This window comes from Actinopolymorpha pittospori (assembly GCF_014873875.1).
Lineage (GTDB): Bacteria > Actinomycetota > Actinomycetes > Propionibacteriales > Actinopolymorphaceae > Actinopolymorpha > Actinopolymorpha pittospori.
On sequence record NZ_JADBEM010000001.1, the window covers coordinates 3,993,385 to 4,049,098 of the forward strand.

59 protein-coding genes and 2 pseudogenes (2 of these 61 running past the window's edge) are annotated in these 55,714 nt (G+C 68.1%); 39 read left to right on the plus strand and 22 right to left on the minus strand.

The window, feature by feature from the left end; all coding sequences use genetic code 11:
* Positions 1-474 carry the 3' portion of a polysaccharide deacetylase family protein gene (locus HEB94_RS18880; RefSeq protein WP_192751113.1) on the plus strand. It extends 312 nt beyond the left edge of the window, so the window shows 474 of its 786 coding nt (coding positions 313-786); its start codon lies beyond the left edge, outside the window; it ends in the stop codon at positions 472-474.
* A 64-nt stretch (positions 475-538) separates the two neighbouring features.
* Here HEB94_RS18880 and HEB94_RS18885 read toward each other — a convergent pair whose 3' ends face one another.
* Positions 539-1,255: an SDR family NAD(P)-dependent oxidoreductase gene (locus HEB94_RS18885; protein WP_192751114.1), complete on the minus strand. Its 717-nt coding sequence runs from the start codon at positions 1,253-1,255 to the stop codon at positions 539-541.
* Between the two features lie 256 nt (positions 1,256-1,511).
* On the opposite strand from HEB94_RS18885, the gene HEB94_RS18890 reads away from it, so the two are divergent.
* Positions 1,512-2,522 carry an aldo/keto reductase gene (locus tag HEB94_RS18890; RefSeq protein WP_192751115.1) on the plus strand — a complete coding sequence of 337 codons (1,011 nt, stop codon included), beginning with the start codon at positions 1,512-1,514 and terminating at the stop codon, positions 2,520-2,522.
* Between the two features lie 11 nt (positions 2,523-2,533).
* Here HEB94_RS18890 and HEB94_RS18895 read toward each other — a convergent pair whose 3' ends face one another.
* Positions 2,534-3,616, minus strand: a complete 1,083-nt coding sequence (locus tag HEB94_RS18895; protein WP_192751116.1) for a VIT1/CCC1 transporter family protein — start codon at positions 3,614-3,616, stop codon at positions 2,534-2,536.
* Between the two features lie 212 nt (positions 3,617-3,828).
* Here HEB94_RS18895 and HEB94_RS50780 point away from each other — a divergent pair.
* Positions 3,829-4,488, plus strand: a pseudogene (locus HEB94_RS50780) (phosphotransferase family protein); the annotation flags it as partial.
* A gap of 333 nt (positions 4,489-4,821) precedes the next feature.
* On the opposite strand, the gene HEB94_RS18900 reads toward HEB94_RS50780, so the two are convergent.
* The 8 genes and pseudogenes from HEB94_RS18900 to HEB94_RS54635 all read right to left on the minus strand — a co-directional run.
* Complete coding sequence (locus HEB94_RS18900; RefSeq protein ID WP_192756541.1) at positions 4,822-5,031, minus strand: HNH endonuclease; 210 nt, start codon at positions 5,029-5,031, stop codon at positions 4,822-4,824.
* A 192-nt stretch (positions 5,032-5,223) separates the two neighbouring features.
* Complete coding sequence (locus HEB94_RS18905; protein WP_192751117.1) at positions 5,224-6,072, minus strand: IS4 family transposase; 849 nt, start codon at positions 6,070-6,072, stop codon at positions 5,224-5,226.
* 91 nt (positions 6,073-6,163) lie between these two features.
* Positions 6,164-7,246 (minus strand): IS630 family transposase, encoded by a 1,083-nt coding sequence (locus HEB94_RS18910; protein WP_192751118.1) that lies wholly within the window; start codon positions 7,244-7,246, stop codon positions 6,164-6,166.
* A gap of 18 nt (positions 7,247-7,264) precedes the next feature.
* Positions 7,265-7,522, minus strand: coding sequence for a transposase domain-containing protein (locus tag HEB94_RS54625; RefSeq protein ID WP_420481535.1), 258 nt, complete (start codon positions 7,520-7,522; stop codon positions 7,265-7,267).
* On the minus strand, positions 7,447-7,629 hold the full coding sequence (locus HEB94_RS54630) for a transposase domain-containing protein (RefSeq protein ID WP_192751120.1): 183 nt from the start codon (positions 7,627-7,629) through the stop codon (positions 7,447-7,449). The genes HEB94_RS54625 and HEB94_RS54630 overlap by 76 nt, the downstream gene beginning before the upstream one ends.
* A gap of 94 nt (positions 7,630-7,723) precedes the next feature.
* On the minus strand, positions 7,724-8,218 hold the full coding sequence (locus tag HEB94_RS18925; RefSeq protein WP_192756542.1) for a DUF222 domain-containing protein: 495 nt from the start codon (positions 8,216-8,218) through the stop codon (positions 7,724-7,726).
* Positions 8,107-8,595, minus strand: coding sequence for a DUF222 domain-containing protein (locus tag HEB94_RS18930; RefSeq protein ID WP_238361586.1), 489 nt, complete (start codon positions 8,593-8,595; stop codon positions 8,107-8,109). The genes HEB94_RS18925 and HEB94_RS18930 overlap by 112 nt, the downstream gene beginning before the upstream one ends.
* 52 nt (positions 8,596-8,647) lie before the next feature.
* Positions 8,648-8,908: pseudogene (locus HEB94_RS54635) on the minus strand (hypothetical protein); the annotation flags it as partial.
* On the opposite strand from HEB94_RS54635, the gene HEB94_RS18935 reads away from it, so the two are divergent.
* Positions 8,798-9,028, plus strand: a complete 231-nt coding sequence (locus tag HEB94_RS18935) for a hypothetical protein (RefSeq protein WP_192757199.1) — start codon at positions 8,798-8,800, stop codon at positions 9,026-9,028. The pseudogene HEB94_RS54635 and the gene HEB94_RS18935 sit on opposite strands and share 111 nt — an antisense overlap.
* Before the next feature lie 262 nt (positions 9,029-9,290).
* Positions 9,291-9,977: a hypothetical protein gene (locus HEB94_RS18940; RefSeq protein ID WP_192751122.1), complete on the plus strand. Its 687-nt coding sequence runs from the start codon at positions 9,291-9,293 to the stop codon at positions 9,975-9,977.
* A 15-nt stretch (positions 9,978-9,992) separates the two neighbouring features.
* Here HEB94_RS18940 and HEB94_RS18945 read toward each other — a convergent pair whose 3' ends face one another.
* Positions 9,993-12,431 carry a CehA/McbA family metallohydrolase gene (locus HEB94_RS18945; RefSeq protein WP_192751123.1) on the minus strand — a complete coding sequence of 813 codons (2,439 nt, stop codon included), beginning with the start codon at positions 12,429-12,431 and terminating at the stop codon, positions 9,993-9,995.
* Between the two features lie 191 nt (positions 12,432-12,622).
* On the minus strand, positions 12,623-13,240 hold the full coding sequence (locus HEB94_RS18950) for a methyltransferase domain-containing protein (RefSeq protein ID WP_192751124.1): 618 nt from the start codon (positions 13,238-13,240) through the stop codon (positions 12,623-12,625).
* Between the two features lie 130 nt (positions 13,241-13,370).
* On the opposite strand from HEB94_RS18950, the gene HEB94_RS54640 reads away from it, so the two are divergent.
* The 3 genes from HEB94_RS54640 to HEB94_RS18960 all read left to right on the plus strand — a co-directional run bounded on the left by HEB94_RS54640 (position 13,371) and on the right by HEB94_RS18960 (position 17,900).
* Entirely contained in the window at positions 13,371-13,445 is a 75-nt protein-coding gene (locus HEB94_RS54640) for a putative leader peptide (RefSeq protein ID WP_420481593.1), read from the plus strand.
* Between the two features lie 54 nt (positions 13,446-13,499).
* Positions 13,500-14,858 carry a dicarboxylate/amino acid:cation symporter gene (locus tag HEB94_RS18955; protein WP_192751125.1) on the plus strand — a complete coding sequence of 453 codons (1,359 nt, stop codon included), beginning with the start codon at positions 13,500-13,502 and terminating at the stop codon, positions 14,856-14,858.
* Between the two features lie 468 nt (positions 14,859-15,326).
* A complete protein-coding gene (locus tag HEB94_RS18960; protein WP_192751126.1) occupies positions 15,327-17,900 on the plus strand; it encodes a M14 family zinc carboxypeptidase in 2,574 nt (857 codons plus the stop codon).
* A gap of 126 nt (positions 17,901-18,026) precedes the next feature.
* Here the strand turns inward: HEB94_RS18960 and HEB94_RS18965 are convergent, their stop codons facing one another.
* From HEB94_RS18965 to HEB94_RS18975, 3 genes are read right to left on the minus strand one after another with little or no spacing between them, the layout of a single operon-like run.
* On the minus strand, positions 18,027-18,752 hold the full coding sequence (locus HEB94_RS18965; protein ID WP_202896429.1) for a UTRA domain-containing protein: 726 nt from the start codon (positions 18,750-18,752) through the stop codon (positions 18,027-18,029).
* 25 nt (positions 18,753-18,777) lie between these two features.
* Positions 18,778-19,464, minus strand: coding sequence for an N-acetylmannosamine-6-phosphate 2-epimerase (locus HEB94_RS18970; protein ID WP_192751128.1), 687 nt, complete (start codon positions 19,462-19,464; stop codon positions 18,778-18,780).
* A complete protein-coding gene (locus HEB94_RS18975) occupies positions 19,461-20,354 on the minus strand; it encodes an N-acetylglucosamine kinase (protein ID WP_192751129.1) in 894 nt (297 codons plus the stop codon). Before HEB94_RS18975 ends, HEB94_RS18970 begins: the two co-directional genes overlap by 4 nt.
* A 202-nt stretch (positions 20,355-20,556) precedes the next feature.
* Here HEB94_RS18975 and HEB94_RS18980 point away from each other — a divergent pair, with 202 nt between their 5' ends.
* The 4 genes from HEB94_RS18980 (at position 20,557) to HEB94_RS18995 (ending at position 25,821) form a co-directional block, all read left to right on the plus strand.
* Positions 20,557-21,894: an extracellular solute-binding protein gene (locus tag HEB94_RS18980; protein WP_192751130.1), complete on the plus strand. Its 1,338-nt coding sequence runs from the start codon at positions 20,557-20,559 to the stop codon at positions 21,892-21,894.
* Between the two features lie 12 nt (positions 21,895-21,906).
* Entirely contained in the window at positions 21,907-22,773 is an 867-nt protein-coding gene (locus HEB94_RS18985) for a carbohydrate ABC transporter permease (RefSeq protein WP_192751131.1), read from the plus strand.
* Between the two features lie 5 nt (positions 22,774-22,778).
* The gene (locus HEB94_RS18990) at positions 22,779-23,675 is read left to right on the plus strand and encodes a carbohydrate ABC transporter permease (RefSeq protein WP_192751132.1); all 897 of its coding nucleotides are present in this window, start codon (positions 22,779-22,781) and stop codon (positions 23,673-23,675) included.
* A gap of 142 nt (positions 23,676-23,817) precedes the next feature.
* The gene (locus tag HEB94_RS18995) at positions 23,818-25,821 is read left to right on the plus strand and encodes an ABC transporter substrate-binding protein (RefSeq protein WP_192751133.1); all 2,004 of its coding nucleotides are present in this window, start codon (positions 23,818-23,820) and stop codon (positions 25,819-25,821) included.
* 34 nt (positions 25,822-25,855) lie between these two features.
* Here the strand turns inward: HEB94_RS18995 and HEB94_RS19000 are convergent, their stop codons facing one another.
* Both HEB94_RS19000 and HEB94_RS19005 read right to left on the minus strand, forming a co-directional pair.
* Positions 25,856-26,893 carry an MASE1 domain-containing protein gene (locus HEB94_RS19000; RefSeq protein ID WP_192751134.1) on the minus strand — a complete coding sequence of 346 codons (1,038 nt, stop codon included), beginning with the start codon at positions 26,891-26,893 and terminating at the stop codon, positions 25,856-25,858.
* 125 nt (positions 26,894-27,018) lie between these two features.
* The gene (locus HEB94_RS19005) at positions 27,019-28,587 is read right to left on the minus strand and encodes an MFS transporter (RefSeq protein WP_192751135.1); all 1,569 of its coding nucleotides are present in this window, start codon (positions 28,585-28,587) and stop codon (positions 27,019-27,021) included.
* A gap of 70 nt (positions 28,588-28,657) precedes the next feature.
* On the opposite strand from HEB94_RS19005, the gene HEB94_RS19010 reads away from it, so the two are divergent.
* The gene (locus HEB94_RS19010; RefSeq protein WP_192751136.1) at positions 28,658-29,224 is read left to right on the plus strand and encodes a TetR/AcrR family transcriptional regulator; all 567 of its coding nucleotides are present in this window, start codon (positions 28,658-28,660) and stop codon (positions 29,222-29,224) included.
* A gap of 60 nt (positions 29,225-29,284) precedes the next feature.
* On the opposite strand, the gene HEB94_RS19015 is transcribed toward HEB94_RS19010, so the two are convergent.
* On the minus strand, positions 29,285-30,493 hold the full coding sequence (locus HEB94_RS19015; RefSeq protein ID WP_192751137.1) for a glycoside hydrolase family 88 protein: 1,209 nt from the start codon (positions 30,491-30,493) through the stop codon (positions 29,285-29,287).
* Positions 30,494-30,706: 213 nt separating this feature from the next.
* On the opposite strand from HEB94_RS19015, the gene HEB94_RS19020 reads away from it, so the two are divergent.
* From HEB94_RS19020 to HEB94_RS19035, 4 genes are read left to right on the plus strand one after another with little or no spacing between them, the layout of a single operon-like run.
* Positions 30,707-31,708: a substrate-binding domain-containing protein gene (locus tag HEB94_RS19020; RefSeq protein WP_192751138.1), complete on the plus strand. Its 1,002-nt coding sequence runs from the start codon at positions 30,707-30,709 to the stop codon at positions 31,706-31,708.
* A gap of 45 nt (positions 31,709-31,753) precedes the next feature.
* Positions 31,754-32,950, plus strand: a complete 1,197-nt coding sequence (locus tag HEB94_RS19025) for a CaiB/BaiF CoA transferase family protein (RefSeq protein ID WP_192751139.1) — start codon at positions 31,754-31,756, stop codon at positions 32,948-32,950.
* Complete coding sequence (locus HEB94_RS19030; RefSeq protein WP_202896430.1) at positions 32,947-33,399, plus strand: MaoC/PaaZ C-terminal domain-containing protein; 453 nt, start codon at positions 32,947-32,949, stop codon at positions 33,397-33,399. The genes HEB94_RS19025 and HEB94_RS19030 overlap by 4 nt, the downstream gene beginning before the upstream one ends.
* A gap of 5 nt (positions 33,400-33,404) precedes the next feature.
* Positions 33,405-34,760: an MFS transporter gene (locus HEB94_RS19035; protein ID WP_192751140.1), complete on the plus strand. Its 1,356-nt coding sequence runs from the start codon at positions 33,405-33,407 to the stop codon at positions 34,758-34,760.
* Between the two features lie 15 nt (positions 34,761-34,775).
* Here the strand turns inward: HEB94_RS19035 and zwf are convergent, their stop codons facing one another.
* Together zwf and pgi are read right to left on the minus strand one after the other, a co-directional pair.
* Positions 34,776-36,149: a glucose-6-phosphate dehydrogenase gene (gene zwf / locus HEB94_RS19040; protein ID WP_192751141.1), complete on the minus strand. Its 1,374-nt coding sequence runs from the start codon at positions 36,147-36,149 to the stop codon at positions 34,776-34,778.
* Positions 36,150-36,202: 53 nt separating this feature from the next.
* Positions 36,203-37,831, minus strand: coding sequence for a glucose-6-phosphate isomerase (gene pgi, locus HEB94_RS19045; protein WP_192751142.1), 1,629 nt, complete (start codon positions 37,829-37,831; stop codon positions 36,203-36,205).
* 374 nt (positions 37,832-38,205) lie between these two features.
* On the opposite strand from pgi, the gene HEB94_RS19050 reads away from it, so the two are divergent.
* The 10 genes from HEB94_RS19050 to HEB94_RS19095 all read left to right on the plus strand — a co-directional run bounded on the left by HEB94_RS19050 (position 38,206) and on the right by HEB94_RS19095 (position 44,333).
* Entirely contained in the window at positions 38,206-38,499 is a 294-nt protein-coding gene (locus tag HEB94_RS19050; RefSeq protein ID WP_192751143.1) for a hypothetical protein, read from the plus strand.
* 414 nt (positions 38,500-38,913) lie between these two features.
* A complete protein-coding gene (locus tag HEB94_RS19055) occupies positions 38,914-39,234 on the plus strand; it encodes a gas vesicle protein GvpO (protein WP_192751144.1) in 321 nt (106 codons plus the stop codon).
* Positions 39,231-39,623 (plus strand): gas vesicle protein, encoded by a 393-nt coding sequence (locus HEB94_RS19060; RefSeq protein WP_192751145.1) that lies wholly within the window; start codon positions 39,231-39,233, stop codon positions 39,621-39,623. The genes HEB94_RS19055 and HEB94_RS19060 overlap by 4 nt, the downstream gene beginning before the upstream one ends.
* Before the next feature lie 35 nt (positions 39,624-39,658).
* On the plus strand, positions 39,659-40,429 hold the full coding sequence (locus HEB94_RS19065; RefSeq protein ID WP_192751146.1) for a GvpL/GvpF family gas vesicle protein: 771 nt from the start codon (positions 39,659-39,661) through the stop codon (positions 40,427-40,429).
* Entirely contained in the window at positions 40,422-40,625 is a 204-nt protein-coding gene (locus tag HEB94_RS19070) for a gas vesicle protein (RefSeq protein ID WP_192751147.1), read from the plus strand. The genes HEB94_RS19065 and HEB94_RS19070 overlap by 8 nt, the downstream gene beginning before the upstream one ends.
* Positions 40,622-40,996, plus strand: a complete 375-nt coding sequence (locus tag HEB94_RS19075; protein WP_192751148.1) for a gas vesicle protein GvpK — start codon at positions 40,622-40,624, stop codon at positions 40,994-40,996. Before HEB94_RS19070 ends, HEB94_RS19075 begins: the two co-directional genes overlap by 4 nt.
* A gap of 40 nt (positions 40,997-41,036) precedes the next feature.
* Entirely contained in the window at positions 41,037-41,507 is a 471-nt protein-coding gene (locus tag HEB94_RS19080; protein WP_192751149.1) for a gas vesicle structural protein GvpA, read from the plus strand.
* Complete coding sequence (locus tag HEB94_RS19085; protein WP_192751150.1) at positions 41,504-42,262, plus strand: GvpL/GvpF family gas vesicle protein; 759 nt, start codon at positions 41,504-41,506, stop codon at positions 42,260-42,262. The genes HEB94_RS19080 and HEB94_RS19085 overlap by 4 nt, the downstream gene beginning before the upstream one ends.
* 92 nt (positions 42,263-42,354) lie before the next feature.
* Positions 42,355-43,104: a histone protein gene (locus HEB94_RS19090; RefSeq protein ID WP_192751151.1), complete on the plus strand. Its 750-nt coding sequence runs from the start codon at positions 42,355-42,357 to the stop codon at positions 43,102-43,104.
* Between the two features lie 14 nt (positions 43,105-43,118).
* Positions 43,119-44,333: an SRPBCC family protein gene (locus HEB94_RS19095; protein ID WP_192751152.1), complete on the plus strand. Its 1,215-nt coding sequence runs from the start codon at positions 43,119-43,121 to the stop codon at positions 44,331-44,333.
* 88 nt (positions 44,334-44,421) lie between these two features.
* Here HEB94_RS19095 and HEB94_RS19100 read toward each other — a convergent pair whose 3' ends face one another.
* Complete coding sequence (locus tag HEB94_RS19100; RefSeq protein WP_192751153.1) at positions 44,422-45,300, minus strand: LysR family transcriptional regulator; 879 nt, start codon at positions 45,298-45,300, stop codon at positions 44,422-44,424.
* A gap of 137 nt (positions 45,301-45,437) precedes the next feature.
* Between HEB94_RS19100 and HEB94_RS19105 the strand changes: the two genes are divergently transcribed.
* From HEB94_RS19105 to HEB94_RS19160, 12 genes are all read left to right on the plus strand, one after another.
* Positions 45,438-46,910, plus strand: a complete 1,473-nt coding sequence (locus HEB94_RS19105) for an MFS transporter (RefSeq protein WP_192751154.1) — start codon at positions 45,438-45,440, stop codon at positions 46,908-46,910.
* A 490-nt stretch (positions 46,911-47,400) separates the two neighbouring features.
* On the plus strand, positions 47,401-47,733 hold the full coding sequence (locus HEB94_RS19110; protein ID WP_192751155.1) for a gas vesicle protein GvpO: 333 nt from the start codon (positions 47,401-47,403) through the stop codon (positions 47,731-47,733).
* A gap of 29 nt (positions 47,734-47,762) precedes the next feature.
* Positions 47,763-48,155, plus strand: a complete 393-nt coding sequence (locus HEB94_RS19115) for a gas vesicle protein (RefSeq protein ID WP_192751156.1) — start codon at positions 47,763-47,765, stop codon at positions 48,153-48,155.
* Positions 48,152-49,402 (plus strand): GvpL/GvpF family gas vesicle protein, encoded by a 1,251-nt coding sequence (locus HEB94_RS19120; protein ID WP_192751157.1) that lies wholly within the window; start codon positions 48,152-48,154, stop codon positions 49,400-49,402. Before HEB94_RS19115 ends, HEB94_RS19120 begins: the two co-directional genes overlap by 4 nt.
* Entirely contained in the window at positions 49,399-50,154 is a 756-nt protein-coding gene (gvpJ, locus tag HEB94_RS19125) for a gas vesicle protein GvpJ (protein ID WP_192751158.1), read from the plus strand. The genes HEB94_RS19120 and gvpJ overlap by 4 nt, the downstream gene beginning before the upstream one ends.
* 27 nt (positions 50,155-50,181) lie before the next feature.
* Complete coding sequence (locus HEB94_RS19130; RefSeq protein WP_192751159.1) at positions 50,182-50,610, plus strand: gas vesicle structural protein GvpA; 429 nt, start codon at positions 50,182-50,184, stop codon at positions 50,608-50,610.
* Between the two features lie 15 nt (positions 50,611-50,625).
* Positions 50,626-51,456: a GvpL/GvpF family gas vesicle protein gene (locus HEB94_RS19135; RefSeq protein ID WP_192751160.1), complete on the plus strand. Its 831-nt coding sequence runs from the start codon at positions 50,626-50,628 to the stop codon at positions 51,454-51,456.
* Positions 51,457-51,461: 5 nt separating this feature from the next.
* A complete protein-coding gene (locus HEB94_RS19140; RefSeq protein ID WP_192751161.1) occupies positions 51,462-51,710 on the plus strand; it encodes a gas vesicle protein GvpG in 249 nt (82 codons plus the stop codon).
* 22 nt (positions 51,711-51,732) lie between these two features.
* Positions 51,733-52,335: a hypothetical protein gene (locus HEB94_RS19145; protein ID WP_192751162.1), complete on the plus strand. Its 603-nt coding sequence runs from the start codon at positions 51,733-51,735 to the stop codon at positions 52,333-52,335.
* A gap of 65 nt (positions 52,336-52,400) precedes the next feature.
* Positions 52,401-53,495: an SRPBCC family protein gene (locus tag HEB94_RS19150; protein ID WP_192751163.1), complete on the plus strand. Its 1,095-nt coding sequence runs from the start codon at positions 52,401-52,403 to the stop codon at positions 53,493-53,495.
* A gap of 119 nt (positions 53,496-53,614) precedes the next feature.
* The gene (locus HEB94_RS19155) at positions 53,615-54,499 is read left to right on the plus strand and encodes an aldo/keto reductase (RefSeq protein ID WP_192751164.1); all 885 of its coding nucleotides are present in this window, start codon (positions 53,615-53,617) and stop codon (positions 54,497-54,499) included.
* Between the two features lie 111 nt (positions 54,500-54,610).
* Positions 54,611-55,576: an amidohydrolase family protein gene (locus tag HEB94_RS19160; protein ID WP_192751165.1), complete on the plus strand. Its 966-nt coding sequence runs from the start codon at positions 54,611-54,613 to the stop codon at positions 55,574-55,576.
* Between the two features lie 78 nt (positions 55,577-55,654).
* Here the strand turns inward: HEB94_RS19160 and HEB94_RS19165 are convergent, their stop codons facing one another.
* A protein-coding gene (locus HEB94_RS19165; RefSeq protein ID WP_192751166.1) for a hypothetical protein crosses the window boundary here: on the minus strand, positions 55,655-55,714 show its 3' portion. It continues 1,137 nt past the right edge of the window; the window shows 60 of its 1,197 coding nt (coding positions 1,138-1,197); the start codon falls outside the window, past its right edge; its stop codon occupies positions 55,655-55,657.

A 55,714-nucleotide genomic window follows, 5' to 3' on the forward strand; every position in this document is an offset into this window, starting at 1 on the left:
CAGCGGTACGACGCGCACGCGACGTTCTTCCTGCTCGGCAAGAACCACGTCCTGAAGTACCCGGGTGTGGTCCGCCGGATGGCCGACGCGGACGACGAGAGCGGCAACCACACCTGGACGCACCAGATCCTGACCGAGATCGAGCCCGCGAAGGCTCGCGAGGAACTCGCCCTGACCCAGGACGCGATCGAACGCATCACCGGACGCGAGCCCACCCTGATGCGTCCACCGCAGGGCCGCACCAACGCGGAGGTGACGAGGATCAGGCGTCAACTCGGCCTGTCCCAGGTGCTGTGGAGTGTGACGGCGAAGGACTACGAGACCACGGACTCCGCCCTGATCAGGCAACGGGTGCTCGACCAGACCAGACGTGACGGCATCATCTTGTTGCACGACATCTACGCGGGAACGCTCCCCGCCGTGCCAGGAATCCTGGCGGAGTTGGACAGGCCCGGCATGGTCTATCGGCCCTGACCCGGGAGCGGCTCGAGCCCTGTGCTCCTCGACTCTGTGCCGTTCGCTTCTGTGCCCCGTCGACTCAGTGACCCGCGCTCTGACCGCCGTCCACGTGCAGGATCTCTCCGGTGACGAAGGGCGCGTTCTCGAGGTAGAGCACGGCGTCGACGACGTCGCTGCGTTCACCGAGGTGCCCCACCGGCTCCAGGCCGGCCAGGAACTCGTGGACGTCCTCGGGGTTCAGGGGCGTGTTGATGTGACCAGGGGAGACGGCGTTGCAGCGGATCCCCTGCTGGGCGTACTCGATGGCCAGGGACTTGGTTGCGGCCTGCAGTCCGCCCTTGGTCAGGGAGGCGAGCACCGAGGGCAACTTGGAGTGGGCGTGGTCGACGAGGCTCGTGGTGATGTTGACGATGTGCCCACCCCCTCGCTCGAGCATGTGTGGGACCGCGAGCCGGGTCAGGTGGAAGAAGCCGGCCACGTTGACGGCGATCATCGCGTCGAAGTCGTCCTGGGTGTAGTCGGTGAACGGCTTTGAGATGAAGATCCCGGCATTGTTGACGAGGGTGTCGATGTGTCCGAATCGCTCCATGCCGGCGGCAATGACCCGTTCGGCGGTGGACGGATCGGCGATGTCACCCCCGACGGTCACGACGTCGGCGTCTCCTGACGGGGACATGGTCCGGGCGGTGGCGACGACGGAGTAGCCGAGTTTGCGGTAACCGGTCACGAGTCCCGCACCGAGGCCGTGAGGAGCGCCGGTTATGACGGCGACCTTCTGTGCCTGGAAGTTGCTCATGAGACCTCCCGTTCGGGTGGAACGCTCGCGATCAGGCGACCGGCCGGGCAGGTTGGGGCGGTGACGTGGGGACCGTTCCCTTGTCCATGGCCCCATCGTGAGCACCGCGGCAGCGGGAACGCCACGACCGAGCGCCTCCCCGTTGGGAGGCCGAACCTCCTGGCGGACCTACGATCGAAAGAAGGGTGCCCGCGGATCGCCGGACCGTCGCTCTCCCAGCGGATCGGGGCACTGGAACAGGGAAGAGGAGCTGATCATGAGGAAGGCGTCGCTCGGCCAACTCGAGGTTTCGCGACTCGGCCTCGGCACCATGGGCATGTCCGCCTACTACACCGGAGCGCGAGCCGATGACGCCGAGTCGATCCGCACGATCCAGCGGGCCATCGACGTCGGGATCACCCTGATCGACACCGCCGAGATCTATGGTCCCTACATCAACGAGGAACTGGTCGGACGGGCGTTGAAGGGGCGTCGCGACGAGGTCGTCCTGGCCACGAAGTTCGGGCAGATCTCCCACCCGCGGCTCGCCGCGCGCGGTCTGTCCGTCAGAACCGACAATGTGGAAGAGATCCGTTCACTGGACAGTAGCCCGGACAACATCGCGACATCGGTGGAAGGCTCGCTGCGGCGGCTCGGCACCGATCACATCGACCTGTACTACCAGCACCGCGTCGATCCCGACACGCCCATCGAGGAGACGATCGGTGCGCTGGGCGAACTGGTACGGCAGGGCAAGATCCGCTACGTCGGCCTGTCCGAGGCGGCACCACAGACGATTCGTCGGGCGCACGCCGTCCACCCGATCACCGCGTTGCAGAACGAGTACTCGCTGTGGACGCGTGATCCTGAGTCGCAGATCCTGCCGCTGCTTCGTGAGCTCGGCATCGGCCTGGTGGCCTACTCGCCGTTGGGGCGGGGATTCCTCACCGGGCAGATCCGTTCGACCGACCAGTTGGAGGCCGACGACTTCCGGCAGAGCAATCCGCGCTTCGCCAGGGAGAACCTCGAGCAGAACCTCCGTATCGTGCGTGAGGTGGAGGCGATCGCCGACGAGGCCGGAGCGACACCGGCGCAGGTGGCGCTCGCCTGGCTGCTCGCGCAGGGCAACGACGTCGTTCCGATCCCCGGCACGAAGAAGGTCTCACGCCTGGAGGAGAACGCCGCGGCGGACGCTGTCGAACTGAGTACGGACCAGATCGGCAGGCTGAACGCCCTCCCGGCGCCGGCGGGCGCGCGCTATGCCGACATGACATCCATCGACCGATGACCGGGCCGTCCTCAATGGAGGACGGTCTCCAGGCCCAGGCCGAGCAGGAAGGTCACCGTCGCCGCGGCGACCCCGATCGCCAACTGGCGTAGCGCCCGACGCAGTGGTGACGCACCGGACAGCACCCCCACCGTTCCACCGGTGAGCATCAACGCGGCACCGGTGAGGACGCATGCCACCACGACCGCGGTGAGCCCCTGCACGCCGAAGATGAACGGCAGGACCGGTACCAACGCACCGCCGGCGAAGAAGGCGAAACTTGCCGTCGCCGCACCTATCGCGGTGCCGACGACGTCGGAGTCCGCTGTCCCCGGGACGCCCAATGCTGGACCCACTGGCTGCTCTTGCAGCACCGCCCGCGCACGGCGTTCCGCCTCCTCGGCGGACATACCGCGGGCGCGGTAGACCAGGGCGAGCTCGTTCGCGTCGACGTCAAGCTGAGGTAGCGCCGTCTCCACCGCCTCCTCCGGCGCCACCGCGGCCAGCAGTTCACGCTGCGAGCTCACCGAGACGTACTCCCCGGCCGCCATGGACAACGCGCCGGCGAGGAGCCCGGACAGTCCGGTCAGCAGCACCGTCTGGCTGCTCGCCCCGCCGCCGATCACGCCGAGTACCAGCGAGACGTTGCTCACCAGCCCGTCGTTCGCGCCGAACACCGCGGCGCGCAGCGTCCCGGACAGCCGCGACCGTCCCCGCGCGGCCAGGGCACGCACGACCTCGCTGTGGATCCGCTCGTCGGCCGCCATCGAGGCTGGTGCGTCGGACACGGACGCGTATCGCTGGCTCTCGGCCTGCTGCATGAGCGCAAGAACGAACAACCACCCGAACCGCCTGGCCAGGGACGCGAGGAGCCGCATCTTCGGCCTACCGCGGCGTGGCTGACCGACCTCCGCGCCCAGCAGCCGCTCCCAGTGCGCCGCGTGCCGGCTCTCGGCGTCCGCCAGCGCCAGCAGGATGTCCCGTTCCTCGCCGGTGCTGCGGGAGGCGAGCTCGCGGTAGACCCTGGCCTCCTCGCGCTCGTCGGCCAGCATCCTGCGCCATCGCCGGATCCGCGCGGGTGACCGGACGGGCCCCGACCGAGCATCACCCCCCATACTCGCGATCCTTCTCGCAATGCCGGGGGCCGGAACGCCGTTCAGAAAACCGCAGAAAACCGCAGCCTCGACGTGCACGAGTGTCGAGCGAAAATCGGCCGAAACCGGGTAGGACTGGACACATGTGGCAGCGGGGTCCCACGGCCCGGCCGCGAGGACCGTCTGGCGCCAAATGAGTTGTCCCCCGCCGATGCAGTGCCGATGATCAGCTGGTGGATCAGGTCGTTCGCGCCCTCGACTCGGCGCTCGCCCGGGTAGGAGTCCTTCATGTCGGCGAGCGGACCGTTGGTTATGCGAACGACCGATGGGTCGTCGCGACGGACAGGGGGACGCTGCTGGTGAAGGTGCTCCGCCTACCCAGCCCACATCCGGTCCATGTCGCCGGCCAACGTCGGGCGCAGCGACTGCTGGTCGAGCTCGGCTTCCCGACGCCGGAGATGCTGTACCTGGGGGAGAGTTCGGCCTTCGACGGTCGGCTGATGTCGGTGCAGCGGTTCGTCCCCGCGGTCGCGGCCGACGAGGGTGACGACGCCGTCATGAACGCGCTCGACGAACGGGTGCGCCACGAGTTCTTCGTCGACTTCGGTCGCGCGGTCGGTTGGCTCCACTCCATCGATCTGCCCTGCTTCGGTGGCTGGCTCGACGAGCAGGGAGTCGATCGGGGTTCGTGGGTCGATCTGATCTTCCCGCGGGCGGCGCTACGAGACTTGTACGACCGGTCGGATGTGGGACTCTCGAGGTCGGATGTCAGGACCGTGGAGCGGCGGATCGTCGCCGGGCTGGAAGGTCTTCCCGAGATCTCGCCCCGGCTCGTCCACCGAGACCTTCACGCCGGCAACATCTTGTTGGCGGAAGGCGGGTTCGCCGGCCTCGTCGACCTTGACATCGTGCGTGAATGGGACGGTCCGTGGGACTTCGCGACCCGGATCGACGGTGCCTGTGACTACTGGAAGTGCCGTACGCCGTTCATGGCCGGCTACCGCGACACGGTGGGGAGTTGCCGGCCGACTTCGATTTCAGGCGTTGGTTGTACACCGGCATCGACAGCGTGCGAAGTATCAGTGAGTTCCTCGGCGGAAACAGTGGCTATGCCAACCAGCCCGCCCGCCTTCGGGAATGGCTCGCGACGCCACCGCCGGGGTGAACGTGGCGAGTCGGCCCGCGGTCGCTCACCGCGTGGGGTTCGCGTGCATGCCCGCGTCTGCCTACCGTCGGATCAGGGTGGCGTCGTCGGGGCGGATGGGGTTCTGGTGGCGGTCGACCCATGGTGGCGGGGTGTATTCGGGGTGGCCGTCGTTGCTCATGCGGACGGTCCAGCCCTTCGTGTGGATGGTGGTGTGGTGGTGTTGGCAGAGGAGGACGCCGTTGTTCAGGTCGGTCGCTCCGCCGTCTACCCAGTGCTGGATGTGATGCAATGCCGCTAAGTTAAGTGTCGCTGGAGGTGGATGGTTGGACGCCGGTGGTTGCGGCCTGTGTCACCTTCACGTTTGACCCTGTGGTATTTGGCGAAGTGGCGTTTCACGACTCGGGGATAGGCGCGGTGACGGCGTTTAGGGTTGAGGATCGCGATGATCTCTTCGATCGCCGCTCTGAGAGTCATCCGGATTCTACGAGGGGGAAAAATGCGCCTGGCCAGTGATTTGGCGGCGTACGAGGCGGAGGCTTCGGATGAATGACAGCCGATCGGTATCGAGGTCCGCGGTGTCCGCCGCCTCGTGCATCAGATGTCGTATCGCGTAGTGGGCAAGAAGAATTCCCCATATTTCTTGCCTCACCATCTCAGGGCTCTTTGACCGTAGCACGCGGCCTTGTCCGAGCTGGTGGATCTCAATCTCGTCCAGGGCAACCTCGAATTCCCATCGCTCGCTGTAGAGGGCCGCGAGTTCAACTGCTGGCGCATCCTCGTGGTCAAGGATCGTGGTGACCAGCCGGAATGTTTCGCTGGGCCCGTCTCCGTTGTCGACGTGGTATTCGACAACCCGACACGGAGTTCCAACAGCCTCTACTACCTCTGGGTTTCCGAGTGGTCCGTCTCCTGGTCGCGCTCGCCTCTTCGCTCGACGTCGAACCTGGCTCTGGATGTCCGAATCGAGAAGGACCGACCGGTAGGAGCCGTCAGGCAGCACCTCAAGAACCGGGAGGATCATGTTCGAGGTCACCCGAAACAGAAGATCCGCTCCGACCTCCAGCACCTCACACCAGAGCTTGTAGCTATAGAAACGCCGGTCAGCCAGTACCAGCATCCCTGGTTCCAGTGCTGGGAGCAGTCTGCGCACCAGGGTGCGCTCACCTGTGCTCCAACTGCCCATGGTGGCGGCGACAATCGCGTGCGTCCCGCACTCGGCCAGTCCAACGAGTCGCACGAGCGGGAAGGCGCTGTCGCCTCGCGCTCCGCTCGAATGTTGAAACTCGGCATTGTTTTCCGGAGTGTCAGGCACGTCGAGAATCACCCCCATCGATCGCCATCACCCTCCAGGACCCAAACTGTGCACCCCGCGTCCCACGCCGAGCCATCGGCACGGCTACTGTTGCGTGATTCTGGTTGTGTTATTTCGCGTTGTTGTCGACGAGTTTCTTGATGTTGGTCTGGACGAGGCGGACCTTGGCGAGGATCTCTTCGCTGGTAGCGGTCCAGGCGAACGGCTTCGCGTCGACGTTCCAGGTGTCGATGTAGTCCTTGATCTGTTTGATCAGCACGTTCACCGAGGTGAAGGTGCCGCGGCGGATCGACTGGCGGGTCAGGATCCCGAACCACGTCTCGATCTGGTTGATCCAGCTCGATCCGACCGGGGTGAAGTGGAACCTGACGTGCGGATTCTCCTCCAGCCAGGCCTCCACCTCCGGCGTGGTGTGGGTGGACAGGTTGTCCAACACGACATGGACCTCTTTGCCCGTATGAGGTTTGACGGCCTTCTTCAAGAAGGCCAGGAAGTTCGCCCCGTCCCGGGTCGGCCTGCACTCCCCGACGACCTGGCCGGTGCCCACATCCAGGGCAGCGAACAGGTTCGTGACACCGTGCCGTACATAGTCGTGGGTGCGTTTCTCGGTCACGCCGAAGTCCAACGGCAGCAACGGCTGGGTGCGGTCCAACGCCTGGATCTGTGTCTTCTCATCGATGGAGAGCACCACCGCACCACCGGGCGGGTCCAGATACAACCCGACCACATCGGAGACCTTCTCCGCGAACGCGGGATCCTTGGACAACTTGAACGTGCCATGCCGGTGCGGCGCAAGCCCCTCCTCCCGCCACACCCGAGCCACATAGCTCCACGACACACAGATCCCCTCGACCCGCTTCAGATACCCAGCCAACCCACGGGTCGACCAGTGCGACAGCCCCGTCTCCACCGGCGGAGAAGTCCTGGTCAACGCCACCACCCGAGCCCGCACCCGCGGTGGAACCTGCACCCGCGGCGCAGCCCGATCACGATCGTCCAACCCGGCCAGGCCATGCTCGGCGTGGCGGCGGACCCACCGATCCACCGTCGGCAACGACACCCCCGCCAACTCCGCGATGTCCTTACGACGCCGACCTTCCCCATGCCACAACACGATCCGCGCCCGAGTCGCCAGCACGGCCGACACATCCCGACTGTTCACCAACGCCCGCAACTCAGCGTCCTGCTCCACCGAAAGCTCAACACCGAGTCAACGAGCCACAACCAGAAAAGTAACGCAACCAGAATCACGCAACACTACCCGGTGAAACAACTCCTTCAATGGTTCCTCACCCAGACGAGCCCGAGCCTGCGTGATAGCGCTCGTGGTAGGAACCGACCAGTCCTTTGACCAGTTCTTCAGAAACATCAGCCCGCCAACGAGGCGTCGCATCACCTCTTCATAGCCTTCGCCGAGACGACCACATGCGCCGGAAGGAGTCGAGAGCGTTTCTCCTTCCGGCCACACTCAGCCACCACCTCCTCAACCAAGTCCCGGCGAATCACCTGAGTCAACACACCGACCGAGATTCGATCCGTCAACTGAGCACTCGAAGAAAGGCGTCTGTTCGTCATGCGCAAAGACTATTGAGAAGAAAGTAACGCCCCACAGATTTCCGAAGCGACACTCCGCGCCGATTTCCATACCAACTAACCACGCACGCACTCGCTAACTTAGCGGCATTGTGATGTGATGTGCTTCGGTCCACTTCTCGGGCCGTCTGCAGTCGGGGAAGTGGCAGAAGTAGCCGTCGCGTTCGGCGAGGGCGTGTCGTTGGGAGGAGGTGAACAGGCGGGTGCCGCGTCCGAGGTCGAGAACGGCGCCGTCTCCACCGAGCACCACGGGGATGATCTCCGCATCACACGCAAGCTGCCGCACCAGCGTCGCTGACAACGGAGGCCCCGTGATCCGATAACCGATCACCGCCCGTCCCCCACTCCCGTCCTCGTCGCCCTGGGTCCTCACCTTCAGATGCGCGGGGCCGGAGTCGGTGAGCACGGAGTTGAGGGTGGCGTAGCCGAGCCGGGCCACGAGGTCGTCGTGGTTCACCGTCACTGTGAGACGCGGCCTGACGCTCCCGCGGGTGGGCGCGTTCGCTGCCGCCTGCGCGACACCGAGAAACTCGGCGAAGGCGTCTGCATAGCGGCGTTCGCTGCTGCGCAGGTCCGGGCCGTCGGGGCCCGAGGGACGAGGGCGAGCGACGGGTCGAGGAGTGCCTGCAGGATCGCGAGGGTGGGGACGTCGAGGCGCAGGAACATCGTGCCCATGCCGTCGCGGACCGGCCCGAAGCTCAGGGTGCGGTTCTCTCGGGCTCTGCGTTCCTGCTCCTCCAACTGCTTCCCGATCCGGCGCTCGGCGTTCTCCGGGGCGATCACCTCGTACAGATGCCTGCCGGCCTTGTCCAGGTCATCGGTGTCGAGAAACTGTGCCCTCTCCAACAGGAATGCTTCCACCTCCGCCTTCACGTCGGCGTCGACGTCGTTGGGGAGGCGGCGGATGGCGCGTTCGATGACCTGCGCCTGACCCAACGAAAATCTCACCCTCGGAAAGCGCGCAACCGGTAGCGCGGAGCGTCTGGTCCAACGCCTTCGCCAACCGGACCGACACCGACGCCTCACGACGCCCCATCCGCGTCACCTGCTCCACCCACCCGGCCGTGTTCGCGGCACCGGTCAACTTCCTGACCTCGTTCAACTCCGCCTGCCGCGTCAACGACAACCGCAACGACGCGAGCCTCGCTTCATGGGTGGCGAGTTGCTGCATCGCCCCTTCGTATTGATCCAGCGGCAACGACAGTGTCGGGCACTCGATCGCCGCGTCAATACCCGCACCGACACCGGCAAGCCAACGCATCAACGGATGCGTCAAGCCTTCCCCGGTGTCGATGTCCATGACCAAACCCTAGACCCGACCACCGACAACAACCCCTGTAAAACAAGGGGATCCAGCCATGCCGGCGAAAACTCTTCCTGACAATTGTTGGTCAACTTCCAAGCCCCACAACTGCGCTCCGCAGCAGCGCCGGGGCAACGTCGAGGTACGAGAAGACGGTCACGGACGCGCGGTCCGGTGACCGGCTTCACGGATCTCGACGAAGGCCCATGATCACGATCGTGATCACGGGTCGTCGGAGGGCGGGAGTTGCGGCTAACCTGAGAGTCGGAGTTCGCGATCGTCAGACCGCGGACGCCGAACGGCGCGGGCCAGCGGTCAGGCCACGGCATGGGGGTGCGCGGTGAGATCGTCCGGCGTCACGAGGGGCGTCTCGGGGGCGGGGCTGTCCTTGATGACGCTCCTCGGCGTTCTGACCGTGTGCGTGCTCAGCAGGGACAGTCCTGATGCCTACAGCCACGCCTCCCTGTCGACCTGCGATGGCATTCGGATGCGTGCTGTCTACCCGCTGCCGCCCCACCTGCGGCGCGACGACGACTCCGATGACTCCGACGAGCCGGGCGACAGTCTGCGCGCCCACGACCACTCGTCCGCCGGGGCGTACGGCTCCGGACAGGTCGAGCGACCAGCGACGCTCGACCCGATCACCGACTTCATCCGTGCGCATGTCCCCACGGGCTTCGTCGGCATGAAGGTCGACGGTGCGACGGTCGAGGTCTACCGCGTGCCGCAGGTGGGCCATGACCTGGACGGCGCGGTGCGCGCGCGGTTCCCCGACGCCGCCGTGAGATTCGTCGACTCGGTACGCGACGAGGCGAGGCTCGCGGCTCTGCGCGACCGTGTCATGGGCGATGCCGACTACTGGCATGGCCAGGCTGTGACGCTCCGAGGAGCGGGCTACGACCCGAAGTACGGCGTCGTCACCATCGACGTGTTCGAGGATGCGAACCTCGTCCGCGACAGGTTCGTCGAGCGCTACGGCCACGGCATCGTCATCCAGGGTGGTGTGGGTCCGCTCTGCTTCACCTGAGCCGGCCAGCTCTAATCAGAGACGGACCACGAAAACCTGCTGAGTCAGGTCCCGTTGGCGCCGTAGGGCGCCGCGATCGCTGGTGAAGACCGCGACTCCCGCGGAGACGGCGGGCCAGCTGGCGTTCCCGGGTCCGGTGAGTCGCTCCGGTGCCGTCCAGCCCGAGCCCTCGTCGAACCGGGCCGTGAACACCTTCCACCGCCAGTCCTCCGACCGCGAGTCGTACCACACGGCCCGAAGCGCGCCGTCCTGGTCCTGGCCGAGACGTGGCCGCTGGCTCATGGCGTTCGGTTCCAGGCCCACGGGTTGCGCCGCCGACCAGGTGACGCCGACATCGGTCGACCGGCTCACGCGCAAGGCGAGGTTGGCGCCAGAGCTACGGAGCGCCTTCGCCTCCCACATCACCACGAACCCACCGTCACGGTCGAGGGCGATGCTCGGGTGCCGGTCGGCCGCCTCGGGGTCCGGGCTCACCCGAACGGGCGCCGACCAGGTGTGCTGGTTCGCGCCGCGGCGGCTCGTCATGATCTCCCAGTTGTCCGGGTCGGTTCCGCCGGAGGCCTCCTGACCGGCCGGCGGTGTGTGTCCCGTCCAGCCCGGGTCGGCATCGAACCGGCTGTCCTGCCAGGTGACCACGACGTCCCCACGCGGACCGACCGCGATCGACGGATACAACGAGGCTGGAAAGTGAGGCGAGCGAGAGTCCGCGGGCGTCCCGGCGTCCACCGTCTTGCCCGCGGCAGAGATGTTGTGCGGCTCGGAGTCGACCCCCACCACCTGGACGAAGACGTCGAACGCCCCCGCGCTGTTGTCGGCCCAGGCCACGACGGCTCGTCCGCCGTCCACGACGGCAAGGGCTGGATGGATCGCCCGCACCTTACCCTCGGAGAGCTTGACGGCCTTCCCGAAGTCCTGGCCACCGTTCGTGCTGTGGCGCAGGTAGATGCTGGTGCGGCGGGGCTGCTCGGATTCGGTCTCCTGCCAGGCCACCCACACGTCCCGGCCACGGGCGACGACGCGGGGAGAGCGGCTGACATTCGAGCGCGGCGCCAGGTCGACGAGCTTGCCCTGGGCCCTGTCGCCGACCACCCGCTGGTAGACGACGGAGACACGGCCGTCCCGGTGTGCTTCGGCGACGACGTGACTGGTCCTTCCGACCGTGGCGACGTCCGCGAATCCGGCGAAGGCGCCGACGTCTCCCACCACCGGGGCGGCCTGGTCGTCTGAGGAGATCATGTCCGGCAGCGGGATCTCCGGCGCCGCCACCGCGGGCGCCTTCGTGGAGACGAACACCGGAGACGTCGCCGCGCGGAGCTGGTTCGGCAGGGCGGGGTCGGCGTCCCCGCCGGACAGGTCACCCGGGGCTCGTACCTCCGCGCGAAACCAGCTGTGGCCCTCACCCGGATTGATCGGGACGAGGTATGTCTCCTCGCTCGAGGACGGCGTGTACGTCGCCAGTGGCCCGGCGGAGCGACCCGGCGACCCGAAGACGTACAGCGTGGTGCCTTCTCCGCCGCGTACGTGGACCCGCAGCTTCGCGATGCCCTTGCGCGGTGCGCGGGTGAGGACGATCTCGTCGCCGCCGATCGCCTCGAAGACGCCGTCGCCGTTCAGGTCGGCCTCGATCGTGACGAACGGTCCGGACGGGCTGCGAGAGACCGTCGTACGGCCCAACTTGAAGGCGTCCAGGACGGCGCGCTCGGTGGCCTCGGCCGCGAACACCCAGGTGGTGGGCTGACCTGGCCCGGCGACGTCCCACAGCTCCCGGAAGTGGCAGTCGCAGGCCCCGACGGCACCGAAGCGGAAGCCGTGGTTCCAGCGGTTCTCGGCATAGTCGATCTCGCCGTCCGGGTCGGAGGCGCGGTTCCAGATCTCGACGATGTCCGGAGTCTGCACGCTCGCGTTGGCGTTCGGGCGCCCGTCGGCCTCGACCTCGCCGTCGTCGGGGTGGGCGACCGACCAGACCGCGTCCTGTGCGTGCGCGTCCCAGATCGACTGCTGTACGTGCCGGAAGGCAGGGGAGCCTGGTGGGTTCGCCCCGTCGACGATGGTGTCAACCGCACCTAGCACCACGGCGTGCGGCGAGCCGTTGGCCTCCTCGCCCGGGATCAGGAGCAAACGAGACGACGTCCACTGCGGATCCCAGTGCTGGTCGTACGTGCGGTGGTCAGTGAGGGGCATGAAGTCCAGACCCACCCGCTCGCCCTCACCGATCTGGTCCTTGACCGGGAGGTTGCCGGGCAGGCGCTGGTCGGAGGTCTGCCGCGGCAGGCTTCCGTCGGAGGAGTGGTCGTCGTGGACGTGGGTGTCGCCGGCGAGCCACACCCCGCGAGGGGCGCGGCCGGGTGCGTGATCCTGCGTCTGCGGGGCGGCCTGGGCGCCTTGTGTCCCGAGGCTGCTGGCGGCGACGAGTGTCCCGCCGAGGACGATCACCCGCCTTCGGCTGATCTCCATCGGTCCCATCCTCCCGGCTCCGCTCTGGCGGCCACCTGGACATGGTCGGCACGATGCTGGTTCAGGCAGAGTCGTCTAGGAGCGGACCGTACGGCCGCTCGATGACGTGCGTGCATCCCGTGAGTGGACGCCAGGGTTGCCGATTGGTGGCCAACACGGAGGTCGGGCCGCCCGACGAGGCCGGAGCCGGCTCACGACCCGGATCCCACGCGGACGGCGTGCAGGGAGAGCCAGTCGCGACCGGAGGTGTGCCGGCCGACCCACTCGACCCGGAAGCCGGCCGCCCCGAGCATCGCCCGCAGGTCGGGCTCCCGGTGGAAGGTGAACCAGCGCCGCTCCGTGGTGGCGCCGTAGGCGGACGCGACCTCCCAGCGTTCGCCGTCGCCCTCCGCCACCGCCAGGTACAGCCAGCCCCCTGGGCGCACCGTACGGCCGAACTCGTCGAGCACCGTCGGGACCGTCTCGCGCGGGATGTGCAGGAGCGCGGCCTGGGACCACACGGCGTCGAGCGAGCCCGAACGCACGGGAAGTCGACGCATGTCGGCCTGGGCGACACCGGGCAGCCCACCCGCCCGGAGCTGACCGAGGGACAGGTCGAGGCCGAGCACCGTGAACCCTTCCGCGCGCAGCAACCCGACCTCGCGGCCGGGTCCACACCCGACGTCGGCGACCCGGCCACCGAGCGACAGGTGGGCCGCGAGTGACGCGACCTCCTCCATCAGCCGGGGGTAGACGGTCGAGGTGTGCCGCGCGTACTCCGGCGCGATGACGTCGTAGGTGCGCTGGGTCTCGGTCGTCGGCTCGGCCACGACGGCGAGGCTATCCGGCTGCCGCTTCGTTCGCGTCCCGCCGGAGACAACGCAGCGGGGGTGGCCGAAAACGGTCAACTGTTCGTCACCCCGGAATAGAGTCCGCGAGGCCGGTCGTTGCCGACCCTCGATGACTGGGCTCTTCCTGTGGCGACGCCTGCACGTCGATCTTCGACGGCAGGCCAGCTGTGCGTGTCAGCGCTGACCTCGCTCCACGCCCGTACCCTCTCTCTGCTCTGGCCTCCGGAGGCTTCGCACCATGGTCGACACGACCGCAGGTCCCATCGCGCCCAGGCGGCGCACTTCGTTTCCCTTCTGGGCGCAGGTCCTCGCCGGACTGGCTCTCGGACTGATCCTCGGCGGCATCGCGCGCGCCTTCGACCTCGGGTGGCTCACCGAGACCCTCACCCAGATCGGCTCCATCTTCGTCTCGCTGCTCCGGGTCACGGTCGTACCGCTCATCTTCACCGCGATCGTCGCCAGCATCGCCAACCTCCGCCAGGTGCGCAACGCCGCGCGCCTGGCCGGACAGACACTGCTGTGGTTCATGATCACCTCGCTCATCGCGGTCGTGATCGGCATCGTGCTCGGCCTGGTCACCAACCCCGGCGCGAACAGCGGGCTGACGCCCGAAGGCGCGTCGTACGAGGGTGGGTCCGGCAGCTGGCTCGACTTCCTCAGTGGTCTGGTGCCGGCCAACATCTTCGGCCTGACCGCGGACACCTCGGTCGGTGACGACGGTGCGAGCACGTCTCTCAACTTCAGCGTCCTGCAGCTGGTCGTGATCGCGGCGGTCATCGGCATCGCCGCGCTGAAGGTGGGCGAGAAGGCCGAACCGTTCCTGGAGTTCAACCGGTCGGCGCTCGAGATCGTGCAGAAGGTCCTGTGGTGGATCATCCGGCTCGCGCCGCTGGGCACCCTCGGCCTGATCGGCAAGGCCGTCGCCACCTACGGCTGGGACCTGCTCGGACCGCTGACCGTCTTCACCATCGACGTGTACGTCGGCTGCGCGATCGTGCTCTTCGGCGTCTACGCCGTACTGGCCCGCGTGCACGGGCTGTCCGCCAGCAAGTTCTTCTCCGGCGCCTGGCCGGCCATCCAGCTGGCCTTCGTCTCCCGCTCCTCGGTGGGCACCATGCCGTTGACCCGGCAGGTCACCATCCGCAACCTGGGTGTACCCGAGTCCTACGCCTCCTTCGCCGTTCCGTTCGGTGCGACCACCAAGATGGACGGGTGCGCCGCGATCTACCCGGCACTGGCGGCGATCACGGTGGCGCAGATCTTCGGTATCCCGCTCGGCGTCAAGGAATACTTGCTGATCGCGTTCGTCTCGGTGATCGGGTCCGCGGCGACGGCCGGCCTCACCGGTGCGATCGTGATGCTGACGCTCACGCTGTCGACGCTCGGCCTGCCGCTGGAGGGCGTCGGCCTGCTCATCGCGATCGACCCGATCCTCGACATGATGCGGACCGCGACCAACGTCGCCGGTCAGGCGCTCGTTCCGACCCTCGTCGCCAAGCGGGAGGGCATCCTCGACGAGGCGGCCTACAACGCGCCTCGCGTCGACCTGGTGAACGAGCCGGAGCCGGAGCGGGCGGAGCAGCCGGTCCCGGCCTGAGTCAGCACGACCGGACCGCGGCCGGGCGTCGTCGAAACGGCGCACCCGGCCGCACCGGAGAAGCATCACCTCCTCGCGATGCCACGGCCACGGCCGTGGCATCGCGCGTTTCCGGACGTCGAATCCGCGTCCGGACATGCCCCGGTCCGGAATCGGCCGCCCGGTTCGGATGGCAGGCGGTCGTCGGCATTCGAAGCGTTTCGTTCGGGCGTCGACGGCCGGTCGTCACCCGAGTTCGTGCCTTTACTTTCTCGTTAACTTCAACGATTACGTACAGTCGGATCTGGTAGCGGTCCGTCATTCCTGTTATAGCTGTAAGCGCCTGTTCCTGAACCAGCCGTCCCTGCGTTGTCGCCTTTCCCGTCATCCGGGAAAAGCGTTGATCGAAGAGCTGCTGAATAAAGGAGGGTCATGCGTGCTTCATTACGAAGACTTGCCGTACCTCTGGTTGCGTCACTCGCCTTGGTCGTGCCAGGAAGTGCTGCGGCACTTCGGACGCCGAGCGCCGAGGCGGAGGTTCCCAGCGTCGCCGCGGGAAGCGTCCCCACGCCAGAGCAGTACTTCGGCTTCGAGATGGGTGCCGAAGGCGAGCTTGCCCGCTACCCCGACATGTTGAAGTACTTCCAGCTGATGCCCCGGAGAACCAACCGGGTGACGTACGAGAAGCTCGGCGAGACGACCATGCACAACGACTACTCGTTGTTGACGATCAGCTCGCCACGGAACCTGCAGCGGATCGACCGTCTGGTCGAGATCAACCGGCGCCTCGCCAATCCGCGTGGCCTGTCCAACGCCGAGGCGAAGAAGCTCGCCGAGGAGGGCCGTCCGTTCTACCTGCTCTTCGCGAGCATCCACTCGACGGAGGTCGGTACCGGTCAGGCTGTTCCCAACATCGTCCACCGGCTCGCGACGGAGAACTCCGCCGACGTCAAGGAGATCCTCGACAAGGCTGTGGTGCTGGTCGTGCCGTCCCAGAACCCGGACGGCCAGGAACTCGTCGTCAACCACTGGTACGACACGAAGGGAACGCCCTACAACCGCAGCTATCCCGACCTGTACCACAAGTACATCGGGCACGACGACAACCGCGACTGGTTCATGTTCACCCAGAAGGAGACCCAGCTCGCGGTGCAGTTGCAGAACAAGTACAAGCCCGTGATCACCCACGACATGCACCAGATGGGATCGAGTGGCGCCCGGATGTTCGTGCCGCCCTACCTCGACCCGTTCGACCCCAACATCCACCCGCTGCTGGTGCAGGCCACCAACACCGTCGGCAACGAGATGGCGCACGCGCTGGCCGCAGAGGGCAAGGAAGGCGTGGTCTGGAACGACGTCTACGACTACTGGACGCCGGCCAGGATGTACATGGTCTACCACGGGCAGCCACGCATCCTGACCGAGATCGCGAGCGTCAACCTGGCGGACACCTACGTGAACCCGCGCGGTCCGGACGTGCCGATCGGGCCGCAGCAGCCGACGGTCAACTTCCCGGCGCCCTACTCCAAGGGCACCTGGACGCTGAAGCAGATCGTGGACTACGGCGACACCGCCGCCTTCGCCGGCATGAAGTACGTCGCGCGGTTCCACAGCGAGTGGCTCTACAACTTCTACCAGGTGCAGCGCGACTGGGTGAACCGCGACAGGGGCCCGTACGCGTTCGTGATTCCGGCAGACCAGCGCGATCCGTACGCGACGTATGAGCTGCTGAAGATCCTGCAGACCGCGGAGGTGGAGATCCACCAGGCCACCGCACCCTTCAGCAGCAACGGCAAGGAGTATCCCGCCGGCTCCTGGGTGGTGAAACTCGCGCAGCCCTTCGGCTCCTTCGCCAAGACGATGCTGGAGAAACAGGTCTACCCGGACATGCGGGAGTACGAGGGTGGACCGCCCATGCCGCCGTACGACATCGCCGGGCACACGTTGCCCATGTTGATGGGAGTCTCCGTCGACACCGCACAGGCGGAGTTCGGCGCCACCCTGACGCAGGTCGAGAAGGTCGCGCCAGGCAAGGTCGAGTTGCCACCGACCCCGCAGGGTGCCTACCTCGTCGGTCCGGAGTCCTACGGCGCCTTCCGGCTGGTGGCGGAACTACAGAAGGCGGGCGTGCCGACCGTACGCGCGGCGGAGGAGTTCGAGGCCGCCGGGCGGACCTTCGCAGCCGGGACGTTCGTCCTCCCGCCGTCGGCGCAGGCGCGCGGCGTCCTCACGAAGGTGACCAAGGAGACGGGTATCCCGGTCTACGGCGTCGACACCGCGCCGGCGGTGGACGGCTTCCAGCTCAAGGGCGGCACCCGGGTCGGTCTGCACCGTGGCGCCAACAACATTCCCGGTGGCTGGATGATGTGGCTCTTCGAGCAGTACGGCATCAACCACTCCGTCATGTCGGCGCAGGACTTCGAGGGTGACCTCAACGACAAGTACGACGTGATCGTGTTGCCACCAGGCATGACGAAGAACCGCATCGTCAACGGGCTGGACCCCGCGAAGAACCCGCCGGAGTTCGCCTGGGCGTACGGCGTCGGCGAGGAGGGTTGGCGCAAGCTGCAGGACTTCGTGGAGGACGGCGGCACCCTGCTCTCGCTCGGCAGTTCGGTCGCCGGTACGACCGAGTTGCTCGACCTGCCGATCGAACCGGTGCTCCCCGACGACGAGAAGGAGTTCTACTCGCCGGGATCGCTGCTCAACCAGGAGTTCGACACCACCAACCCGGTCGCGTGGGGGATGACCGAGGAGTGGCCGGTCTTCTTCGAGAGCGACCAGGCGTACCGCCTCAAGCCAGGTGCGGAAAGCTCGGTCGTGTCGCGCTATCCGGGTTCGGACGTGCTGGCGAGCGGCTGGCTCCTTGGTGAGGACTACATCAAGGGCCAGGCGAACGTCATCTCCCATCAGGTCGGCGACGGCTACGTCGTGACGTACGGCAGTCAGGTGGACTTCCGCACGTGGACCCGGGGGACGTTCAAGCTGATCTTCAACGCGATGTACCAGGGTCCGAGCACGCCGGTCTCCGCCCAGCTACTGGGGCAGCGCCTTGGTGGGTAGGTCGGCCTGACGCGTCGGCAGGGACCGGCACTCGGGAACGGCGCAGGTGTGACAGCGTGATCACGAGGGCCGCGGGGTTGGTACACACCTCGCGGCCCTCGTGCGTCGGCTCGAAAGGGAGTCGCCCTAGCGATGGATGGTGAGCTCGAAGTCGTAGCGGTCGGCACGGTAGAGCGACTCGCCGTACTCGATGATCCGACCGCGGGTGTCGATGCCACGCCTGCTCACCCTGAGAGCGGGAGAACGAACCGAGACGCCGAGGAGGTCGGCCTGGCGGCGCTGGAGCGCGATGGCAGAGATGTGTTGTTCGGCGGTGGTGACGACTGTGCGGTAGCGGGCGGAGAGCACCTGGTAGAGCGAGGCGTCGAGGTCCTGGTGAAGCAACTTGGGGAAAGGCTGCGTTGGCAGGTGGATACGCTCGAGGCACATCGGGAAACCGTCGGCGAGCCGGAGACGCTCGAGGTAGTAGACGGAGCTGCCGGGACGGACCTCCAGCATTCGCGCCACATCCTCTGGCGCGGGGCACTCCGTCGCGGCGAGGAGGCGGGTCGCGGGTTCGAAGTCGCGGGCCCGCATGTCCTCGCTGAACGACGTGAGGGTGAGCCCCTTGGAGATCCTGCTCTGGGACACGAACGTGCCCTGACCGCGGACGGAGTAGATCAACCCGTCCTCGATCAACGACTGCAGCGCCTGGCGGACGGTGGCGCGGCTGACCTGGAAGCTCTCGGCGAGCTCACGCTCCTGCGGTAGCTGGTCGTTGGGCCGCATGGTTTTGATCCGGGCGAGGAGCTCCTCACGGATCCGCAGGTGTTTGACCACGTTGCTCAGGCCCTCCGGTCGGTCGGCGCCCACGGTGCGAACCTGGGCGCGGCACATGCTAGCTGCGACCCGCGTCGAGCGCGGCGGCGAAGCGGCGGGTGATCTCCAGGGGGTTGGTGATGGCGGTGCCGACGACGACAGCGTGCGCGCCCGCCTCTGTCGCCTCCACGACCGACTCCGGCGTCCAGTAGCGTCCCTCGGCTATTACCGGGAGCGCGCTGGTCCGGACCAGCGCTCGAAGAAGGTCGATGTCCGGACCGGATGGAACGAGTCCGCCTGTGTATCCGGAGAGCGTCGTGGCGAGAACGTCCGCGCCGGCCTGCTGGGCGTGGTCGGCGGCCTCGACACTGTCCACGTCGGCCATGACGGGCAGCGCCAGTTCTTCGTGGATCCGCTTGATGAGACTCGACAGACCCTGTCCGTCCGGTCGCGGCCGGGCGGTGCCGTCGGTGGCGATGATCGCTGCCCCCGCGCCGGCGATGGCCTCGGCGTCCTGGAAGGTGGGGGTGATGAAGACGCCGTCGGCGACGCTGCCGACCTTCCGGATCCCGATGACGGGTAGGCCCGTGGCGTGGGCGACCGCCGTGACGTCCTGGGTCCCCTCTGCTCGGAGGCCGATCGCGCCGCCCTGCAGGGCCGCGCGGGCCATGGCAGCCATGAACTGCGGCCCATGCAGCGGATTTCCTGGCGCGGCCTGACAGGAGACGATGAGGCCGCCCTTGAGCGCTTCGATCACGGTGTTCATGCAGTGGTGGTCTCGTTTCTGATGCTGGCCCGACTGGTCAGAGTCTGGAGCGGGTGTCCGGATGGGAGGTTCAGGAGCAGGCGTACGCCGTCGAGGCCGGCGCCGACTGGAGGTGTGAGCGTGTAGTGGTCACCGAGCCGCTCGAGTTCGTCCCGCAGGGCCTCACGAAGGACCGGACTGGAACTGAGAAGCGCGCCGTTCCACGACACGGTGACCCGAGCGCTGTCCAGGCGAGCGCGGGTGGTCGCCGCGTGTGCCGCGCGAGCGAGATGTCCTGCCGCCGCGACGCAGATGTCGGCGGCGGTGGAGTCGGAGTCCGACGCGAGCAACACGTCCCGGGCGAACTCCGCGATCGCCTGGACCCGGTTCGGATCGCGCTGCAGCATGACACCGATGGACTCGGCGGGTCCGAACCTCGTGACCGCCGCGGGGAGCAGGTCGGTGTGTGGTCCCCGGCCGTCGAGGGCATGGAGTGCGGCGGCGACGCCGGCGCGTCCGATCCAATAGCCGCCGCCTTCGTCGCCCACCAGGTAGCCCCAGCCGTTGACCCGTGCGACCTCGCGGCCGGTGGCGAGACCGACGACTCCGGTGCCGACGGAGAGTACGACACCGGGTGACGGTCCACATCCGTTGAGATATCCGGTGACGGCATCATCGGCCAACACTACTGTCCGTACGCCGTGGCCGGACCAGCGTGACAACAGCGACTCGGCGTCGGCTCGACGGCCCTGAAGCCCACTCAGTCCGGCGGCTATCTCCTCGACCTGGAAGGAGAGGGCGTCGAGCTTGTTGGTGACCAGCCCGGCGAGATGGGCCTCCGGCTCGACGTCGGCCCTGATGCCCGCGGATTGCTCCTCCGCCCACGGTGTGGACGGTGCGTCGACTCCCAAGCGGGTGCCCGTTTGACCAACGTCAACCAGTAGCCGAGTCGTCACCCGCACCTCCCGCTTTCGAAGCGGCTCAACCAACGCTGTTGACCATCTTGCACGCTCGCCGCTAACTTAACAGCAGGTCTAGACCTAAGCCAGTTCAGGTTGAACCTAGTTAGGGCACGACGCCAGTCGCATCCTGGTCCAGACTCGGAGGAGAACCATGAAGAAGTTAGGCCGATGGGCCCGGGCTGGTGCGGCTGTCGCGGCTCTCGCGCTGCTCGCGGCATGTGGAACGTCCGGGTCGGGAGCGCAGGGTAGCGGTACCGGAACAGTGAAGATGGTGCTCTGGCCTGGCCCGGAGGGCGACGCGATGGCGAAGGTCGTCAGCGCCTACAACAACGGGCAGGGCAAGAAGGACCACATCAAGGTCAACATGACCTTGCTGAGCCGCGCCGACACCTTCTCCAAGGAGGCGACGTTGATGACGTCGAAGTCCGCGGACTTCGACGTGTACTTCACCGCCAGCTACCTCGTCGCCCAGCACGCGCCCTATCTCGTCCCCCTGCAGAAGGTGGATGCCTCGGCCTACTTCCCGACCGCCGCGAAGTCACTGCAGGTGGGGGGCAAGCAGGTGGCCCTGCCGCTGGACGTCAGCAACCACTTCCTCTTCTACCGGACCGATCTGATCACCAAGCTGCAGAGCGATCCGGCGTGGAAGGCGGCGTACGGACGGATCAGCCAGCAGTTGCTCGGTCAGAAGATGACGCCGAAGGCGCCCGCGGACTGGACCTGGAACGACTTCATCGCGACCGCGGCGTTCTTCAGCAAGAAGTACAACCCGACCTCGCCGACGAAGTTCGGCACCGCGCTGCAGGCGAAGAACCTGCTCTACAACGCCATGATCTGGGATGACGTGCTGTGGAGCTATGGCGGTAACTGGCTGGACTCCTCGGGCAAACCGGCATTGACGTCGGCCGCCGCGAAGTCGGCGATGAACGTCTACCGGACGGTCTACACCAAGGGGCTGACCTCGCCGGACTCCTCCCAGGCGGAGTTCCCCGAGACCCAGGCCGCGCTGACCAGTGGCAACGCCGCGTTCGCTGTGCAGTGGGCGGCCGGTTACGCCGACCTCGACAACAAGACGAAGTCGCCCACCACCGCTGGCAAGATCGGCGTCGCTCCGGTGCCGGGCGACAAGCACATGACCCACGTGCACGCCCTCGCGGTGGCGATCAACAAGTACGGCAAGAACCAGAGCGCCGCGGCCAAGTGGATGACGTACCTCAGCACCCCGGAGGCGATGACGACCTACGCGCAGGCGGGTGGCATCCCGGCCATGCCGAAGGTGCTCTCGGCGGAGAAGGCGGTCAACCCGATCTACCCGTTCGTCGCCCGCGACCTCGCGAGCAACAGTTTCTCCGAGCCGGCGCTGCCCAAGACGTTCGACATCTACTCGATGCTCGCCCAGAACCTCTCGGGCGCATGGGTCGGACAGGGGAGCACTCAGGAGGCGTTGGAGAAGGCCAACTCCGACCTCGCCGGTCTCGTCGGCCAGTAGGACTCCCGGATCATGATGCGACGTGACGTGAAGGTGGCGCGCTGGGTGCTCAGCGCGCCCCTGCTCGCCTTCCTCGCTGTCGCGGTGGCGTATCCGCTCCTGTACGGCATTCGCACCGCGCTCCAGCACCGGACTCTGCTCGACCCCGTAGCGACGTGGGCGGGTCTGGACAACCTCAGCCACGTCGTCCGTGACGCGGGCTTCTGGCACGCCGTCCTCTTCACGCTGCAGTTCACCGTCATCGTGACCCTGGTGGAGCTCGTCCTGGGCTTCGCCCTGGCGTTGTTGATGGAGAAGGCGTTCCCCGGTCGCCGGGGTCTGCTGAGCGTGCTGATCCTGCCGGTCATGATCGCGCCAGCGCTGATGGGCGTGATGTTCCGGCTGTTGCTCAACCAGGACATCGGATTCGTCCCGGCACTGCTGCACAAGGTCGGCCTGGACATCACGCTCTTCAGCAACGGCGCTGTCGTCCCGCTTCTCACGGTGCTCGACATCGCCCAGTGGACCCCGTTCACCTTCCTGCTGTTCTACTCCGGTCTGCAGACGGTCCCTCGCGAGCTCTACGAGGCGGCGACCGTCGACGGTGCCAGTTACCTGCGAACCGTCCAGTCCATCGTCGTCCCGCTGATGCTTCCCATCGTGTTCATCACGGGGTTCCTGCGTGCGATCGACGGCTACCGCACCTTCGACGTCATCTACGTGCTCACCGGCGGAGGCCCGGCCGACAAGACCACGACCCTGAGCATCTACATCTACAAGGCGTTCGCCACGGGCAACTTCGGCACCGCCTCCGCGGCCGCGCTGCTCGCCGCACTGATCGTGCTGCCGCTCGTCCCGTTCGTCGTCAAGCGCATCGTGACGACCGAGCCCGGAGCCTGAGGACCATGAGCCCTACAGCCACCCAAGCGCCCACCTCGAGCGTTCCCGCGCGTACGTCGCGCGGCGGCAGGCGCGCGCCCGGACGGCGGAAGCGGACCTGGTGGAAGACGATCGTGGTCGTGGCGATCGGGCTGCTGGTCAACCTGCCGTTGCTCAACGCACTGGTGACGAGCTTCAAGTCCGACGCCGACATCTCCCGGTCGCCGCTGGCGCTGACTCCGCACCTGACGTTGGCGCACTATCGCAATGTCTTCACCGGGACCGGATACGACTTCTCGCAGTACTTCCTCAACTCGGTCATGATCGCCCTCGGTGGCGTCCTGATCGTTTTGGTGATCACCGTGCCGAGTGCCTATGCGATCGTCCGGCTCGGATTCGGCGGACCGCACCTGCTGCGGCTGGTCGCGGGCCTGCGGCTCATCCCCGCGATCTTCTTCGCCATCCCGTTCTTCCTGCTGTACAACGCTCTCGGTCTCTACGACTCGGTGGGCAGCCTGATGCTCGCCAATGCCTTCCTCAATCTGCCGTTGGGAATTCTCGTCCTGGCCGGCGCATTGCGTGACCTGCCGGTGGCGATCGAGGAGGCGGCCGCCATCGACGGCGCCAACGTGTATCGAACCCTGATGTCGATCATCCTGCCGCTGCTCGCCCCCGCGCTGGTCGCGGTGTCGGTCCTGGTGTTCCTGTTCTCGTGGTCGGACTACCTGTTCGCGGTCATCCTCAGTAGTTCCAACGCGACGCCGGTGACGGTGGGCGCGGCCAACTTCGTCACCAGCACGGGCATCCGTTGGGGAGACATCTCCGCGGCGACGGTGTTGTCCGTCCTCCCGCCGTTGTGCTTCGCGATCTTCGCCCAGCGCTACCTGGTCAGCGGTCTGTCGGTCGGTGCCGTCAAGGGGTGATGCTGGTGTTGGCCGACCAGTAGCGTCACCGCGACCCCTGACCGCTTCAGGTCGAGAGCGAGCCTGAGTCTGTCACGACCCGCCAGCTACCGTTATGGTCCGCGATATTGACCACGGCCTAGCTGCGGACGGTGTCGACGTGATGGATTCTTCGGAGCCGACGGTCACTCGGCGAAAACTACTTCGGTTCGGCGGCGCCGCCTCCTTCGTGATCATGACCTCCAGCGGCTGCAGTCTGCTGTCCACCGATCCCGACACCGATGGGCGCGAGGGTGCGGGTCCACAGCAGACCTCCGGCGATCCAGGCGCCAAGGAAGCGCCATCGCTGGCCGAGCAGGTGAAGGCAGGAAGGCTGCCTCCGCTGGCGCAACGAATGCCGAAGAGCCCGCTCGTGGTCCAGCCGATCGAGAAGGTCGGCAACTACGGTGGCACCTGGCAGACCTGCGTGGGAAATCCGGACGCGAGCTTCCTGTTCATGAACCTCGGTTACGACGGACTGGTGCGGTGGAGCCGGGACTGGTCGAAGGTCGAGCCCAACCTGGCCGAGTCCTGGGACGCCGGCGGTGACGGTCGGCAGTACACCTTCCATATCAGGCCCGGTGTGAAGTGGTCGGACGGACAGGAGTGCACGGCGGACGACATCGTCTTCGCCTACGACGATGTGCTCCGCAACGAGGAACTCTTTCCGACCCTGCCCGAGTGGCTGACCGCCGGCGGTCGACCGGCCACCGTGGAGAAGGTCGACAGCCACACGGTGCGGTTCACCTTCGCCGAACCGAAGGGCTTGTTCCTGCAGTATCTCGCGTCCTCCTCCGGCAATGTCCTGACCGCACTTCCACGGCACTACTTCCAGCAGTTCCACAAGAAGTACGCCCCCGACGCCGAGGCGAAGGCGAAGGAGAAGGGCCACAACGGCTGGGCGGACGGGCTGCTCGCCATGGGTGGGGCCGGGATGACCGACATCGCCTGGTGGCAGAACCCCGCGATCCCGACGATCGCGGCCTGGAAGACCTCGCAGCCGCTCGGCGGGGGCCTCCGGCTGACCGTCGACCGCAACCCGTACTACTGGAAGACCGATCCGGACGGACGCCAACTGCCCTACATCGACCACGTGCGGGTCCAGGTCATCCAGGATCCCCAGGTCGCGGTGCTGCGCAGCAGCCAGGGTCAGTTCAGCCTCACACCGGACGAGTTCGCCGCCATCAGGGACAAGCCCGTCCTCGCGGCGGGCCGGGAGGACGGCGGCTACCGGTTCATCGACATGCCGCAGTCGAACATGAACAGCGCGACCTTCGTGTTCAACCTCGCCCACCGCGATCCGAAGGTGCGCCAGGTCTTCCAGAACAAGGACTTCCGGATCGGTCTGTCGTACGCGATCAACCGGCAGGAGATCATCAACACGGTTCTGCAGCGGCAGGGTGAGCCGTGGCAGACCTCGCCACTGCGCCAGTCGAAGTTCTTCGACGAGAAGCTCGCCAAGCAGTACACCGAGTACGACGTCGCGAAGGCGAACGAGCATCTCGACCGCGCCGGATACACCCAGCGCGACGGAGCGGGCTTTCGGCTGCGGCCAGACGGTGAACGTCTCGCCTTCACGGTGCAGGTGCGGCTCGGCACGATTCCCATCTGGGTCGACACGGCCGAACTCGTCCGTGGTTACTGGCAGCACGTCGGCGTCGACGCCCGCGTGCAGACCGGCAACAGCGAGCTTGTGATCCAACGCGTGGAGGCCAACCAGCACGACGTCGTGATGGACGACGGCTACCCCGGTCTGGACGACGTACTTCTCGACCCGGCCTGGTACGTCCCCTACCAGACAGGGTGTCAGTGGGCCGTCCCGTGGGGCACGTGGTACGTCTCCGCTGGGCGACAGGGGGAGGAGCCGCCACCGCGGATGCGGCGCCAGATGGAGTTGTACGACGAGATCAAGAAGACCCTCGAGCCGGCCCGACAGGAGGAGCTGTTCAAACAGCTGCTGCGGATCGCGCAGGAGGAGTTCTACCTCATCGGAACCGCGATGCCGGTCGGTGGCTACAGCGTGGTCCAGAACACCTTCCGGAACGTGCCGAAGTCGCTGTTGTCCTCGACGACGTACCCGTCACCGGGTTGGTCGAACCCGGAGCAGTACTACATCGAGCCGCGGTGAGACCCCGCCCGCCCACGTCCGGGCGGGCGGCTGGTCACGCTCCACTGTCGGCGTCGCCGCGACGTTGCGCGATGAGGGAAGCGAGGGGAACGGCGCCACCGCGTACCCGGTCGAGGCGGCCCATCGCGTCGACGAGTTGGTTGCAGGCCGCCTCGATCTCGCGTTGGGCCTGGTTGCGCTGGCTGATGATCACGGCGAGCAGCAGCGCGCTGAGCGCCGCTGCGCCGCAGAACACCTGCAGGGTGATCAGCTTGGTGTAGAGGTGCTCGCCGGCGAACGGACCGGTGCCGTCCGCCGCGGCGAAGACGACGGCCACCGTCGCGACCGCGACACAGGGCGCCGTCCCGGCCAACTGGAAGCGCAGTGCGGCCCAGATCAGGAACGGGAAGACCAGGAAGAGGACGTCGAAGGAACTCATCGTCCCGACCAACGCGGCGGCGAGGGTGCCGAGCAGGAGTCCGGCACCTTCCACCGATCGAGGCGCGCTGAGGGTTCTCGGCAGCCGCGCCCGGCGCAGCAGGAGCATCAGCGGGACCACCACGAGCACGGCCATCGCGTCGCCGGTCCAGACCACTGCCCACAGCGACCAGAAGTCCTGTGAGAGGCCGGAGCCGGTGGCCGCGAGGCCGTTCAGGGTCGCTTCGATCAGACCCCCTGCGAAGGCGCCGAGGAAGACCAACGCGAGCGCGTCCCGCAGTCGGTCCAGATCGATCCGGAACTGGCCGCAGCGCATCAGCAGATAGCCGCACAAAGGGGCCGCGGTGTTTCCGACGGCGAGCGTCGCGGCGAGGGGGAGTGACATTCCGGTCAGCAGGCCGCCGAGAACGGATCCGATCGCAACTCCGGGCCAGACCCGGACGCCGAAGAGGATCAGGCAGCCCAACGCGATGCTGGTCGGCAGGCCACCCACCATGGAGCCCAGCCACACCGACCTCCGACTGAGCGTCTGGTCCAGGAGCGCGGGTTCGGCGAGAGGGCGGGTGGCGAGGACGACCAGGAGATATCCCACCCCCGAGGCGAAAGCGGGCCAGGCGGCCATACCTCGTTGTCGGAGTACGGGATTGGCTAGCACGATCAGGGATCGTACGGAAGCCCTCTCCTGATTGCACGTTCAACAGTCGCCGAGATGATCGGTTTGAATGCTGTGTAGGGGAATGAGAAGAACTTCTGGCTGGCCGTTTTGTCGGCCACGAAACGCTATGCCACGCCTTGTCGAGGTGCCGCTGCCGTCAACTCACCCTTGCTCCGGCCTCGCCAACCGGCTCCGTCGCCGGCCCCACAGGGCGAAGGTGGCGAGCGCGGCCGTCCCGACCATCGGAGGGCACCGACCAGTGCCGCGGTGGAGACGCCGTCCGTGTAGGCGGCGAAGGCCGTGTCGAGCAGCGTCGTCGCCGCCCGGCTGCCGAGGCCGTTCGCCACCTCGACCGCGCCCGCCACGGTTTCGGAGGCGAGCGGATCGGTTCCGGCAGGTGCTGCAGCAGCGACGGTGCCGCGGTAGATGGCCGCCGCGACGGTGCCCAGGGTCGCGATGCCGAGCGCGGCCCCGAGTTCGGTGCTCCTCTCCGATATGCCCGACGCGGCCCCCGCGCGTCCCGGCGGCGCGGTGGTCAGAACGAGGGAGTTGGCGATGGTGGCGGTGAGCCCGACGCCGAAGGTCAGAACCGTGTAGCCGAGGAGGAACAGCCACAGGCCGGTCGAAGGCTCGAGGGTGGCGGCGACGACGGCGAGGCCCGCCGCGCCGGCCAGCAGTCCGGCGGCCAGCAGCGGCGCCGCCGGGATCCGGGCGGCGAGGGTGGAGGCCGTCACCGCGCCGACCACGGTCCCCGCGAACGTCGGCAACGCCCACACCGCCGACTGGAGCGGACTGAGGCCGTGGACGACCTGCAGGAAGGTGAAGGCGAGAACGCCCAGCCCGGCGGTCGCCATCGCCACCACGGTGTTGGCACCGACCGCGGCGGCGAAGCGGGGGATGCGGAACAACGCGAGCTCGACCAGCGGATGCGGCGTGCGTCGTTGCCGGATGACGAACGCGGCCGCACCGAGTGCGCCGACCGACGTGGCGACGAGCGTGGCGAGGTCGACGCCGTGCTCCGCGGCGTTCTTCAGGGCGAAGGTCGAGGCGAGGATGGCGACGAGTGACGTGCACGCGCCGAGCACGTCGAACGTGGTTCGCTCCGGATTCCTGGACTCCTCGACCAGGAACGGCGCCACGAGGAGCAGGAGTGCGAGGACCGGGACGTTGATCAGGAAGACCGCGCCCCACCAGAAGACCTCCAGCAGCGCGCCGCCGATGATCGGCCCGGCCACGGCCCCACCGGAGAACGCGATCGTCCACGCGCCCAGTGCGGTGCGGCGCTGGTCCTCGCGGGCGAACATCCCGCGGATCAGCGACAGCGTCGACGGCGCGAGGGTCGCCCCGCCGACCGCCAGCATCGCGCGACCGAGGATGAGCAGTTCCGGGCTCGGTGCGTAGGCGAGGACGGCGGAGGCGACACCGAAGGTCGCCGCCCCGACGAGCAGCAACCGGCGCCGCCCGATGCGGTCCCCGAGGCTGCCCATGGTGATGAGGAGCCCGGCCATGACGAAGCTGTAGATGTCCATCGCCCACAGCCATTCGGTGGCCGTGAGCCGCAGATCCTCGGCGATCCGCGGCCCGGCGACGAACAGCACCGAGATGTCCATCGAGACCAGGAGGGCCGACAGCAACAGGACGAGGAGGCCGCACCAGGTGCGTGTGGACGCGAGGGCGGTGGTGTCCGAAGGCATGGCGGAATCGTACGTACGTACAAATCATCGGTCAATACGTACGTTCGTACAACTGGTAACCTTGGCGGCCATGAGCCAACGCGACGACCTGCTCGCCGCGGCGAGGAGACTCCTCGTCGAGAAGGGCTATCACCGCACCACCGCGCGCGACCTCGCCGCGGCCTCCGGAGCGCATCTGGCCTCGATCGGCTACCACTTCGGCTCCAAGGACGCCCTGATGAGCGCGGCCGCCCTGGAGTCGCAGGGCGCGTGGGGCGACACGATCGACACCGCTGTGCGGGCCGCGGACGCCGGCAACCCGACCGAACGCCTGCGGATCTGCGTCGACGAACTCATCGCCGCGATCGCCGCGGAACGCGAGGTCCTGGTGGCGAGCGTGCAGGCCTATGCGCAGGCCGAGTACGCCGACGACATCCGACAGGTCCTCGCCGAGGGGACCGAAAGGGCGCGCGGCGACCTGGCCGCCATGGTCCTCGGGATCGCGGCCGAGAACGTCGACGCCGAGACCGCCCGGGGCCTGGGATCGGTGGTGCACTCGCTGATCGTCGGCCTGTCGTTCCAGGCGTTCCTCGATCCCGACTCACTGCCCAGCGGGGAGCAGGTCGTCGCGGCGCTGCGGGCGCTCGTGTCCGACTAGGTCGTGTCCTAGGGACCGAACGCGCGACTCGCGGCGCGACCCTCATGCCTCGCCCTCGCGTCAGGACGTGGTCCCGGCGTGGTCGAAGCCGAGCAGGGCCGCGAGCGGGATCGCGTCGACGGCGAGCGCGAGCGCCAGGCCGTAGTAGAAGTCACCCCAGGCGACGGCGCCGTCCAGCCCTTGGCGATGGGGGACCGAGTAGCTGCTTCGGCCAAGGATTCCCTCCCGGTCGAGGAGAGCTCCGGCGGTGTTCGCAAGGAGGAGTTGACAGCCGCGTCCGGTCCAGGTCGTTCGCCGCCGCTCGTCGTCGAGGATTCGGCCGAGCAACAGGCAACCCAGGGCGGCGACTGCTCCGGCGCTGGCGTCTCGTGGGGAGGACGGGTCGGTGTCGGTGAAGTCCCACGGGACGGGTTCGGACTTCGGGGCCCGGGTGTAGAACCACTCGAGCGCGCGCTCCGCCGCGTCGCGGAGTTCGGACTCACCGGTGGCCGCGTACGCCCAGGCGAACCCGCAACCCGCCCATGCCTGTCCCCTGGACCAACAGGAGTCGTCACTGTCGCCCTGGAAGGTGCCGCGCCGCAGCAGGGCACCGGAGACCGGGTCGACGTGCAGCAGGTGGTAGGTCGAGCCGTCCGGACGGAAGAAGAGGCGTGCGGAGGTCCGGGCGTGCCGCCGGGCCACGTCGTGCAGGCGGGAGTCTCCTCCGACGCTCGCCGACCACCACAGCAACGGGAGGTTCATCATCGTGTCGATGGTGCTGGTGCCCGCCGTACGGTGGTCGGCGATCGGACCGAAGGCCTGCAGGAGTTGGGCCGGCTCCATGAATCGCTGCGTCAGGGTGCGGGCCGCCGTGTGGGCGTCGTTGGCTGCCTGGTCGGGGAGAACACCGAGCCGCCGACCCAGCACGATGCTCGGGTAGAAGAGAAAGCCGAGGTCGTGCGTCGTGGTGTCGGTGGCACGCGCGCCGAGCAGGCCGGTGCGGTGACGCGCGAGCTCACGCGGGCCAGGATCACCGGACGCCAACGAGGTCAGCCACATCACGCCGTGCCAGAAGCCCGCGGTCCAGTTGCCGTGCTCATAACCGTGGTCGCCGTGGCTGGAACGGTCCTCGACATCCCGGGTTCGCCAACCGTCAGCCTCGCTGTAGTGCGGGAACTGTCGCTCATCACGCTGCCGCGCCGCGTCGTACTCCCGCAGGCCGGCCTTGCCGTAGCCGCGCCACAGTTCCGCGATGTCGCCGGTCGGTGCGGTGTCCTCGATGTCGCCCACGTGTTCTCCGTCCGCCACCTGTGGTCCGGGCCGGGGTCTTGACGGGAACCACCCGGACGGACCAGACTCCGAAAACGATTGCGCAAACGATTCTGGTCCATCGATCGCTCGACGACAAGGGCGAGGACCGAGAGGGAAGGCGCGAAACTATGGCCAAGGGTAACTGGTCGGTGACGCAATGCTGAGCCGACGATGACGGGGGCGGCTCGAAGGGTGACCGCCCGCGACGTCGCGGCGCGCGCGGGGGTGTCGGTCACGACCGTGTCCCGCGTCCTCAACGACAAGGCGGTGGACCTCACTCCGGCGACGTGTGAACGCGTCCGGGTGGCCGCGCGGGAGTTGGGTTACCAGGTCCATCCCGCGGCGAGCGCTCTCCGGCGCGGGCGCACCGGCACCCTCGGCCTCGTCGTTCCTGACATCGGCGACCAGTACTTCCACCGCATCGCGCGTGGTGTCGAGGACGCCATCCGTCCGCAGGGCTTCGGCATCGTCTTCTGCGACACCGACCGCGACGCGTCCCTCGAGGACGAGGCCGTCGACATGCTGCTGTCCAAGGGCGTGGACGGGATCGTCCTGTGTGGTGGTGGACTGGACGACGACCGGCACCTGCGTTCGCGGCGTTGGCACAACACGCCCGTCGTGACGATCGGTCCACACCGGCTGGACTTTCCGGCCATCTCCGCGGACGACGTCGGCGCGGTCGCGGCCCTGGTGCGGCATCTGCACGAGGGCGGACGCCGCCGGATCCTGTGTGTCGCGGGCCAGCCGACCTGGTTGGTCACGAAGCAGCGGCTGGTCGGATACCACACGGCGGTCGAGGAACTCGGGCTGGACGACGACCCGAAGCTCGTCGTCCACGCCGGGTTCACCGCGGAGGCCGGCGAGCACGCCGTCCGGCAGGCACGCGAGCGCGGCATCGACTTCGACGCCGTTGTCGCCTTCGACGACTACGCCGCCCTCGGAGCCCTACATGCCCTGCAGGCACTGGGGATCGCGGTACCCGAGGACGTCGCGGTGGCGGGCTGCGACGACATCGACTTCGCACGGTTCGCCCGGGTACCGCTCACCAGCGTGCGGTTTCCCACCTACGAGATGGGACGGGCCGCGGCCCGGCTGTTGGCCCCGCCACCAGGTGAGCGCGAGGAGGTGGTCGCCGCGTTCGGCTTCGAACTACACGTGCGAGAGAGTTCGGCGCCGGCGGGACGTCGGGGTTGACCGCCCGGCTCACCTGTCCCGCTCGGCTCACAGCAAGGGAGACACATGCTCGACGGTGTCTGCGTCCTCAGCTTCACCCACTACCTGCAAGGTCCCTCCGCCGCACAGTTGCTCGGCGACCTCGGTGCCGACGTCATCAAGATCGAGCGGCCACAGGGAGCCTGGGAGCGCGGCTGGTCCGGAGCCCGCTGCTATCTGGACGGTGTGAGCGTGTTCTATCTGGCCGCCGGCCGCAACCAGCGCAGCCTCGCGGTCGACCTCAGGTCGCAGGAGGGGCGGGACGTCGTACGTGATCTCGCCCGCGGCGCGGATGTCGTCATCGAGAACTACCGGCCGGGCGTCATGGACCGGCTGGGACTCGGCTACGACGTGCTCCGGCAGGACAATCCTGCCCTTGTCTACTGCTCCTTGACAGGCTACGGATCGAGTGGACCGAAGCGCGACGCTCCCGGGCAGGACATGCTCGTCCAGGCGATGAGTGGACTGGCCCAGCTGAGCGGCCGGGCCGGAGATCCTCCGACGCCGACCGGAACCTCCGTGGTCGACCAGCACGGCGCCGTGCTGGGTGCCCTCGGTGTGCTCGCGGCGCTGTTTCGCGCGCGGCAGACGGGCGAGGGCACCTATGTCAGGGGAAACCTGCTCGACAGCGCCCTGGACCTGCAGGTCGAGTCGCTCGCCTACCACCTCAACGGGGAACGCCTGTGGGACCGCAGCGCCGCGGGCGTCGCCACCCGCTTCCACCCCGCGCCCTACGGGGTGCTCGCCACCTCCGACGGGTACGTCGCGGTGTCGTTCGTCACCGCCGAACAGTTGCGTGCCGTCTTCGAGTACGCACGCTTCGAGGGCCTCGACGGTGAGGATCCGGACGACCGGGAGACCATCACCGCCCTCGTCGCCGACCACGTCGCGAAGGACACCACCGAGCACTGGCTCGCGGTCTTCGACGAGCGCGGGATCTGGTCCGCGCCCGTCAACGACTACCGGGCCGTCGAGGACGACCCACAGGTGCGGCACAACCAGTCGATCGTCGAGTTCGAGCACCCACAGGCCGGCACCGTACGGCTGGTGGGCCATCCGCTGAGCTACGACGGCGAGCGGCCGGGAGTCCGTCGGCCTCCGCCCCAGCTCGGTCAGGACGGCCTTGACATCCTGCGCGAGATCGGGCGCGGCGAGGAGGACGTCCGGCGGTTGCTCGAGGACGGTGTGATCGTCGTACCCACGAAGGAGGTCAGCACCTCGTGAGCACACCACAGCACACCTTCGCCCTTCCCGGCACGGCCGTGCCAGGTGTCAACGTCAGCTTCCGCAAGACCCTGTCGGAGTCTGACGTCTACCTGTTCGCCGGTGTGACGGGCGACTTCAGCCCCAACCATGTGGACGAGGAGTTCATGAAGGGCACGCCGTACGGCGGTCGGATCGCCCACGGAGCGCTGCTCGTCGGCCTCACCTCGCGCGCTTCCACCATGATGATCGAGCACCTCGGCGCCTCCGCCGTGTCCTATGGCTACGACCGGATCCGGTTCCTTCGCGGGGTTCGAATCGGAACGACGCTGACGGTCACCTACACCCTCACTCGGGTCGATGAGGAGGCCCGCAAGACCTTCGCGGACGTCACCGTGACCGACCAGGATGGTGCGCTGTGCGCGGTCGCCGAGCACATCCTGAAGTTCTTCACGACCCAGGAGGGCTGAGCCGGATGACAAGCCTCCGACACGGACACGAGCCCGCCACCGATGGGTCGGCCGCGCAACGCCGGCGGGCGGTGGTCTCCAGCACTCTTGGCTCGAGCATCGAGTGGTACGACTTCTACCTCTACGGAGTCGCCGCCGCGACGATCTTCAACCACCAGTTCTTCCCCGCGGGCACCAGCCCCTACGTCGGGACCCTGCTGGCCTTCAGTACCTACGCGGTCGGCTTCCTGGCCCGGCCGCTCGGCGGGCTCGTCTTCGGCCACTTCGGTGACCGGGTGGGGCGTAAGAAGGCACTCGTGGTGACCATCCTCATGATGGGTGGCGCCACCTTCCTGTGCGGCCTGCTGCCGACCTACGCCGCGATCGGGATCTGGGCGCCGCTTGCGCTGACGGCACTCCGGTTCCTGCAGGGGATCGGCGTCGGAGGGGAGTGGGGAGGCGCCACGCTCATGGTCACCGAGCAGTCGCCCGCTCGGCGACGTGGGCTGTTCGGTGCCCTCCCGCAGTTGGGTGTCGCCTTCGGCGCGCTGACCTCCAACGGGTTGTTCAGTCTCATCAGCGCGACGATGGACGAACGGAGCTTCCAGGCCTGGGGCTGGCGGCTGCCGTTCCTCTTCTCCGCCGTTCTGGTCGCCATCGGGCTCTACATCCGGCTCAGCCTCGCGGAGTCGCCGGCCTTCCAGCAGTTGCGCGAGGAGGGGAAGATCGAGAAGAAGCCGATCGTGACGGTGCTCCGCCAGCAGCCGTTGACGATTCTGCGGGTGGCCGGGATCCGGGTCGCCGACATCGGCAACTACTACGTCTGGACCAGCTTCGTGCTCGCCTACGCGGTGACGATCGGTCTGTCGAGCAACGACATCCTGGTGCCGACGCTGATCGTGTCCGCGGTGTCCCTGCTGACCATTCCGATGTGGGGAGCGATCTCCGACCGGCTGGGACGGCGCCGCACGATCATGGTCGGTGGCGTCGTCATGGCGGCGCTGTCCTATCCGTTCTTCTGGGCCGTCGACACCCGAAACTGGTCGCTCATCCTGCTGGTTCTGCTGATCGGCATCAATCTCGGACGCGATGCCTGTTACGCACCGCAGGCGGCGTACTTCACCGAGATGTTCCCGGCCCAGGTGCGCTACAGCGGTGCGTCGATCGGCCCTCAGCTCGCCGCGGTGTTCGGCGGGTGCGCGCCGCTCATCGCGACGGCGCTCGCGGGCCCCGACTTCGGCGGCATCGCCCAGGTGGTGGGGCTCGTGGTGGTGATGTCACTGGTGACCTTCGTCGCCGCGCTCGCGAGCAAGGAGACGGCGTTCGCCCTGACCGGCCGGGACGCAGCGGCCGTCCCGGCCGCCGGCGGCAACGCTTCCTGAGCAGAGCGAGATCGTTCAGCCGGCGAGGTCGTGCCAGGGGACCCCTTCGGGCAGGAGCCGGTCGGCCTCCCGCGGACCCCAGGTTCCGGGTGTGTAGTCGTACAGCGGGGCGACGTCGCCGAGGATCGGATCGACGACCCGCCAGGACGCCTCGACGGTGTCCTCTCGGGCAAAGAAGAACCGGTCGCCCTCGAGCGCGGCGCCGATCAACCGGTCGTAGGGACGCGGGTCGGAACCCGGCTGCTGGGCGAAGGTGAGCTCCTCCACCTGTGCCTGCGCGTCAATGCCAGGTTTCTTCCCGGCCAGGGTGAGGGTGACCGCGGTCTCCGGCCGGACCCGGAACCGGAGCTCGTTCATGCCCCGGAATCCCTCGATGCCGGCGACGTTCCGCTCCGGTTGGCGGAAGCGGACGCTGACCTCGCTCGCGCTGACGGGCATGCACTTGCCGCCCCTGATGAGGATGGGTACGTCCTGCCACCGGGGCGAGTCGGCGAACAGCCGGACGGCGAAGTAGGTCTCCACCGTCGAGTCCGGAGCCACTCCTGGCACGTCGCGGTATCCGGTGTACTGGCCCCGCACGGTGTCGTCGGCCGAGAGCGGCCGAAGGCTCTGGATGGCGTGCGCCCGCTGGTCCTGCCACGAGCGCAGTCCCTCCGCCGGTTCGTCGGCGATGATGCTGGCCAGCAGTTGCATCAGGTGGTTCTGCAGCACGTCGCGGAACGCACCGGTCCGGTCGTAGAACTTCCCCCGGTCGGCCACGCCGAAGTCCTCCGCCATCGTGATCTGGATGCTCTCCACGTGTGTGCGGTTGAGCAGCGGATCGATGATGGAGTTCGCGAACCGCACGTAGAGGATGTTCTCCATCGGCTCCAGGCCGAGCCAGTGGTCGACGCGGAAGATGTCCTCCTCCGCGAAGACCTTGTGCATGGTGGCGTTGAGCTCCTGCGCGCTCTCCAGGTCGGTGCCGAACGGCTTCTCCACCATGATCCGTGAGTCCCGGTGGAGGCCGACGGACGCGAGCCCGTCGGCGATCTGGCCGAACAGCAGCGGTGGCACCTCCAGGTAGAAGAGGATGCGCCTCCGCTCGCCGAGCCGGTCGGAGAGGGCCTGATAGGTCTCCTGCGCTGTCAGGTCGCCGTTGACATAGTCGAGCAGGTCGAGCATGCGCGCCGCGGCGCCACTGTGCGGATCGATGTGGTTCTGCTCCAGCGACGCCGCGGCGTACTCCCTGAACTCCTGCCGGTTCCAGCCACGGTGCGCGACACCGATGATCGGGACGTCGAGGACGCCCCGTTCGACCAGACTGACGAGGGCGGGATAGGTCTGCAGTTTGGCCAGGTCGCCGGTCGCTCCGAAGATGACCATGGCGTCCACCCGATCGTTACCCATCTGGTCCTCACCTTCCTCGGTGTTTCGCGCGGCCTTCTGCCGCCGATCTGCCGTCAGGCTCGGAGGGAGCGGTAACGACGGATCAGGTTGTTGGTCGAGGAGTCGTGCCGGAGATCCGGCTCGGGCTCGCTCTCGAGCTCAGGAATGATCTGGTTGGCCATCACCTTGCCGAGTTCGACACCCCACTGGTCGTAGGAGTTGATGTTCCAGACCGTGCCCTGAGTGAAGACACTGTGCTCGTACAACGCCACCAGCGTCCCGAGCAGGCGCGGCGTCAGCACCTCCGCGAGCAGGACGTTGTTGGGGCGGTTGCCCGGCATCACCCGGTGCGGAACGACCTCGGGCGCGGTGCCCTCGGCTCGCACCTCCTCCTCGGAGCGTCCGAAGGCGAAGGCCTGTGCCTGCGCGAAGACGTTCGAGGTCAGGATGTCGTGGTGACGGCCGAGCGGGTTGAGGCTGCGGCCGAAGCCGATCAGGTCGACCGGGATCAGCCGGGTGCCCTGGTGGAGGAGCTGGTAGAAGCTGTGCTGGCCGTTGGTGCCGGGCTCGCCCCAGTAGACCGGCCCGGTGTCGTAGTCGACCGTGCGGCCGTCAAGGGTGACCTGCTTGCCGTTGGACTCCATCGTGAGCTGCTGGAGGTAGGCCGGGAAGCGCTTGAGGTACTGCTCGTACGGCATCACACCGACGCTCTGGACGCCGAAGAAGTTGACGTACCAGACGGTGAGCATGCCCATCAGCACCGGGAGGTTGGCGGCGAGCGGAGCGGTGCGGAAGTGCTCGTCCATGTCGTGGAAGCCGGCCAGCATCTCGGCGAAGTGCTCGGGGCCGATCGCGACCATGGTCGACAGGCCGATGGCCGAGTCCATCGAGTAGCGGCCACCCACCCAGTCCCAGAAGCCGAACATGTTCTGTGTGTCGATGCCGAACGCCGCGACCTTCTCGGCGTTCGTGGAGACCGCGGCGAAGTGCTTGGCCACCGCGTCCTCGCTGCCGAGCTGACCGACCAGCCAGTCGCGGGCCGAGTGGGCGTTGGTGAGGGTCTCCTGCGTCCCGAAGGTCTTGGAGGAGACGATGAAGAGAGTCTCCTCTGCGGACAGGTCGCGTGTCGCCTCGACGAGGTCGGTCGAGTCGACGTTCGACACGAACCTGACGGTGAGGTCGCGCCGGCTGTAGTGGCGCAACGCTTCGTAGGCCATCACCGGACCGAGGTCGGACCCCCCGATCCCGATGTTGATGATGTTGCGGATCGGCTTGCCGGTGTGGCCCGTCCACGCGCCGGAGCGGATACGCCGGGCGAAGTCGGCCATCCGGTCGAGGACCTCGTGCACCTGCGCGACGACGTCGACACCGTCGACGACGAGGGACGTGCCCTTCGGCATCCGCAGAGCCACGTGGAGCACGGGCCGGCCCTCGGAGGTGTTGATCCGTTCACCGCGGAACATCATCTCGCGGCGGGAGGCCAGATCGGACTCCTCGGCGAGCTGGAGCAGCAGCCGGACCGTCTCGTCGGTGATGCGGTTCTTGGAGTAGTCGAGGTAGATGCCGGCCGCCTCCGCACACAGGCGCTCGCCACGAGTGGGATCCTCGGCGAACAGTTCGCGTAGGTGTCGTGGTCCGATCTCGGCACGATGTTGCTCGAGCGCCTTCCAGGCGGGCCGTTCCTTGAGCGGGGTGATCGGCATCGGTCGTTCCTCCAGCCGGTGTGCGGTGAACCTCGGTCAACTGAGCATGGCACGCGAAGCCAGCACCCGGGTGACTGGACAGTGGTCCTCTCGGCGTGGTTCGCCGCGAGGCGGAGCGCACCACGCCGCACCCCCGGGGCAGCGACGTCCCAGGTCACAACCTCAGCGTGGTACGCGGGACCCCACCTGGCAGGGGTCACCCGCCCGGGCTCGCCCGGGCCGAAGGGCTCGGCCGGGCGCTCACGTTCAGGTTGCGGGCGCGTGGACTCCGCCTGACTCGGAGTGGACGGACGCGTGTCGACATCCCGGCGTGGGCGCGGGTGGCGCGATATCGTCAGTTTTCGGGGATTGCTCGGCCGACACGGGGAGGGACGATGCGCACCGCCAAGGAGGTCGCGGAGGAGCTGGCGGCGGTTCGTGCTCGTCGCAAGCAGTTCATGCCCACCCAGTCCGAGCCCCTGGCTGAGGGCTCGCCGCAGCCGGCCGGTTTCTGGCCGGGTGCCCCCGGAGGAGAGGTCACCGCGCTCCTGCAGCGTGAGGCCGAGCTCGTGATCGAGCACGCCGACGTGACCCGGCGTTCCGGCACCGCGCTGAGTGACGGCGAAGAGGAAGACGTGGCGGCCGCCCGACGCATCCTGTCCCGCATCGCGGAACACCGTCGGGAGTAGGTCTGCAGTAGAGAGCGCCCCGCCGCGCGCCGGTCCCAGCGGCCCTGGCGCTCCGTCCTCGGTCGACATCTGCGGCTCTGCCGCGCTTCGGGCGCCTCGGCTCTGTCGGCCCCTCCGCCGCGGCTCTGCCATGCTTCGGGCGCCTCAGCTCTGCCGGGCCCCTCCGCCGCGGCCTGGTGGACCGTCACCGTGGACCTCGCCTGCCCCGCCGCCGCGCGCCCGTCCGGCACCGGTCGTGCGTCAACCGGGTCCTGCGTACGCCACGCAGTGTCGTCAAATGCAACTCCGCGTTGACGAAAGTCGACGATGCGACACAAGCCGCGTTGTGTTCTAGTGTCGGCGAGGTCGGACACGGGGAAGCGATTCACAGGAGTAGTTGATGCATAACCTGGCCCCGGACTCCAGCTCTCGCCTATGACCGAACGCGCTCAGGCGTCTCGTCATGAGGCCGAACACGAAGGGAAACGACAACCAGCCAAGAAGGGTCTCGCCTCGATCGTGCGACGCGCCGCCGCGCAGTTCGCCGAGTTGACGGCGAAGCAGGCTGAGGGAGTGACCGGCGTACGTGAGACCGACGACGGTTGGTCGGTCCTGCTCGACGTCGTCGAGTTGGAGCGAGTTCCCTCCACCACCACGGTGATCGCCACCTATCGGCTCGACATCGATCACGAGGGCGAAATGGTGGGTTACGAACGGCTCCGCCGTTACGTCCGAGGGGCGGTGGATCCCTCATGACGATGCAGCCCCTGACCGGTCGTGGTCAGCCCGACTCGCTCGCCGACGTTCTCGAACGCGTCCTCGACAAGGGCATCGTCATCGTCGGTGACATCGTCGTCAACGTCCTCGACATCGAGCTGCTCTCCCTGAAGGTGCGGTTGTTCGTCTCCTCGGCGCAGACCGCCCAGGAGATGGGCATGGACTGGTGGACGCGTGATCCGTTCTTCACCAGCCAGGACGACGGGAAGGTGTCGGGTTCCTCCGCCGCCGAACTCCGCGCGGAGCGCGCTCGGCTGAGTTCGGAGAACGACGATCTGCGGGAACGAGTGGAGTCGCTCGAACGAATGATCACCAGCGGGCCCCCTGGGCTGGCAGGTGAGCACGAGCGGGATGCGGAGGACGAATGACCTTTCGCGCCGGCTCTTCCACTGAGAGTGGAGAAATGAATCAGCATTCCCAGCAGGGCACCTACCTCTACGCGATCGTACGCGCGGCTTCGGTCGAGGTCGCCGGTCTGAAGGGTGTCGCGGATTCTGGTGCCGTTCGACTGGTCTCGCATCGCCAACTCGCTGTTGCGGTCGGTGATGTTTCCCTGTCTGTCTTGGACATTCCCGAGGAGGAGCTGTCCGAGGACGGTCGGCTGGCCGAACTCGCGACGACGCACGACGCGGTGGTCCGGGCACTCTTCGCGCAGGGACCTGCCCTCCCGCTACGGCTTGCCACCGTGGTCTCGAACGACGAGGCGGCGATCCGAGTGCTGGAGGAGCTGTACGACGAGGCGACCCAGCGGCTCTGCGAGCTGGAAGGACGCCGGGAGTGGGGCGTACGCCTGCGGCGTGACAGCACACAGGCGCGGACCGCGAGCACCGAAGGGGACGGTGCCCGGCCCACGGGCACGGCCTATCTGCAGCGTCGTCGACAGGCCCTGCGAGCCGCGGAGGACGCCCGCCAGCAGGAACGTGACATCAGCGAGGACGTCTTCGCCAGGTTGGGGACACTCGCCAGCGAGATGGGGCGTCAACCCGGGACGAGTGCGGAGGTGATCCTGAACGCGGCCTATCTCGTGGCCACGGCCGCGGAGGACGCCTTCCTGGCGGCGGTGGAGCTGCAGGCAGAAGCCCTGGCGAGTCAGGGTGTCCGGCTGGAGCTCACCGGCCCGTGGCCTCCGTACAGCTTCGCCCAGATGTCGAGTCCGGCGGTGACCGATGCCTGAGCAGACCACCCTCGCCCCCAACGGCGGAACGAGTCTGGCCGACCTGCTCGATCGGATCGTGGATCGAGGAGCCGTCGTCACCGGCGACGTGATCATCCAGCTCGCCGGGATCGACCTGATCCGACTCGACCTACGGCTCCTGCTGATCGGGATCGAGAGCGCGAACCACCTGGGCGGCGGGAGGGGTGACGAGTGACCTCACCGACACCACGGGCTTTCAGCCGGACGCCACGGCTGTCGGCCGACGCCGAGGACCTTGGCCGGGGTCTCGGCCAGCTCGTGGTCGCGCTGCTCGAACTCGTCCGCGACCTGCTCGAGCGGCAGGCAGTCCGGCGGATGGATGGCGGCGACCTGTCCGCGGACGAGATCGAACGCCTCGGCCAGGCGCTCCTCGAACTCGAGGAGAAGTTCGTCGAACTCCGGGAGATCTTCGGTGTGGGGCGAGAAGGCATTCGACTCCCGATCGACGTGGACCAACTCCTGGGGGACCAGAGACCGACCAACAAGAGATACGACGAAACGGTGACGTGGCCGATCGGTGACATGACGCCCAGGCGGTGTGACTGATCGGCGGCGTGATCGACAGAAGTGGGAGGGCAAGGAGCACATGGCCGTAGCCACACAGGGCATCAACCGCGCACCCCGCCCGAGCAGCCTCGCCGATGTTCTCGAAGTGATCCTCGACAAGGGCATCGTGATCGACGCGTACGTCCGGGTCGCGGTCGTGGGAATCGAACTGCTCACGATCGATGCACGGATCGTGATCGCCAGCGTGGACACGTATCTACGCTTTGCCGAGGCCGTCAACCGACTCGACATCCAACCCCAGGAACAGGTCGCGGGTCTGCCGGGGCTGGTTCACGAGGTCACCGAGGGCGGCGCCCAGCACAAGACGAAGGGCGCCCTGGAAGGTGTGAAGGAGTCGGCCAAGGACGTCCTCTCCTCCCTCGGAGGTGACGACGACGAGGACGAGGACGACGCCGACGAGGAGCGCCCGACCAGGCGGCGCCGGTCATCGGCCGAACGCGGTAGCTCACGTACGCGCCGTACGACCCGACGGACCTCGGAGGACTCGTGACACTTCTTCTGCACGGCGTGGTTCAGGACGATCATCCCTTCGTCGCGACCCGAGTGGCCGACGAACCCCACCTCGCCGCGATCGAGCGGGACGGCCTGGCGGTCATCGTCCGGGACCTCCCCGACGACACCCAACTCACCGACGAGGACGGCATCAGCTTTCTCGACGTCCTGGTGCGGGCGATGCGCGACGGACCCGTCCTCCCCCTACGGTTCGGAACCGTGGCACCGGACGCGGACTCGGTGTGCTCGGAGGTCCTCGCATCACCGGCCGGCGACGACCTGCGCGCGCGGTTGGAAGCCGTGGGCGACCTGGTGGAGCTTCGGATCACCTTCACCCTGAGCGAGGACACCCTGCAGACGCTCTTCAACGAGGATGCCGAGCTGCGTGTCGCCGCGTCCCGCGGCGGGGCGATGGCGGAGATGTCCGAGCGGGTCGAACTCGGTCGCATGGTGGCCGAACGACTCGCCGTCCGGCGTTCCCAGCTCGTCGCGGACTGGGCCGGGAGGCTCGGGAACGTCGTCGAGGAGGCGACCACCCTCAAGACCTCCGACGAAGGTTGGGAACAGGTCGCGTTCCTGACCCGAAGGGGACGCCTCGCCGAGTTGGACTCCGCCGTGGCCACGCTCGCCGAGGAGATCGACGAACAGGCACTGATCGACTACGTCGGTCCGCTGCCGATCTACAGCTTCGATCCCGCAAGCTCCGCCACCCCTGCACAGGCCGCCTCGCAGGGGTCGCGCTGGGGCTTCTGAGACATGACCGTTCAGGCGCCGCCCGCTTGCGTGGCCGTGGTCGCGCGGCGGAACCGAGGCCGGGCGCCTGGACGCAACCGAGAGGAGACATCGTGGACGACAGGGCCAAGATTGGCATGGCGATCGCCGGAGGCTACCTCCTCGGTCGTACCAAGAAGGGCAAGGCCGCGTTGAGCCTGGCTCTGTGGCTGGCAGGCAGCCAACTGGGAATGCAACCACGCCAGCTCCTGCGCGAGGGTGTTCTGAAACTCGCGAGCACTCCGCAGGTCGCGCAGCTTGGTGCACAGCTGCGTGGGCCGGTGAAGGACGCCGGCCGCCGGGCCGCCGTCGCCACCCTCGAATCGCAGCTGACCAGGCTTGCCGACAACCTGCAGGATCGTACGCACAGTCTCGGGGACCGGCTGCCACTTGATGACCGCGACGACCACGACGACCGCGAGGACGAGGACGACTACGCCGACGAGGCGGAGGACGAGCAGCCCGACGAGAGCGCGGATGACGACAGCCCCCGGACTTCCCGTCCGGCTCGCAAGACCGCTGGCAGGGCTGGCAAGGCGGCGGGGGAGGGAACCAGCAAGGCTCGGTCGGCGACCTCCAAGGCGAGCGGTACGGCCAAGAAGGCGGCGAGCAGCGGCGCCAGGGCAGCAGGTCGGAGCAGCGGGCAGGCGCGCAAGACCGCGGCCAAGAAGACCAGCGGTGCGTCCAAGTCCACCAGCGGTGCGGCCAAGTCCACCAGCGCCGGCCGGGGCAGTACGTCGGGGAGCCGTTCGGCGCGATCCGGGACGTCGTCTCGTCGGCAGTCCTCCGGTTCGGCACGTAACGCATCCCGGTCGACCCGCTGAGGAGAGGAGAAGGTATGACTGACAAGGGCGTATCCGCTCTTTCCAACGTGGGATCCGCTCTCCTTCGCAGTCCGGCCGCCGAGCGGCTGGCGAAGGAGGCCCGCGACTACGCGCTGGCCCGTGGCGACGACCTGGTGAGGTCGGCGAGCGAGCGGCTGGAGCAGACCACCCAGCGGCTGGAGGACCACGCCGACAACCCCGGCGCGCTGGGGGTGGGACTGAAGAAGCTGGCCGAGGGCAAGTCACCCTTGCATGCCGGTGCGAGCGCTGCGGTGACCGGGGTGAAGGACAAGGTGAAGTCGCTGTTCGGCAAGGGAAGCAGCGGCAAGCCGAAGATGACCAACATCATCGAGGACATCGACGTCGGCGCCCCGGTGTCGGTGGTCTATGACCAGTGGACGCAGTTCCAGGAGTTCTCCTCGTTCATGAAAGGCGTGGAGAGCATCGACCAGAGGGACGAGGTCGAGAGCAACTGGCGCGGCAAGGTGTGGTGGTCGCACCGGTCCTGGAAGGCGACCGTCACCGAGCAGATTCCCGACCGCAAGATCGCCTGGACGTCTGAAGGTGCCAAGGGCACGACCAAGGGCGTCGTGACCTTCCACCCTCTGGCTGACGACCTCACCAAGGTCCTTCTGGTGTTGGAGTACTACCCCGGCGGCCTCGTGGAGAAGACCGCGAACCTCTGGCGCGCCTTCGGTCGCCGGGTCCGTCTGGATCTCAAGCACTTCCGCCGCTTCGTCTCCATGCGCGGCGAGGCCACAGGCTCCTGGCGTGGCGAGATCGAGGACGGTCAGGTCGTGCGGCAACCCGATGAGGTCGAACAGGACGGGGTTGAGGACACCGACGACCTCGATGACACCGACGACTTCGATGATGACGGGTCGGAGTTCGAGGACTCCTCCGACGACATCGACAGCGACGACGAGGACGACGACCTGGAGGACGAGGACGAGGACGACGAGGACACCGACCTCGACGACGACCTCGATGACGACGACCTGGAGGACGAGTACGACGAGGAGGAGGACGGGGACGACCTCGAGGACGACGACGACTCCGAGGACGACGACTCCGACTCCGAGGACGACGACGAGCCGGAGTTCGAGGACGACGAGGACCCGGCTGAGGACACCTCACCTCGGTCCCGCAACGGCCGGCGCCGGAGTGGCGCGCGGTCGGCACCTCAGGGCCGGAAGGGGTCCCGGCGTGGAGGCTCAGCCGCTCGCTGACCGCTGACGCCGTTCGACCCGGACCGGCCGCGGCGCACGATTCGGCGCTGCGGCCGGTCGGCCTGCCCCACCGACGAGGCCGCGGCGCTCAGGTGCTCGCGGCGTAGAGCATCTCGCGGACGGCTGGCACGGCTTCGCGGTCGGCACGCCACACCAGCCTCAGGGACAGGTGAGGCGTGTCGAGGGGGAGCCGCACGAGCGTGCCCCCGGCGAGTTGGTCGCGGACCGCGAACTCGGGAAGGAGCGAGACTCCGATCCCGCGTTCGGCCCAGGCGCTCATGACGGGGACGCCGCCGGCACGGACCCGCTCGACCCGCGTCCCCAGCAGCCGTTCGCCGGCGAGCCAGAACGAGCACGCGGGCACGTTGACCAGCAGCTTGTGGCCGTCGAGGTCCTCGACGGCCAGGGGCGTTCTGCCTGCGAGTGGATGGCCCGGTGCGGCGACCAGAGCGAGTGGGATCGGTTCCAGATCGAGGAAGCGGAGGGCCGCGGGTGGCAGGCTGAAGCCGAGCTCGCCGAGGTCACCATGGGTGTCGAGGATCAGCGCGGCGTCGAGTTCGTTGCCCGCGACCCGGCGGAGGAGGGCGTCTCTGGCCGCGTCCGCGCTGACCTCCATCCGCAGGTCGGGTCGGCGTTCGGCGAGTCGATCGAGCACCGCGGGTACGTGGGTGGCCGCGATGGTCTCCAGCGCGCCGAGGCGCAGTGCCGGCCGGGTCGCGGCGACCTCCTGCCGAGCCTGGTCGGCCTGGTCGAGGAGCCGGTGCGCCCACTCCACCAGGCGATCCCCCGCGGCGGTGAGACGCATCCCACGCGGACCGCGCTCGAACAGTTCGACGCTCAAGGACCCTTCGAGTGAGCGGATCTGTTCCGACACCGATGACGGTGCGAGGTCGAGTGCGAGCGCGGCGTCAGTGACCGTGCGGTGTGTGACCACCGCCACGAACGTGCGTAGGTGGCGTAGCTCCATCCGACTCCCTTCGACGACGGTACGAACCTCGGGTTCGCGTTCGGATATTCCGAATCCTGCCGGCGGTCCGGCCGGTGGAGGCCCACGGGGGGCGATCGCAGAGTGGACGGCGTTCCCGTCCTCTGGAGAAGATCCTCATGACACCTGCTCTCTCCCTCACCGCGTCCGCACCCCTATCCACCCGCGCGCGGACGCGACGGTTCGCCCTGCTGGGAATCTCCCTCGGCTACTTCATGGTGCTGTTGGACATGACGGTCCTGTCGGTGGCCGAACCGGACCTGGCCCGGTCGCTCGGTAGCTCGATGGCGGGCCTGCAGTGGGCCGTCGCCGGGTACACCGTCGTCTTCGGTGCCCTGCTGCTGTCCGCGGGGGCGGTCGCCGACCGGATCGGAGCGCACCGCGCGTTCCGGGCGGGCATCGTCACCTTCGGTCTCTGCTCGTTGCTCAGCGCGTTCGCTCCTGAGCTGTTGACGCTTGTCGGGCTGCGAGCACTTCTTGGGGCCGCGGCCGCCGCGTGCGTTCCCGCCTCGATGGCCATGATCAGCCGGTTGTACCCGGAGCCGGCGCCGCGCGCCCGGGCCCTCGCCGCGTGGGCGGCGACCAGTGGCGCGGCGCTGGCCGCCGGCCCCGTCATCGGCGGTCTGCTGGTCGACCTCGCGGGCTGGCGGGCGATCTTCGTCGTCAACGTGCCCTTGGCCGTTGTCACACTCGCCTTGACGGCCGGCCACGGCGTCCGCGTACCTCGTGGTGATCGGGTGATCGACTGGCCGGCGCAGGTCGCCGCGTGCGTGACCCTGGGGCTCCTGACCGACGCGCTCATCGCCCTGGGATCCGGATCCATGGCGCACGCCGCCGGGGCGACGGCCGCGGCACTGGCCACCGGTGGCGCGTTCGGTTGGCTGGAAAGACGCGCCACCGCACCGGTCCTGGTGCCCGAGGTGCTGCGAGCGCGGGGAATGCCGGCCGTCCTGGGAGCGGGTGCGGCTGTCAACTTCACCATGGCAGCGGCCCTCTTCGTCCTGCCCCTGCTGTTCCAGCAGACACTGCGTCTGACGCCGATGGAGACGGGCGTGGCCTTCCTGCCGATGACGCTTCCCTTCGCCTTCAACCCGCTCCTCACCGGCCGACTCGTCGCCCGGGCGGGCCCCAGGTGGCCGATCCTCGCGGGCTTGGCCCTGCTGGCGGTCGGCGGCCTGGTCTTCGCCGTCGCGATCCTGTCCGGTGCGTCCTATCCGGCGCTGGTCGGCGGGCTGGTGTGCACCGGGTTCGGGGTTTCGCTCGCGCTCCCGGCACTGGTGACCGCGGTCGTCACCTCGGCGCCGCCCGGCGGGGCGGGAGCCGCGGGCGGCTTGCTCAACGCCGTACGCCAGATCGGCGCGACGATCGGGGTCGCGGCCGTGGGCGCCTTCGCCGCCGTCGGGAAGGTCGACGGCAGTGGAACCGCCTACGCCCTCCTGGTGTGCGCGGGCGTCTGCGTGGCCGCGGCCGTCGTCGTTGGACGCGCAGGAGTGGACCAAAGGTCAGGACGTTGGTCCCTATCGCGAGCTGAGTCCGCGGGTGACGATGTCCATGAGGCCTGTGGAGCAAGCGAGGGAGCCCGAGAGGGCTGAGAGGCCGAGGATCGAGAGATCCAAGGCGACCTCAATTACCTGATCCAGGCAATACTGGCGAAGGGAAATTGTTCTACAGGTCCCTTTGTATGTGCGGGTCCCGCGCGCGGCCGGCGCTTCCGATTGTCGGTTCTCGGCTCGGGGCGGGCGCGCGGTTGACCCGCTCGTCGATTCTCGGGCGAGCGTGGCCTCACGCCAACGAATCGTTGACAGGTTCAGCTGGCCTGGCGTGAACCCTCACCGCGCCCTCGCTCCTTGTCGCCCTTGCCGACGATGTCCGTCGAAACCCGCGCTGTCCGTCATGTGCGCGGCGGCCTCGGATCGACGCTCGCGTTCATGCGATGTGGCGGTGAACTCACATGGGTGCGCCGAAGGGTCGAAAGTTCGGATGGTGCTGCGTAGCGTTATTCGGAGAAGAGACACTCCCGCGGCGGTCGGTCCGCGGCGTCGATGCCGGCCCCAGCGCGATCGTGGAAGAAGGCGCGAGCACATGGCCGACGGACGTAGGCAGGGCGGCGACAACGCGCCCCATCGGTCCCGGCGGCCCGAGCGGTCCAGGACGGCCGAGACGGATCCGATGACGGCCACGCGTACGGCGATGAAGCAGTTGTCGGTGCTGACGAGTTGCCCGGCCGAGGGAGTGTCACGCCTGGAGCGGAACGAGGACGGCTGGCTGATCCAGGTCGAGGTCCTCGAGCTGGAACGGATTCCTGACACGACCAGCATCCTGGCGAGCTACGAGACGCATACGGACGATGCCGGCAATATCACCTCCTATCACCGGCAACGGAGGTACGCGCGGAATCAGGCAGGTGACCTGTGACAGCGAGGCCTGAGTACCGGACGACGGGTATGACACCAGTGTCCCGGTCGACGGATTCGCTCGCCGACATTCTGGAGCGGGTGCTCGACAAGGGTGTGGTCATCGCCGGGGACATCATGGTGAACATCCTCGACATCGAGCTTCTCACCCTCAAGGTGCGCCTGCTCATCGCCTCTGTCGACACCGCGCGCGACATGGGCATCGACTGGTGGACGTCTGATCCGTTCCTGACCGGAAACCGCCAGTCGCAAGGCCAGTTGGAAGCAGAGAACCGCGAACTGAAGGAACGGATCGAGCAGTTGGAACAGCGCATGCAGGCGGCGGGTCTCCCCGCCGGCTCAGACGAACACACGCAGATCGACGCGCCACCCGGCGACCGGGTGCGGAGTCATGAGCGTGAGCGGAGCGGGACGCGGCGATGACGGGCGAGACGTCGGATCTGATCGCGGGCCGTCCCACGTCGGACGAGGTCGCCGTACTGGTCGCGGAGGCCGACGCGCAGGCCCGCTCACTGGTGCGTGACGAGTTGGTCGAGGAGTTCGCGGAGCGCTACCGGAAGATGGTCGCCGAGCGTCTCGCCGCCGAGGAAGAAGGTGAGCGAAGCATCCGTCCCGGTGGGGAGGGCCCGACGGCCGGGTCGTCGAGCACGACGGAGTCGGCACTGCGGTCGTCCACCACACCCTCGAATGCCACACCGTCGTCCACCACGCCGTCGTCCACTACTCCGTCGGCCGAGAGGCCGTCGACGGCGGTGCCCGAGCCCCGGCCGAGCGACAACGCGGCGCACACCGAGACGGCGTGGTACGTGTACGCGGTCGTCCGGGCGTCGGACTGGGAGCGTGCGGGCGCGAAAGCCCCGATTGGCTTGGAGGGACGCCCGATCGAGGTGGTGCCGGCCGACGACCTGGCGGTGGCCACCGCGGAGGTCCCGGTCGCCGGGTTCCGCACCAGCGGCGACGAACCCGACCTGAGCGCGGACGGTTGGTTGCGGGAGGCCGTCCAGGCGCATGAGCGAGTGGTCGAGCGCCTCTGCGCCGCCGGGACCACGCTGCCGTTCCGGTTCGGAGCGCTCTACCCCAGCCGCGGGGACGCCCGCACGATCGTGGTGACGCACGCGCGCGAACTGCGCGCCGAGTTGGACCGGTTGGACGCGGCCGCGGAGTGGGGTGTCAAGGGGCGCGTGACAGAAGCGGAGCCCGAGCGGGAGCGGGAGGAAACTCGGCCGGGAGAGGCCGGCGGCGGTACGAGTTGGATGCTGCGGCGGCGTGAGGAGGCCGCCGCGCGTGAGGAGGCTCGCGAGCTGAACGCGCGGATGGCGAAGGCGTTGGACGACAGTCTGTCCCTGCACGCACGGGAGTCGTTGGTGCGGGCGGCGTCGCGTCCGGAGGACCCGGCGGGGTTGGTGTTCGACGCGGTCTACCTCGTCCCGCATGCCGCCGAGGACGACTTCGACGCCGCGCTGCAGGCCGTGGCCGAGCGGTACGCCGGGGCGGGACTGCGGCTGGAGGTGAGCGGACCGTGGCCGCCGTACCACTTCGTCCAGCTTCCCGAGCAGCCTGGCCCGGTGGCAGATCCGGTGGCGGATCCGGTGGCCCGTGGCCACGAGACCGTGCGGCCGGCGACGTCGTCGTTGCGGACCGGTGAGGCACGTGAGGGAGCGCGGTCATGAGCGAACGACGCCTCGCCCTCGACGATGGTTCGTTGGTCGACGTGCTGGACCGGTTGCTCGACGTCGGTGCCTACGTCGACGGTACGGTGCTGCTCACGCTGGCCGACGTCGATCTCGTCCGGCTCGACCTGCGGCTGTTGCTCGCCTCCGTGGACACGCTCCAGCGTGGAGCCACGCCCGTACCCGATCCGGATGCCGATGGCGGCGCATCCGTGCGGCCGGGCTCACCGGCCAAGGGGCGGACGCGGGTCGGCGGGAGCACGGCGTCCGACTGGGGCGTACCGGCCAACGAAAGCGCACTGGCCGACAGGAGCACCCCGTCCAACAGGAGCACACCGTCCAACAGGAGCACACCGTCCAACGGGAGCACCCCGGCGACCGCGGGCCCGCGGGACGGAGGGGCCAAGCCCGGCACCTCCTCGATGTCATCGGTACGCGCACCTCGGGTCCGAGCCGCGGAGGACCTCCCGAGCGCCGACAGCGAAGGTAAGGACCGGGAGGCTGGAATCGCCGGCCTGGTCGTCGTCCTGGTCGACATCGTCCGGCAGTTGCTCGAGCGGCAGGCGCTTCGGCGCATGAACGCGGGAATGCTGACCGACGAGCAGGTCGAGCGACTCGGACAGGCCCTGATGGGACTGGAACGCCAGGTCGCGGAGCTCACCGACTTCGTGCGGAGCCACCGTCGTCGTGAGCCTTCTGTTCCTTGCCTGGCACGGTTTTCCGGCCCCGAAGGACAACACTCACACAGCTAGGACAACAGGCGGGAAGAAGAGCCGACGATGACAGTCACTCCATACCAGGGCGGGGGCGGGGTCGCACCGCGCTCGCATTCGAGCAGTCTGTACGACGTCCTCGAACTCATCCTCGACAAGGGGCTCGTCATCGATGCCTACATCCGCGTGTCCCTGGTCGGGATCGAGTTGCTCACGATCGACATCCGGATCGTCATCGCGAGCGTGGACACCTACCTTCGCTTCGCTGAGGCCGTGAACCGCGTCGATCTCACCCAGAGCAGGGAGTCCCGGACGCTTCCGGAACTCGTCGGCGACCTGCAGGAGCAGGGAGCCGGTGGCAAGGTGAAGGGTGCGCTGAGCGGCGTCGGGGAGACCTTCAGCGACGCGTTCCAACGCGGACTCGCCGGCGGTGGGCGTGAGTCGGAGCCGGAGGGCGAGGACCGGGTCCCGCGGCCGCGCGGGCGTTCGCGCTGAGTGGGGAGGAGCACGATGGCGAGGCCGACGGAATCGAGCCGTACGCAGAGGGACGTCCCGACGCAGCGTGCCCAGGAGCCCTCCGCGTCGGAGTCAGGAACGGAGGAGCAGGCCGCGCAGGCATCCCTGGCCACCTACGTCTACGGCATCGTGAGCGCAGACCACCCGTGTGTGTTGGAGAATCTCGACGGAGTAGGTGAGCCGGCGAGCGCGCTACGTCGGCTTGACGCCGAGGGTGTGAGCGCGGTCGTGAGCGACGCGCCGCCCGGGCTGCGCGCGAAGCGCCGTGACGTACTCGCGCACCAGCACGTCCTGGAGGAGTTGGGCCGGCAGGGCACGGTGCTGCCGATGCGGTTCGGGGTCGTCGCCCGGGACGAGGACAGCCTGCGGCAGGAGTTGGTCGAGGACAACGATGCGCATCTTGCCGTGCTCGCCGACCTCGCGGGGCGGGCGGAGTTCAACGTCAAGGTGTTCTGCGACGAGGAGATGCTCATCCGCGAGGCGGCTCTGAACGATCCGAGCGTGCAGCGGCTGCGCGAGCACAGCGACACCATCGACGAACGTATCCAGTTGGGCGAGGCGGTCGCCGCCGCGATCGAGGCCCGCGAGTTGGCGATCGAACAGGGCGTGCTCGAAACGCTCGCTCCGCGTTCGACGCGACACGTGCGTGGCCCGCAGGTGAAGGGTGCAGCCGTCAACGCGAGCTTTCTCCTCGACAGCGACGACGCGGAGGAGTTCGTCGCCGCGGTGGAGGAACTCGGCGCCGCCCTGGGCGAGGAGATCCGGATCCAGCGGACCGGGCCGCTGCCGCCGTACAGCTTCGTGTCGGTCCGAGAGGAGGAATGAGAGTCGTGGGACTGGTATCGGGACTGCTCACACTGCCGCTGGCCCCCGCACGTGGGGTCGGCTGGCTCGCCGAGCACGTGGTCGAGGTCGGCGAGCGGGAGTACTACGACCCAGCCCGGATCCGGGCGGAGCTTCAAGCGTTGGCTCGCGCACTGGAAGAAGGCGAGATCACCCCGGAAGAGTTCGACGCCGAAGAGGACAAGCTCCTCGACCGGCTCGAGGAAGCCCAGTGGCGCGTGAGCGTGACCGGGTAGGTGTTTGAGAAGAGGGGGGCACATGAACGACTCGACGAAGATCGCTCTGGCGGTGCTGGGAGGTTATGCCCTCGGCCGGCGGAAGAAGGCCAAGATGGCGCTCCTGTTGGGCTCGGCGCTCGTCGGTAAGCGCCTCGACATGCGCGCCCTCGGCAAGGAAGTGGTCGGCCGGCTGGCCGAGTCGCCCGAGGTCGGCCGGATCGTCGGCGACGTGCGCGGCGAAATGGTGTCGACCGGCCGGGCCGCGGCGATGGCCGTTCTCAGCCGGCCGTTGGAGAACCTCGCCGACCGGCTGGAGGAACGCACCTCGGGGCTGACCGGCGCTCCGTCGAAGGGCCGGCGCGAAGACGAGGACGAGGAAGACGAGTACGAGGAGCGAGCCGAGGACCAGGAGGAAGAAGAAGAGCCGGAGCGCGGACGGGCCGAGGACCAGGAAGAGGACGAGGAAGAAGAGCAGCCCCGGCGTCGGTCCCGGGCCGCCGCTGACCGGGACCGGGGAGACGACTCTGACCGGCGTCGAGCAGCACCGGCGCGCGGACGCCGTTCCGCACCGCCGCGCCAGCGGGAGCGTGACGAGTCCCGTACGCCCTCGAGCACCGGGCGGCGTGGCGCCAGCCGGGGCTGACTCGGCCCTGGCCGACGACTGAGATCGACGCGGCGATCGCCACAACTGGACAAGGGGGGAACGACATGAGTCAGACATCGGGCCGTCGTGCGCGGCCAGAGGCGGTGAACCTTTCCGACATCGGAGATGGCGTCCGCAAGGCGGCATCGAAGAACCCGGCGACCCAGCGGTTGGTCGAGGCGGGCCAGGCCTACGTCTCGGCGAAGGCGGGGCAGATGTTGGGCAGGCTCGGCGGCAAGGTGGGCGAGACGACGAAGGGCCTCGCCGGTGTGGCGAGCGGCGAACAGGGCGCCGGCGACATGCTCGGCCGTACCGTCAAGGATGTCCTCGGCGGAGCCTCTCCCGGCAAGGCGGTCGCCAAGGCCGGGTTGCAGGGAATCACCGACAAGGTGAAGGGCGTGTTCAAGGGCGGTGGCGGTAAGGGCGGCGGCAAGAAGAAGTCGATGAACATCGTCGAGGACCTCGACCTTCCGGTCCCGCTGCGAATGGCGTACAACCACTGGACCCAGTTCGAACGGTTCCCGACCTGGTCCAAGGCCACGCAGAGCGTCGATCTGGACAAGGAGGACCCGACCAAGAGCAACTGGAAGGCGAAGATCGTCTGGTCGAACCGGAACTGGAACGCCACCGTCATCGACCAGATCCCCGACGACCGGATCTCCTGGCGTACGGAGGGTCAGACGGAGGTGAACGGCGTCGTCAGCTTCCATCCGCTCGGCGACGAGCTCACCAAGATGCTCGTCGTGCTGGAGTACGTCCCGCACGGCTTCTTCGAGAAGACCGCGAACCTGTGGCGCTGCCAGGGCCGCCGGGCCCGGCTCGACATCAAGTTCTTCCGCCGGTACGTGACCATGGAGGCCGACCCGGAGGAAGAGGGCTGGCGCGGCGAGATCCGGGACGGTGAACTCGTCCGCGACCACGACGAGGTCGTCCGCGAGGAGGAGGAAGAGGAGCGCGGACGGGCAGCGGAGGAGCGCGAGCCCGAAGAGGAACGCGAGGAGGAACCCGAGGGCGAGTTCGAGGAAGAGGAGAAGCCCGAGGGCGAGGAGGAAGAGGAGCCGCAGGCGGAGGAACCCCGCCGTCGCTCTCGTCCGCCGAGGCAGCGGCGCCCCTCGGAGGCGGGCCGAACCTCCGAGCGTCGAAGGACCGCACGCCGCTGACCGACCGCTGACCGGCCGACTGACCGACATGGGCAGGTGAGCCTCTTCCAACCGCGTGGCGTCCACCCCTCTGGTAGGCAGGAGGGGTCGGCGTACGCGTGGGAGGGGAGAAGAGGCGCATGCGGAGGACTGTCCTCGGGCGGACCGGGCTGGAAGTGTCGAGGATCGCGCTGGGCGGCTACCCGTTCGGCGGTGTGAACAGGGCGAACGGCTGGGATCCGTGGTCGGAGGACGGCCGCAGGACGGCGATCGCGACGATCAACCGTGCCCTGGACCTCGGGATCACCTACATCGACACCGCGCCGAGCTACGGAGCGGGCAACAGCGAGGCGCTCATCGGGCAGGTCATGCAGACCCGTCGGGACGAGTGCGTACTCGCGACCAAGGTCGGCTGGTCGGGCATGGACAAGCAGGCCGTCATCGACAGCGTGTACGAGAGCCTGAAGCGGCTGCGGACCGACCACCTGGACCTCGTGCAGTTCCACGGGGGGATGTACACCGCGCAGGAGTACCACCACATCGTCGACGGCGGACCGCTGGACGGCCTGCGGCGGTTGAAGGAGCAGGGCGACATCGCGTTCATCGGACTGACCGCGGAGGAGCCCTGGACCGCCCGGCAGTTCCTGGATGTTCCTGACATCGACGTCGTCCAGTTGGCGTACAACCTCATCTACCAGGCGGCGGCCCGCCATGTCCTCGAGGACGCCAGGGCCGCGAACGTCGGTGTCGTCACCATGCGGACGATGACCTCCGGCATCTTCCAGCGCGCCGCGCGGCACCTCGCACCCACCTGGCAGGACGCGGCCGACCTGTACGAGGTGTGCCTGAAGTTCGTGCTGTCGGACTCGCGGGTGCACACGGCGATCGTCGGAATGCGCTGGCCTGAGGAGGTCGAGCGGAACGTCGCGCTGGTCGACGGTTTCGATCCCGACTTCGACCTCGCCGAACTGCCGAGGATGACCGCCCACGTCTACCAGGCCGAGGACGCCGACCTTCCCACCTGAGCGCGGACCCGCGACACTCGACGCGCACAATCCGACCCTCCACCTCGCCCCCTCCACCTCGACCCCTCCACCTCGACCCCTCCACCTCGACCCCCGGGAGCGCTCGACCCCATGCCCACCGACGAAGGCCGCCCGTTGGTCGACGCCTACGCACACGTCGGCCTGCCCCGCTTCCAGCACATCGACGACTACCGCTCCGTGATGGCGGCGGACGGGATCGACCAGGCGGTCCTCTGCCTGTTCGACTCCTGTCCTGACGTCGCCGGCGTCCACACGGCCCTGCACCGGTGGCCGGACACCTTCCGCGTCCTCGGGGTGCCGCTGGGCACGGACGATAAGGAGCGGGAGGCCGGCATCGAGGCGCAGTTGGACGCCGGGTTCAGCGGGATCCGGTTCGCCGACTCCGATGTTCTGGAGCGGCCGTGGCTGCTCGACCTCGTGGCCGCTCGCGGTCGGGTCGGCATCGTCTGCGGACGCCCGTCGACACCGGAGATCGCGCGCGAGATGCTGGCGGTCCTCGAACGGCACCCGGGTGCGCACCTCGTCGGCGGCCACTTCGCCGGTGCCGCCGACCCTCGCGTCCTCACCAAACCCGGCCCCGTCGCGGACCTCTTCGCCCAGCCGCGCTTCTCCGTCGTCTTCTCCCGCCACGGCGGCTACCCGGCCGGCGTCATCGGCGAGTGGGCGCGGGCGCTGGTGGCCACGTGCGGCTGGGAACGCCTGCTGTGGGGATCGGAGGCTCCCGTGCTGTTCTGGCGGAACGAGACCGTGGCGACCGCGCTGGCCTGGGTGGACCAGCTGGAGCCCACGGCGGAGGAACGCGCCGCGTTCTTCGGGGGCAACACGCGCCGGCTGTACTTCGGTGAGCCGGTCCACCCGGCGGACCTGCGGATGCCGTTCGACGCCTGGGAGCGGGCCCGGCCGATTCCCGCCGGCGTGTGGGGATCGGGTCTGCCGGTCGAGCAGTCGATCGCCGGGCGCCTGGTGCAGAGCTGGCTGCGGTCAGGTGCGCAGGGGACGTTGGGTGAGTACGCCCAGACCGTCCTCGACCAGGCGCTGCCCGCGCTGGAGAAGTGACCTCCGGCCGGCGAACGCCGGCCGACGGAGTGCACGAGCCGACGGAGTGCACGAGCCGACGGAGTGCGCCGCCGCGGGTCACGCCGCGGCGGCCCCGGTCTGGGTGCGAGGCTCGCCCACCCGCCGGAGCCGGTAGCC

Excerpts from the sequence above, each read along its gene's own strand:
- HEB94_RS18885 (WP_192751114.1), bottom strand. The coding sequence starts at position 1,255 with ATGAGCAACTTCCAGGCACAGAAGGTCGCCGTCATAACCGGCGCTCCT.
- HEB94_RS18890 (WP_192751115.1), top strand. The coding sequence starts at position 1,512 with ATGAGGAAGGCGTCGCTCGGCCAACTCGAGGTTTCGCGACTCGGCCTC.
- HEB94_RS18895 (WP_192751116.1), bottom strand. The coding sequence starts at position 3,616 with ATGGGGGGTGATGCTCGGTCGGGGCCCGTCCGGTCACCCGCGCGGATC.
- HEB94_RS18905 (WP_192751117.1), bottom strand. The coding sequence starts at position 6,072 with ATGGGGGTGATTCTCGACGTGCCTGACACTCCGGAAAACAATGCCGAG.
- HEB94_RS54630 (WP_192751120.1), bottom strand. The coding sequence starts at position 7,629 with ATGACGAACAGACGCCTTTCTTCGAGTGCTCAGTTGACGGATCGAATC.
- HEB94_RS18935 (WP_192757199.1), top strand. The coding sequence starts at position 8,798 with ATGGGTGGCGAGTTGCTGCATCGCCCCTTCGTATTGATCCAGCGGCAA.
- HEB94_RS18945 (WP_192751123.1), bottom strand. The coding sequence starts at position 12,431 with ATGGAGATCAGCCGAAGGCGGGTGATCGTCCTCGGCGGGACACTCGTC.
- HEB94_RS18955 (WP_192751125.1), top strand. The coding sequence starts at position 13,500 with ATGGTCGACACGACCGCAGGTCCCATCGCGCCCAGGCGGCGCACTTCG.
- HEB94_RS18970 (WP_192751128.1), bottom strand. The coding sequence starts at position 19,464 with ATGAACACCGTGATCGAAGCGCTCAAGGGCGGCCTCATCGTCTCCTGT.
- HEB94_RS18980 (WP_192751130.1), top strand. The coding sequence starts at position 20,557 with ATGAAGAAGTTAGGCCGATGGGCCCGGGCTGGTGCGGCTGTCGCGGCT.
- HEB94_RS18985 (WP_192751131.1), top strand. The coding sequence starts at position 21,907 with ATGATGCGACGTGACGTGAAGGTGGCGCGCTGGGTGCTCAGCGCGCCC.
- HEB94_RS18990 (WP_192751132.1), top strand. The coding sequence starts at position 22,779 with ATGAGCCCTACAGCCACCCAAGCGCCCACCTCGAGCGTTCCCGCGCGT.
- HEB94_RS18995 (WP_192751133.1), top strand. The coding sequence starts at position 23,818 with ATGGATTCTTCGGAGCCGACGGTCACTCGGCGAAAACTACTTCGGTTC.
- HEB94_RS19005 (WP_192751135.1), bottom strand. The coding sequence starts at position 28,587 with ATGCCTTCGGACACCACCGCCCTCGCGTCCACACGCACCTGGTGCGGC.
- HEB94_RS19010 (WP_192751136.1), top strand. The coding sequence starts at position 28,658 with ATGAGCCAACGCGACGACCTGCTCGCCGCGGCGAGGAGACTCCTCGTC.
- HEB94_RS19025 (WP_192751139.1), top strand. The coding sequence starts at position 31,754 with ATGCTCGACGGTGTCTGCGTCCTCAGCTTCACCCACTACCTGCAAGGT.
- HEB94_RS19035 (WP_192751140.1), top strand. The coding sequence starts at position 33,405 with ATGACAAGCCTCCGACACGGACACGAGCCCGCCACCGATGGGTCGGCC.
- zwf (WP_192751141.1), bottom strand. The coding sequence starts at position 36,149 with ATGGGTAACGATCGGGTGGACGCCATGGTCATCTTCGGAGCGACCGGC.
- pgi (WP_192751142.1), bottom strand. The coding sequence starts at position 37,831 with ATGCCGATCACCCCGCTCAAGGAACGGCCCGCCTGGAAGGCGCTCGAG.
- HEB94_RS19050 (WP_192751143.1), top strand. The coding sequence starts at position 38,206 with ATGCGCACCGCCAAGGAGGTCGCGGAGGAGCTGGCGGCGGTTCGTGCT.
- HEB94_RS19055 (WP_192751144.1), top strand. The coding sequence starts at position 38,914 with ATGACCGAACGCGCTCAGGCGTCTCGTCATGAGGCCGAACACGAAGGG.
- HEB94_RS19060 (WP_192751145.1), top strand. The coding sequence starts at position 39,231 with ATGACGATGCAGCCCCTGACCGGTCGTGGTCAGCCCGACTCGCTCGCC.
- HEB94_RS19065 (WP_192751146.1), top strand. The coding sequence starts at position 39,659 with ATGAATCAGCATTCCCAGCAGGGCACCTACCTCTACGCGATCGTACGC.
- HEB94_RS19070 (WP_192751147.1), top strand. The coding sequence starts at position 40,422 with ATGCCTGAGCAGACCACCCTCGCCCCCAACGGCGGAACGAGTCTGGCC.
- HEB94_RS19080 (WP_192751149.1), top strand. The coding sequence starts at position 41,037 with ATGGCCGTAGCCACACAGGGCATCAACCGCGCACCCCGCCCGAGCAGC.
- HEB94_RS19095 (WP_192751152.1), top strand. The coding sequence starts at position 43,119 with ATGACTGACAAGGGCGTATCCGCTCTTTCCAACGTGGGATCCGCTCTC.
- HEB94_RS19100 (WP_192751153.1), bottom strand. The coding sequence starts at position 45,300 with ATGGAGCTACGCCACCTACGCACGTTCGTGGCGGTGGTCACACACCGC.
- HEB94_RS19105 (WP_192751154.1), top strand. The coding sequence starts at position 45,438 with ATGACACCTGCTCTCTCCCTCACCGCGTCCGCACCCCTATCCACCCGC.
- HEB94_RS19110 (WP_192751155.1), top strand. The coding sequence starts at position 47,401 with ATGGCCGACGGACGTAGGCAGGGCGGCGACAACGCGCCCCATCGGTCC.
- HEB94_RS19115 (WP_192751156.1), top strand. The coding sequence starts at position 47,763 with ATGACACCAGTGTCCCGGTCGACGGATTCGCTCGCCGACATTCTGGAG.
- HEB94_RS19120 (WP_192751157.1), top strand. The coding sequence starts at position 48,152 with ATGACGGGCGAGACGTCGGATCTGATCGCGGGCCGTCCCACGTCGGAC.
- gvpJ (WP_192751158.1), top strand. The coding sequence starts at position 49,399 with ATGAGCGAACGACGCCTCGCCCTCGACGATGGTTCGTTGGTCGACGTG.
- HEB94_RS19130 (WP_192751159.1), top strand. The coding sequence starts at position 50,182 with ATGACAGTCACTCCATACCAGGGCGGGGGCGGGGTCGCACCGCGCTCG.
- HEB94_RS19135 (WP_192751160.1), top strand. The coding sequence starts at position 50,626 with ATGGCGAGGCCGACGGAATCGAGCCGTACGCAGAGGGACGTCCCGACG.
- HEB94_RS19145 (WP_192751162.1), top strand. The coding sequence starts at position 51,733 with ATGAACGACTCGACGAAGATCGCTCTGGCGGTGCTGGGAGGTTATGCC.
- HEB94_RS19150 (WP_192751163.1), top strand. The coding sequence starts at position 52,401 with ATGAGTCAGACATCGGGCCGTCGTGCGCGGCCAGAGGCGGTGAACCTT.
- HEB94_RS19155 (WP_192751164.1), top strand. The coding sequence starts at position 53,615 with ATGCGGAGGACTGTCCTCGGGCGGACCGGGCTGGAAGTGTCGAGGATC.
- HEB94_RS19160 (WP_192751165.1), top strand. The coding sequence starts at position 54,611 with ATGCCCACCGACGAAGGCCGCCCGTTGGTCGACGCCTACGCACACGTC.